The following is a 54394-nucleotide window of genomic DNA, read 5'->3' as shown; positions in this document are numbered from 1 at the left end:
GCCCCTGCGGCAGGATTCGGCCGCGCCCCGACGCCGGCCGGAGCCAAGGCGCCCTCAGCCCCTTGATGGTGATCCGCCCGAACCGGAGGATCCCTGGATCTGAACTCCCGCGGCGGCGGGCCTGGGCCCCGGGCTCGGCCACACTGGAGCCCTGCTGAGTCCCCGCTGTGGTTGCCATACCCTCCTTCCCGGTCGCTGAGGCCCTGCGCCAGGAGGGCCTCAGCCAGGCCGACTACGACGAGATCTGCCGCCGGCTGGGCCGGGATCCCAACCGCGCCGAACTGGGCATGTTCGGGGTGATGTGGTCGGAGCACTGCTGCTACCGCAACTCCAGGCCACTGCTCCAGGGTTTCCCCACCAGTGGGCCGCGCATCTTGGTGGGCCCCGGCGAGAACGCCGGTGTGGTGGACCTGGGCGAGGGCCAGCGGCTCGCTTTCAAAATCGAGAGCCACAACCACCCCTCGGCGGTGGAGCCGTTTCAGGGGGCGGCCACCGGCGTGGGCGGCATCCTGCGCGACATCTTCACCATGGGGGCCCGGCCGATCGCCCTGCTCAATGCCCTGCGCTTCGGCCCCCTCGATGACGAGCGCAATGTGGGTCTGATGGAGGGGGTGGTGGCCGGAATCGCCCACTACGGCAACTGCGTGGGCGTGCCCACCGTGGGCGGCGAGGTGGCCTTTGATCCCAGCTACTCCGGCAATCCGCTGGTGAACGCCATGGCCCTGGGGCTGATGGAAACCGAGGAGATCGTCTGCTCCGGGGCCGTGGGGGTCGGCAATCCGGTGGTGTACGTCGGCAGCACCACCGGCCGCGACGGCATGGGCGGCGCCAGCTTTGCCTCGGCCGAGCTTAGTGAGGCATCACTCGATGACCGCCCGGCGGTGCAGGTGGGCGACCCCTTCCTGGAGAAGGGGTTGATCGAGGCCTGCCTCGAAGCGTTCCAGAGTGGCGATGTGCTCGCTGCCCAGGATATGGGGGCCGCTGGCCTCACCTGCAGCTGCTCGGAGATGGCTGCCAAGGGGGGTCTGGGCATTGAGCTGGATCTTGACCGGGTTCCCGCCCGGGAGAGCGGCATGAGCGCCTACGAGTTCCTGCTCAGCGAATCGCAGGAACGGATGCTGTTCGTGGTCAGGCCAGGTTGCGAGGAGGTCCTGATGGCCCGCTTCCGCCGTTGGGGTCTGCAGGCCGCCGTGGTGGGTCGCGTGCTGGCCGACAACGTGGTGCGGGTGATGCAGGGCGGTGCGGTGGCAGCGGAAGTGCCCGCCAGCGCCCTCGCCGATGACACCCCGATCAACCACCACGAACTGATCAGCGAGCCGCCGGCCGCCATCCAGGCCCACTGGCGCTGGAGCGAGGCCGAACTGCCCGCTGCCGGCGCGCGCGGCATCACGCCCGCGGCCGGTCCCCTGGACGGCCAGCCGCTGACTTGGGGCGCCGTGCTGCTGCACCTGCTCGATGACCCCACCATCGCCAGCAAGCGCTGGGTCTATCGCCAGTACGACCACCAGGTGCAGGCCAACACGGTGATGCCCCCCGGTGGCGCCGATGCGGCCGTGGTGCGTCTGCGGCCCCAGCGGGGTCAGGGCGCTATGGAGGCCACCAGCCGCGGGGTGGCCGCCACCGTCGACTGCCCCAACCGCTGGGTGGCCCTGGATCCCGAGCGGGGCGCGCTGGCGGCGGTGGCCGAAGCCGCCCGCAACCTCAGCTGTGTCGGGGCTGAACCCCTGGCGGTCACCGACAACCTCAACTTCCCCTCCCCGGAAACCCCCACCGGCTATTGGCAGCTGGCCATGGCTTGCCGCGGCATCTCGCAGGCCTGCCTGGCCCTGGAGACCCCCGTCACCGGCGGCAACGTCTCCCTGTACAACGAAACCCGGCGGCCCGATGGCAGCCTGCAGCCGATTCACCCCACCCCGGTGGTGGGGATGGTGGGCCTCGTGCACGACCTCGATCACGTCACCGGCCTGGGCTGGCGGGCCCCAGGCGATCAGATCTGGCTGTTGGGGGTGCCCGTGGCCGCCAGCGACGGCGATGACCGCCTGGCCCTGGCGGCCTCCAGCTACCTGGAGAGCGTCCATGGCCTGGCCACGGGCCGGCCTCCGCTCACCGACCTGAAGCTGGAGCGGGTGGTGCAAAGCCTGCTGCGCCAGGCGATCACGGCGGGCCTGGTGGCCTCCGCCCACGATCTCAGCGATGGGGGCCTGGCGGTGTCGGCCGCCGAGTGTTGCATCGCCTCCGGCCTCGGCGCTGTCCTTGAGCTTGGCGCTGCTGCGGGTCGTCTCGACCGCCTGCTCTTCGCCGAAGGGGGCGCCAGGGTGCTTGTGTCGCTCAGTCCTGATCAGGAGCAGACCTGGCGGCAGCTGCTGGCGGCTCAGCCGACTCTGGAATCCGAGCCGCTGGCCACGCCGATCGGCCGGGTGGCTGAGGCCGGCTCAGCCCTGAGCGTTGAGCACTCTGGTGCCGTTCTGCTGGCCGTGGGGGTGGAGGAGCTGCGGGCGAGCTACGAGAATGCACTGCCGCGACGACTGGCCGCAGCCGGCTGAGGCACAATGCAAAGGTAAAAGAAAGGTGAACGGGCCTGTGGCAAGCGCGCACCCCACGCCGGAACGGCCCGACCGGATGGAAGAGGCCTGTGGGGTCTTCGCCGTGTATGCCCCTGGCCAGGAGGTGGCCAACCTCACCTACTTCGGCCTCTACGCCCTGCAGCACCGGGGTCAGGAGTCGGCTGGCATCGCCGTGTTCAACGGCGACAAGGTGCGCCTGCACAAGGACATGGGCCTAGTGAGCCAGGTCTTCGATCAGGACGTGCTGGATCGCATGCCCGGTGATCTGGCCGTGGGCCACAACCGCTATTCCACCACCGGCAGCAGCCGCGTCTGCAACGCCCAGCCGGTGGTGCTGATGACCAGGCTCGGCCCGTTCGCGCTCGCCCACAACGGCAATATCGTCAACGTTGAAGATCTGCGCCAGTCCGTTCAGGCCAGTGAGATCCAGTTCACCTCCACCACCGATTCCGAGCTGATCGCCTTCGCCCTGCAGCACGCCGTCGATGGGGGGCTGGGTTGGGAGGAGGCGATCCGCGATGCGGCCGGCCGCTGCCGCGGGGCCTTCAGCCTGGCGATCGGCACCCCCGATGGGCTGTTCGCCCTGCGCGATGGCCATGGCGTGCGGCCTCTGGTCTTTGGCCACATCGGCGACAAGCACCAGGGCCAGTGGGTGGTGAGCAGCGAGACTTGCGGACTCGACATCATCGGCGCCGCCTACGACGGTGACGTGGGCCCCGGTGAACTGATCCGTTTCAGCGCCGGGGATCCGCTGCCGGCCCGCCAGCGCTGGTGCGAGGAGCCCATCAAGCTCTGCATCTTCGAGATGATCTACTTCGCCCGGCCCGATAGCCGCTTCTTCGGCGAATCTCTCTACAGCTATCGTCACCGCATCGGTGAGGTGCTGGCACGGGAAACGGCGGTGGAAGCCGACATCGTCATCGGTGTTCCCGACTCCGGCATTCCCGCAGCCATCGGTTTTTCCAAGGCCAGCGGCATCCCCTTTGCCGATGGACTGATCAAGAACCGCTATGTGGGCCGCACCTTCATTCAACCCACCCAGGCGATGCGGGAGGCAGGCATCCGCGTCAAGCTCAATCCCCTTCCCGATGTGCTCTCCGGCAAGCGAGTGCTGGTGATCGATGATTCGATCGTGCGCGGCACCACCAGCCGCAAGCTGGTGCAGGCCCTGCGTGACGCCGGTGCCACCGAAGTGCACATGCGCATCAGCTCGCCGCCGGTCACCCACCCCTGTTTCTACGGCATCGACACCGACAACCAGGACCAACTGATCGCTGCGCGCTTCAACCTCCAGGAGATCACCGATCACCTCCAGGTGGATTCCCTCGCCTATCTCAGCCAGGAGGGCATGCTCGAAGCCGCCCACGACCACGCCTCCCACTTCTGCACCGCCTGCTTCGATGGCAACTACCCGATCGAAATGGACGATTCAGTGCGCTCCAGCAAGTTGATGCTTGAGCCCACCGGTCTGGCCGCCAAGAAGCTGGCCGGCACGATCTGATCTGGATTGGTCCCAAGACCAGGCCTTGATCATCAGGAAACGACACAGCTGCGTTGCCTTCTGTGCTGAGTTGTCAGAGCGCTGTGGTCAGAGTCACCAGCTGGCGCAGGTTCTCACCGGCAGCCAGGCCAAGGGCCAAGGCTGCAGCGGGTGGGTCCCCGGCGGGCAGGCTTGCTGGGTCCAGCCGCTGGCTGCGGTTGTTGCTCACGACGACGGCGATGGTGGTGTCCAGGAACGGCTGGAGGTCGATCAGTTGATCCCTGCGCTCGAGAAACTGCAGACCGATCTGGCCCAGATCGCCCCGTTGGCACGGCCGCAGGCTGGCCACCGACAGCCGTTTGATCAATCCCAGCTGGCTGGCGAGCAGCACCTCTCCTCCATCCGCCACGCAGGCTGCTCCCACGATGGCTTCTCCTGGCAGCAGGCGCAGCAGGGTCGGGCCCTGGGCGGCTCGCCCCAGCACCGGCAGGGTCGTCTCGTTCACATCAAGGCGCAGCAGTCGGCCGGAACTGCTGCCCACCACAAGACTCGTGCCGTCGCAGCAGGGCACCACGCGGGTGAGGCTGACCCCCTCCTTGAGTTTCAGCACGGTGGCGGCACGGCCGGAGAGTTCGCTGAACGCCTCGACCGGCAGCCGTTTGAAGCGGCCGTCGCTGCTGAGCAGACCCAGGGTTCCCGTTGCGTTCTGCGGCAGGGGCAGCACCTCCACGATCGGATCGCCCAGCAGGCCTTCGGGCAGGAATTTGTCCAGGGAACCGGGCTGCTGGGCGGCGAATTCCCAGCGCAGCATGGCCACCCGGCCACTGGCGCTGAAGGCCAGCAGGGATGGTTTCATCGCCACCGGCAGGATCAGGCGCGCCGGGGAGGGATGCTCCCCCAGCGGAACCGCTTCATCGAGGTGCAGTCGCCCCAGCGTCTGGGGGGTCACGATCCGCACGACCCCATCGGCCTGGATCAGCAGCCGTCCATCCCCGGGTAGGGCCTCGAGCGCCTGCTGACGCTGCAGTTCGGTGTTGGGCCGCACCGCTGCCGCCCGCTGGGCCACCAGGTCGTCGCCGCCGGCCACCAGCCGGGTGCGGCGAGGGGTGGAGTAACGCTTTTTGAGGGCCTTCAGTTCGGCCACCATCGACTCGAGCAGGGCCGCACGATCGTCGAGCAGGTGGCGCAGGCGCTCCCGTTCCTCCATCAATTCCAGCGATTCCTTGCGCAGCCCGTCCTGCTCCAGGCTGGTGAGCCGCCGTAGGGGCATCGCCAGCACGGCATCGGCCTGGCGTTCGCTCAGATCGAAGTGCACCTGCAGGCTGGCCCTGGCACTGGCGGCGTCGCTGGCCGCCTGGATCCGTTCGATCACTTCCGGCAGAGCATCGAGGGCACGGATCAGGCCCTCGACCACCTCCAGTCGGTCTTCGGTACGCCGCAGGGCATGGCTGGTGCGGCGGATGAGGGTGTGCTCCCGATACTCCAGGAAGTGGTTGAGCATCTGGCGCAGGCTGAGCTGCTGGGGCTGGCCGTTCACCAGGGCCAGCAGGATCGCGCCGAAATTGCTCTGCAGGGAGGTGCGCCGCTGTAGGTCGGTGAGCACCTTGCTGGCCTCGGCATCGCGGCGCAGCTCGATCACCACCCGCATCCCTTCCCGGTCGCTCTCGTCGCGGATGTCGGCGATGCCGCCGATCTTGCCGTCGTTCACCTGGTCGGCCAGCTTCTCGATCCAGCCCGCCTTGCTCAGTTGATAGGGCAACTCGGTGACCACCACGGCGCTGCGCCGGTGCCGGCCCTTGCCAGGCTGCACCTCCTCGATGTGGGCGATGCCGCGCATGGGGATGCTGCCGCGCCCCTGCAAGTAGGTGTCGCGTACACCGCTGCCCACCAGCACCTCGCCGCCGGTGGGGAAATCAGGCCCTGGCACCAGTTCCAGCAGCTTGTCGTCGGCCAGCTCCGGCTTGCGGATCAGGGCGATCAGGGCCTCCACCACCTCCCCCAGATTGTGGGGGGGAATGCTGGTGGCCATGCCAACGGCGATGCCCGAGCAGCCGTTCAGCAGCAGGAAGGGCAGCTGGGCTGGCAGCACGGTGGGCTCCTGCTGGGAGCCATCGAAGTTGGAGGTGAAATCGACGGTGTCGTTGCCGATCTCATCCAGTAGTGCCTGGTGGGCGATCGGCGCCAGCCGGGTTTCGGTGTAGCGCATGGCGGCCGGTGGGTCGTCGTCGACCGAGCCGAAGTTGCCGTGGCCATCCAGCAGTGGATGGCGGCTGGCGAAGGTCTGCACCTGGCGCACCAGGGCGTCGTAGACCGCCTGGTCGCCATGGGGGTGGTATTTGCCGAGCACATCGCCCACCACCCGGGCGCATTTGCGGTAGGGCCGATCCGGGGTCAGCCCCAGTTCATGCATCGCGAACAGGATGCGCCGCTGCACGGGCTTGAGGCCATCGCGCACATCCGGCAGGGCGCGGCCCACGATCACGCTCATGGCGTACTCGAGGTACGAACGCTGCATCTCCAGATGCAGGGCAATCGGCTGGATGCGCTCCTCGGCCATCCGGTTCTGAGGTCCCAGGGCGGAAGGCGCTCAGCCTACAGATCCTCTCTGGGATGGCCCCATCCAGCGCCTGGCTTCACTCGTCCCCGGGGTCTTCCCCTTCGCTCGTGCCGGTGGCGTTGGCATTGGCGCGGTCGGTGGCGGCCTTGATTGCCGGGTTCTCCAGTAGCAGGCGGGTGCTGCTGCGCAGCTTCGGGCCCCAGAGCTGCTCCTTCTGGTAGGCCTCCAGCACGTAGTTGGGCTCGGTCGCCAGGGCCCGGCTGGCCATCTCCAGGGCTTCGTTCTGATCCCCGGCTCGGGCATTCAACGCCGCCGCCAGGGCGAGTAGCGGTTCAGCGGCCTTGGGGTTGATCTCCAGCGCCCGGCGCCAGCGGCGGATGGCGTCGTCGTTGCGGCCGAGCTCGAACAGCACCAGCCCCTGGTTGTTGATGGCCTCCCAGAAATTCTTGCGCAGACTCGAGGCCCGCTCAAACGACCCCAGGGCCGCCTGGGGATCGTTCAGTAGCAGGTGGGCATTGCCCAGATCGAAGTGGGCGCCGGGATTCTTGCCCTCGAACTTCAGTCCGGTCTCCAGCAGACCGACGGCCTGGCCAGGTTGGCCATCCCGCAGGGCCAGGGAGCCCTCCGCGAACCAGATGCCGGCATTGCGCGGATCGAGCTGCTTGGCGCGCGCCAGGGACTGAGCGGCGGGCTTGATCTGGTTGCTGCGCAGCTGCGCTTCCGCTAGCAGCACCCAGCCACGGGGGTCGTTGGGCAGGAGCTGCACCGTCAGGCCCGCCAGCCGGGCGGCGTCATCGGCTTGACCCAGACGCAGCAGGCGCGTGGCCGCCTGGGCGATGCCCAGGCCCGCCGCCTCCAGTTCCTCCCCCTTGGGCACAAAGACATAAGGCACTAGGGCCTGCGCCGAAGCAGCCGGGCCGATCGCCAGGGCCAGGGCCAGGGGAGCCGTCGCTAGACATTTCAACCAGCGCGCAGCCATGCCAGCGTCTCGATCCATGGCTCAGCCTAGGGGGCCGCTTCTGGGGTCCTGGACTGGGCCGACCGCAGATTGCGCCGCCACATCCAGGGCTTGATCCGGCGCAGGGCTGACCCGCGCAGCCGCTCGTCCCAATCGGCATCACTCCAGCTGAGGGCTTCGTCGGCCCGCAGGTTCAGCAGCCAGTCCCTGGGCTGCAGGTCTGGATCCTCCGAGCTGGGCAGGGGCTGACGGTTCCAGGGGCAGACGTCCTGGCAGATGTCGCAGCCGGCCACCCAGGGGCCCATGGCCGCCACCATGGCGGCGGGAAGGGTCTCGTCTCGATTCTCGATCGTGTGATACGCCAGGCAGCGGTTGGCATCCACCACAAAGGGCTCACTGATGGCGCCGGTGGGGCAGGCTTCGAGGCAGCGGCTGCAGGAGCCGCAGAGAGGTTCAGAGGGCGCATCGCCCGGGAGATCGACGGTGGTGAGCAAATGGCCGATCAGCATCCACGACCCCCGGCGGGGATGGATCAGGTTGCCGTTCTTGCCGATCCAGCCCAGACCCGCCTGTTCGGCCCAGGCCTTGTCCAGCAGGGGGGCGCTGTCCACGCAGGCCCGCCAGCCCACTCCGGGGCACTGCTCCTCCAGCCAACGCCCCAGCCGGCGCAGGCGCCCATCGATCACCCGGTGGTAATCCCTGCCCCAGCCATAGCGAGCGACGGCCAGGCTGCCCGGCGCTCGATTGGTGGCCACGTGATAGTTCAAGCCCACTGCCAGCAGGCTGCGCGCACCCGGCAGCAGGCTGCTGATCTGGCGGCGGCGGGGATCGGCCATCCAGGCCATGCCCGCCTGGTGACCGGCCTCCAGCCAACGCTCCAGCGCCGCATGGCGCAGGGGCATCCGCTCATCTCCCGGCAGGGCGGCCAGGCCCACCGGCTCAAATCCCTGGGCCCTGGCCTGGTCCTTGAGCGCAGCCGCCAGCTCCTGCAGGCGGCGCTCCGAGCCGGCCGACGAGAACGGTTGCTGGGGATGGCCTGAACTCACCCGTACAGTGATTCCTGCTTGATTGCCATCCTGCTGTGACCTTTGCCCCCACCGGCCGTCTTGGCTATCTCCTGCGCTGGCTCGGCCTCACCCTCGTCGTGCTGCTGGGGCTGCAACTGGCGGCGGTGGTGTCCGCCTGGAGCTGGCAGGAGGAGGCCTTCCGCCAGATGGTGATTGAGCGTTTGATCACCCAGTCGCCGATGGCCTTGGTGGGCCTGTTGCTGGCCCTGTTCGGCTCTCGCCTGGATCAGACCGATCCCCGCACCCCCCTGCGCTGGCTGGTGGCGGCCCTGGCGGCCCTGCTGGCCATTGGCCTGGCAGTGTCGGTGCCGATGGCCATCAGCGGCGATGGCGTGCTGACCGCCAAGACCGAGCAGACCCTCACCGCCCAGCGCAGCCAGCTGGAGATGGCCAAGCAGCAGAGCCAGAATCCCCAGGTGCTGGAGCAGCTGGTGCGCCAGGCCGAACAGTCGGGGCAGGTGCCTCCCCAGGCCACCCAAGAGCAGAAACAGCAGGCCGCCCGCGGCTTCATTGACCGCCAGCTCCAGCAGATGGAGCAGCAGTTCCAGGAAGCGGAGCGGGCCCAGGGTCTGGCGGTGAACCAGCGCCGCTTTGCCGGCACCGGTTCGGCCGCGGTGCAGGCCGTGGCCTTCACCCTGCTGGCCCTGGCCGCTCTGCTTTGAATTTCCCCAGCTACGCCTGGAACTGCTGCCGGCCCGGGCGGCTGGCTAGGTTGCTCTGAGCAATCCGAAAACCGGACAACCGAGACCATCGTTGGTGCAGTCGAGCCCCAGACCTGATCAACCGTTGGGGGCCCGGCTGCAGCAGGACCTCAAGAACGATCTGATCGCCGGTCTGCTGGTGGTCATTCCCCTGGCCACCACCATCTGGCTGGCCACCACGGTGAGCCGCTTCGTGCTGGCTTTTCTCACTTCGATTCCCAAGCAGTTCAATCCGTTCAATACCCTCAATCCACTCCTGCAGGAGTTGATCAACCTGGGGGTGGGGTTGCTGGTTCCCCTGCTGGGAATCCTGCTGATCGGCCTGATGGCCCGCAACATCGTCGGGCGCTGGCTGCTGGATTTCGGCGAGGAAACTCTCCAGCGCATTCCCCTGGCGGGCTCGGTCTACAAGACCCTCAAGCAGCTGCTGGAAACCGTGTTCCGCGACAATTCCACCCGCTTCCGCCGGGTGGTGCTCGTGGAATATCCACGCAAGGGACTGTTTGCCCTTGGTTTCGTCACCGGAGTGCTGGGCAATGTGATGCAGGGGGGCTTTGATCAGCCGATGCTGAGTGTGTTCATCCCCACGGCACCCAACCCCACCACCGGCTGGTACGCCGTGGTGCCGGAAACCGCGGTCCGCGATCTGGACCTCTCGGTGGAGGATGCCTTCCGCACGATCATCTCCGCCGGGATCGTCAGCCCTGATGATGAGCGTGAAACCCCCGCCAGTCGCAGTTTTTCCAGCCTGCTGGCCCAGCTGCGCGCTCCCGTCTTCTCCTCCGTTACGCCCAACAAGCCCTGATCCGCGGCCTGCCACCCTCGCCCCACCTGATGTCGAGTCGATCCGTCTCCCGAGAACTGGCCCTGCTGATGCTGGGCCAGGTCAATGACCGCGTGCCCCCGGCTGATCTGCCGCTTGAAACGCTGTTGCAGCAGGCCCTCGCCAGCCTGGGCCAGCACGTGCGCGAGGCCCTCGACAACTCCGAGCTCGATCTGCAGCAGGCGCAGCAACACCTGCTGGAGAGCGAGCTGATCGATGGGGCCGAGCAGATTCCCCGGGTGCGGGATCTGCTGCAGCGGGGCCTGACCCATGCCGAGCAGGCCCTCAACCGGCTTTCGGCCAGCCTGGAGTTGCCGCGGCTGCTGATGCTCGCCGACCAGGGCGAGATCCGCGAGGGGGCGATCGCCCGCACCCGCGCCGTGCTGCAGGAGCGCGAGGCGTTGGATTCCCGGCTTGATGGGGTGATGGAGGGCTGGCGCCTTGGCCGTTTGCCCCGCATCGACCGCGACATCCTGCGTTTGGCGGCCGTGGACCTGCACACGTTTGGAACCCCCGCTCCGGTGGCCTGCAACGAGGCGGTGGAGCTGGCCAATCGCTACAGCGATGAACAGGGCCGCCGGATGATCAACGGCATCCTGCGCCGCCTCACCACCTCCGTCTCCTGAGCCACCATGGTCTTCGACTGGTTCCGGCGGCGCACAACCAGCAGCGAGCCGGCGGCTGACTCTGCCCCTGCCCCTGCGCCAGAGGCGCTTGCACAACCTCCAGCTGATCCCCCCGCTCCGGCCGTGCCAGCCGCTGAGCCCGCACCCCAGCCGGCCGCCCAGTCTTCTGCCTCCGCTCCCTCTGTGGATCAGGACGCGCTGGACTGGGCCCGCCAGGCCTATGCCCGCCTCAAGGCGGAGCAGGAGCGCAGCCAGCAGGGCGCTGAACCGACGTCGGAACCCGTTGTGGCCGAGGTGCCTCCACCGGAACTCTCTTCTGCTCCAGAGCCGGAGACTTCCCCACAGCAGCCTCCAGAGCCGGAGGCGCCCTGCCCCGCTGGCCCCTCCCTGCTGGAGCTGGCCGCGGCCAGCCGGGCCGAGCGGCAGCAGGCCGTGGTCGCCCCCATCACGGTCCCCGAGCCCCAGGCCCGGCCCACGGCTCCCCCCGGTGAAGAGGTCAGTCCCCAGCTGGGCTCCTTCGATGCCGATTTCACCTGGTCAGCTGAGGTGCTCGCGGCCCAGGGTCGGAGCGTCGATCAGGTGTCGCTTGAGGAGATCGACTGGCTCAGCCGCCTGCGCCGCGGCATGGAGAAGACTCGCCGCGGCCTGGTCACCCAGCTGCTCGACAACCTCGGCGACGATCCCCTCACCCCGGAGGTGCTCGACGATCTCGAAACGAGCCTGCTGCGCGCCGATGTGGGCGTGCAGGCCACCGACCATGTGCTCGAAGCCCTGCGCCGGCGTCTGAATGAAGAGGTGGTGGAGCCGGCGGAAGGCCTTCGCTTTCTCAAGGAGCAGCTGCGCGGCCTGCTGGACACACCGATCACGGCCAGCGGCGAGCCGCTGCTGGCCCCCCGGCGCGATCGACTCAACATCTGGCTGCTGGTGGGGGTGAATGGGGTGGGCAAGACCACGACCCTGGGCAAGCTGGCCAACCTGGCGGTGCGCAGCGGCTACAGCTGCCTGATCGCCGCCGCCGACACCTTTCGCGCCGCCGCCGTGCAGCAGGTCAGCGTCTGGGGCGAGCGCAGCGGTGTGCCGGTGATCGCCAACCCCAGCGCCAATGCCGATCCGGCCGCCGTTGTGTACGACGCCATCGGCGCGGCCCGCTCCAAGGGCACCGAGCTGGTGCTGGTGGACACCGCCGGCCGGCTGCAGACCAAGCACAACCTGATGGAGGAGCTGAGCAAGGTGCGGCGCATCATCGACAAGCTGGCTCCAGAGGCGGCGGTGGAATCGCTGCTGGTGCTCGACGCCAGCCAGGGGCAGAACGGCCTGCGCCAGGCGATGGCCTTCGCCAGTGCCGCCGGCCTGACTGGGGTGGTGCTCACCAAGCTCGATGGCAGTGCCCGGGGGGGCGTCGCCCTGGCGGTGGCCTCCGAAGCCGGCCTGCCCATTCGCTTCATCGGCGCCGGCGAGGGCATCCGTGACCTGCGGCCCTTCAACAGCTTTGAGTTCGTCGAGGCGCTGCTCTCCAGCTGAGCGGCTGGTTGCGGGGAATCCTGCTACCGTTCGGCCCCTGCTGCCGCATGTTTCGAGCCGCAGGCCGCCAGCTCGCGTGCCCCTGCCACCGCCCCGGCCCCATCAGGCTCTCACGGCATCGGCTTCCCTGCGGCAGCTGCTCGACAGCCTCAGCCGGGAGCAACGGCGCAACCAGGAGCTGCTGGCTTCCCTGGGCTTCGCCCTGCGCAGCTTCACCAACCTGAACCGCTTCCTGGAGCTGGTTCCCCTGGTGTCCTCCCGCCTGGTGGGTGCCGAGGCCGGTCTGCTGGTGGTGTTTCACCCCGACGGTCGCCTCTGGCGGGAGCACACCCAGGCCAGTCCCGTGGCCCGCAGCGCTGAACTGGTGCGGCTGCTGGGGGAGCTGGATCTGCCCGCCGGCCTGGCTGACGAGGAGGAGGTCTCCCAGCTGGACCTGCAGGTGCGTCGTCTGCTGGGGGAGGTGCAGCTGTTCGGCACCTCCGTGGTGGCCCGCAACCGGGCCCGCGGACGCCTCTACGTCTTCGGCAGCGCTGAAGGCCTGGCCTGGAGCGATGTCCACCGCCGCCACGTGCAGCTGGTGGCCGACCTCACGGGCGTGGCGATCGAAACCGAGCAGCTGCAGGACGATCGCCGCCGCCATGAGCGCCTCGATCGCCAGCTCAACACCGGCGCAGAGATCCAGGCCCAGCTGCTGCCTGACCAGTGCCCGGTGATCGAGGGGGTGGAGCTGGCCGCCCGCTGCCGCCCGGCCTTCGAGGTGGGGGGCGACTACTACGACTTCATCCCGACCCGGCCCCGGCTCACGGGTCGTCGCCGCGAAACGTCCCGCTGGGCCCTGGTGATGGGCGATGTGATGGGCAAGGGGGTGCCCGCCGGTCTGCTGATGACCCTGCTGCGGGGCATGCTGCGGGCCGAGGTGCTCAGCGGCCATGCTCCCGACCGGATCCTGCACGACCTCAACGAACTGGCGCAGGAGGACCTGGCCCATTCTCACCGCTTCGTGACCCTCTTCTATTCCGACTTCGACCCCCGCAGCCGCCTGCTGCGCTATGCCAACGCCGCCCACAATCCGCCCCTGCTCTGGCGGTACCAGGGCCACGGGGTGGAGCGGCTCGATGCCCCGGGGCTGCTGATCGGCCTGCAACCGGAGGCCCACTACGGCTGTGAGCGGGTGGTGCTGGAGCCCGGCGATGTGGTGCTCTACTACACCGATGGGGTCAGTGAGGCGCTCGGCCTCAGCGGTGATCGATTTGAGGAGGAGCGCCTGCAGCGGCACCTGGGGGAGGCCTGCCGTGCCGGTAAGGGCGCCCAGGCTGTGCTCGATAGCCTCTTCCAGCGGCTCGATCGTTTCGTGGGTGCTGATCGCCAGCTGAGCGACGATGCCTCGATGGTGGTGCTGAAGGTGCGCGAGGAGGTGATGCTCCCCTCCCTGCCCAGCTGAGGGCGGCCCCGCGCAAGTCGCCCCGGCAGGAAAATCCCCCAGGCTCGGATGCGAAGCTGACCCTTCGCGGCAAGGTTCGGCTTCGATGGCGGCACAGGCTTCCCAACCGGCGCGATGGAGTGACCGTTTCGAGGAAGGGCTCCACCCGGCGATCGAGCGCTTCAATGCTTCGATCGGCTTCGACATCACCCTGCTGCAGCAGGACCTCGATGCCTCCATCGCCCACGCCCGCATGCTCGGCCGCTGCGGGGTGATCAGCGTCGCCGAGGCCGACCAGCTGATCGCGGCCCTCGAAACGGTGCGCACCGAGGCGGCCGACGGCCACTTTCGCCCTGGGCTTGAAGACGAAGACGTGCACTTCGCGGTGGAGCACCGCCTGATCGCCCTGATCGGGCCCCTGGGCAAGAAGCTGCACACCGGCCGCAGCCGCAATGACCAGGTCGGCACTGATCTGCGCCTCTGGCTGCGCCAGGCGATCGATGGCCTCGATGCCGGTCTGCGCCGCTTCCAGCAGGCCCTGCTCGACCAGGCGGACAACCACCTGTACACCCTCATTCCCGGCTACACCCATCTGCAGCGGGCCCAGCCCCTCTCCCTGGCTCACCACCTGCTGGCCTATGTCGAGATGGCCGAACGCGACCGCCAGCGCCTGGCGGATGTGCGCGGCCGGGTGAACATCTCGCCCCTGGGGGCAGCGGCCCTGGCCGGTACGCCGGTGCCGATCGATCGGCGGCTGACGGCCAAAGACCTGGGCTTCGAGGCGATCTATGCCAACAGCCTCGATGCCGTCAGCGACCGCGACTTCGCCGTGGAGTTCAGCGCCGCCGCCAGCTTGATCCTGGTGCACCTCAGCCGCCTCTCGGAGGAGGTGATCCTCTGGGCCAGCGAGGAGTTCGGCTTTGTGCGCCTCACCGACCGCTGCGCCACCGGCAGCAGCTTGATGCCCCAGAAGAAGAACCCCGATGTGCCTGAGCTGGTGCGCGGCAAGGCCGGCCGGGTCTTCGGCCACCTGATGGGTCTGCTGACGATGATCAAGGGGCTTCCCCTGGCCTACAACAAGGACTTCCAGGAGGACAAGGAGGCCCTTTTCGATGTGGTGCGCACCACCGCGGATTGCCTCGAAGCGATGGCGATCCTGCTGGAGGAGGGCATTCGCTTCCGGCCCGAGCGGCTGGAGCAGGCCGTGGCGGCTGATTTCTCCAATGCCACCGATGTGGCCGACTACCTGGTGGCCCGGGAGGTGCCCTTCCGTGAGGCCTATCAGCTGGTGGGCGGCCTGGTGAAAACCTGCCTCAGCGAGGGGCTGCTGCTCAAGGATCTGCCCCTGGAGCGCTGGCGAGAGCTCCATCCCGCCTTCGAGGCCGACATCCATGCCGCTATCGAGCCGCGGCAGGTGGTGGCCGCCCGCCGCAGTGAGGGGGGCACGGGCTTTGAGCGGGTGGCCGAGCAGCTCCAGCGCTGCCGAGAGCGCCTCGGACCGCAGGAACCCCAGGCGCCAGCCCCCTAGCCCTAGAGGCCCCGCTGCTCCAGCTCCAGGGCCGCGGCCTCCAGCACCTCGGGGCCGGCGCTTCGCTCCCCCGCCCGCTCTCCCAGCCGGCGACGCCAGTACCGGGCCCCCGGCACGCCCTCCACCAGATGCACCAGGTGGCGGGCGATCGGCCAGAGCCGTCCGCCGGCTCCGCACCAGCGGCTGGCATGGGGGATCAGACCCCGCACCACCGCTGAGGCCGAGGCCAGAGGTCGCCCATGGCAGCCGAACAGCTCCTGGTCGACCGTGGCCCAGCGCAGGGGATGCTCGTAGGCGGCGCGACCCACCATCACCCCATCCACCTGCGTGAGGTGCTCCTGGCAGGTTTCCAGGCTGAGCAGCCCGCCATTGATCTCGACCGTCAGCTGGGGCCGGTCCCGTTTGAGCTGATGCACCAGGTCGTGGCGCAGGGGCGGAATCGTGCGGTTCTGCTTCGGATCCAGGCCGTGGAGCCAGGCCTTGCGGGCATGGACGCTGAAGCGGCTGGCGCCGGCGCCGGCCACGGTGTCCACGAAGGCCAGCAGCAACTCATAGCTGTCCTGATCATCGATGCCGATGCGGTGCTTGACCGTCACCGGCAGGGACGACGCGGCCGCCATCGCTTCCACGCAGCGGGCCACCCGGTCGGGGTCCGCCATCAGGCAGGCCCCGAAGCGTCCCTGCTGCACCTTGGGGCTGGGGCAGCCCACATTGAGGTTGATCTCGTCGTAGCCCCAGGCGGCCGCCAGCTGGGCGGATTCCGCCAGCAGCGCCGGATCGTCGCCCCCCAGCTGCAGCGCCAGGGGGTGCTCCTGGGGATCGAAGTCCAGCAGGGTGTCGCGGCGGCCGTGGTGCAGGGCCTGCGCCACCACCATCTCGGTGTAGAGCAGGGCGCGACGGCTGATCTGCCGCATCAGCACGCGGAAGTGCCGATCGGTGCAGTCCAGCATCGGCGCCACACTGAAGCGGTAGGCCCCGGCAACGGGCGTCGTCGCGTTCTCTCCCTGCCCCATCCGCCCATGCTGCCTGTCGACTGGTCCCTGGTAGTCGCCGGGGGCGGACCCGCCGGCTACATGGCGGCCATCACCGCCGCGGAGCAGGGGCTGGCGGGGGTGCTGCTGCTGGAGGCCACGCCCCAGCCGCTGGGCAAGGTGCTGATCAGCGGCGGCGGGCGCTGCAACGTCACCCATGCCTGCTGGGATCCCCTGGCCCTGGTGGGCCACTACCCCCGGGGCTCGCGGGCCCTGCGTGGACCATTCAGCCGCTTCGCCACCGGCGATTGCCTGGCCTGGTTCGCCGAGCGGGGGCTGGAGCTTGTAGAGGAGCCCGATGGCCGCCTCTTTCCCCGCAGCAATCGCTCCAGCAGCGTGGTGGCCGTGCTGGAGGCCGCCGCCGCCGCCGCCGGGGTGACCGTCTGGAGGGGGGCCTCCCTGCGCCAGGTGGATGTGCGCGCGGGGGGTGGCTTCCAGCTGACGTTGCGGCTGGCGGCGGGGCTGGCCCATGGGGCTTCCAGCGCCATCAGCGCCGATCGCCTGCTCCTCGCCACCGGGGGCCATCCCAGTGGTCGTCAGCTGGCCAGCCAGTTGGGCCATGCCGTGGTGCCACCGGTGCCCTCCCTGTTCACCCTGGCCCTGGAGGCCAATCCCCTGGCGGCCCTGCGTGGGGTGGTGATGGATCCGGTGGGACTGGAGCTGCGCCTGCCCTGCGGGCGCTTTCGCGAGCGCGGGGTGCTGCTGATCACCGGCTGGGGGGTGAGTGGTCCGGCCACCTTGAGGCTCACCGCCTTTGCGGCCCGGGCGCTGAAGGAGTGCGGGTACCGCGGTGAGCTGCGCATCGACTGGAGCGGCGGCAGCAGCGCCGAGGAGCTCAGCCAGCTCTTCTCGGCCGCCCGCAGCCAGCAGGCCCGCCGCCAATTGCTCAATGCCCGCCCCTGGCCCGAGCTCAGCCGCCGCCTCTGGATCCACGTGCTGGAGCGCCATGGGGTGGCCCCCGACCAGCGCTGGGCTGATCTGCGCCGGCGCGACGAGGACAGGCTGATGGGCGCCCTGCGCTCCACCTCCTACGCGGTGGGGGGCCGCGGCCCCTTTGGCGAGGAATTCGTCACGGCCGGCGGCGTGAGTCTGGGGGAGGTGAACCTGGCCACGATGGAGAGCCGCAAGCAGCCGGGCCTGTACTTCGCCGGTGAGCTGCTGGATGTGGACGGGGTCACCGGCGGCTTCAACTTCCAGCACTGCTGGACCAGCGGCTGGGTGGCCGGCGGCGCCATTGCCCAGGCCGCCCAGACGGGATTGGCGGTGGCTGGGCGTTCAGCGGATCTTGTCGAAGACGGAGAACATCGGTAGGTACATGGCCACGAGAATGGCCCCCACGATGATGCCAACGAGCACGATCATGATCGGCTCCAGCAACGAGGTCAGTGCCTTCACGGCCACTTCCACCTCATCTTCGTAGAAGTCGGCCACTTTGGAGAGCATGGCATCCATTTCCCCGGTTTCTTCGCCAATGGCCAGCATGCTGAGGGCCATTTCCGGAAAGACGTGCTTACGAGCGAGGGCCACACTCACAGGTATGCCATCTTGAATCTCCACTCGGCAGTCCTCGATTGCATCGGCAAAGATTGAATTGCTTGAGGTGTCTCGAACAATTTCCAGACTCATCAGAATCGGCACACCGGCTTTGCTCAGTGAGCTGAAGGTTCGACAGAACTGGGCTGTTTCAGTTTTCTGGATCAAATCACCGAATAGAGGAATCTTCAGGATGAAGCCGTCAACCCTGCGCTTGCCCACAGGCGTTTTGTAGAAGCCGACGAACAGCCATCCAGCCAGGATCAGAAAGGCGATCAGGAACAGGGAGAAAGCCGAGCGCAGCAGCGCGCTCAGATTCACCATCATCTGGGTGAAAACCGGCAGCTCCGCACCCAGTTGCTCGAAGATATCGGCGAAGGTGGGGATCAGGAAAATCGTCATGCCGAGGAACACGGCAATGGCGATGAGCAGTACGATCACCGGATAGGCTAGGGCCCCCTTGATCTGATTCTGGAGCTTGGCGTTCTGCTCCAGCAACAGGGCGAGCCGTTTGAGGGTTTCATCGAGAACCCCGCCGAGCTCACCGGCTTCGACCATGGCAATAGTGATTCGATCGAAGACCTTGGGCCAGCGGCGCATCGCCACCCCCAGGCTCACCCCCTGGCTCACATCGCTGGCGAGGGATTCGAGGGCTTGCCGAAAAATCGGCTTCTGCTGCTGCTTGGCCACCAGGGTGAGGCCACGCACAATCGGCACGCCAGAATCCACCAGTGCCGAGAGCTTGCTGGCGAACAGCGCCTTTTCCCGGACATTGGGCCTGGCCTGGAATACCGTCCCTAGATCCTGGCTGAACAGACTGGCTCCCCCCTTGCCGCTTGCCTGCACCGAGCGGGTCGAGGCAATCGGCACCACGGAGGTGGCGGCAATGCCTCGACGGCGCAGTTCGCGCTTGGCGGTGGCCAGATCAGGGGATTTGAGCTGGACCACCTTCTGTTGGCCCCGCTGGTTGGCGTAGGTGGCGGTGAAGATGGCGGTGGGCCCTTCCCTGGCCGGAACCAGGGACTGGGCGAGGATGCCCCGCCGGCGCAGGTTGCGGCGGGCAGTGGGCAGGTCCGAGGCCTCAACCCGTAGCTCCCGCAGCTCCCCCAGGGTGCTGGTGTACGTGGCCAGAAAGGCAGGCATGGTGGATCCTGATCAGAGGGAATTGCCCAGCAGCCGGTTCAACTCATCTGGCTTGGTGGAATGGGTGCGGGCTTCCTCCAGGGCGATGTCCCCCTGCTTGACCATGTCGGCCAGGGCTTTCTCCAGGGTCTGCATGCCCAGCTGGCCGCCGGTCTGAATCTGCGAATAGATCTGAGCTGTTTTCGCTTCGCGGATCAGATTGGCCAGGGCCGGTGTGTTGATCATGATCTCTTGGGCCATCACCCGGCCATAGCTGTGGCTGGAGGGGGAGCTTCTGAGGCAGAGCGTCTGGGCAAAGATCGCCGCCAGGCTGCTGCTGAGCTGGGTACGGATCTGGGCCTGTTGGCCCGCTGGGAACACATCCACCATGCGATCCACGGTCTGGGCGGCGGAACTGGTGTGCAGGGTGGCGAACACCAGGTGACCGGTTTCGGCAGCGGTGATGGCCAGCTGGATCGTTTCCAGATCACGCATTTCCCCCACCAGAATCACATCGGGATCCTCGCGCAAGGCCGCCCGCAGGGCATTGCTGAAACTTTTGGTGTCTTCGTTTAGCTGACGTTGATGGATCAGGCTCTTGTCATTGGTGTAGGCGAATTCAATCGGATCCTCGATTGTGATGATGTGCTCGGCTCGGCTGTGGTTGATGTGATCCAGCAGCGAGGCCAGGGTTGTGCTCTTGCCTGATCCGGTCGGTCCCGTCACCAGCACCAATCCTGAGGGTCGCTTGGTGATGTCCACCACCACCGGAGGCAGGCCCAGCTCCTGGGGGGTGGGTACTTTGCTGTTCAGGGCCCGCATCGAGGCGGCATAGGTGCCGCGCTGGCTGAAGACGTTGATGCGGAAGCGGGCCAGGCCGCGCAGGCCATAGGAGCAATCGAGTTCCCAGGTCTGCTCCAGCTGCTTGCGCTGGGAGTTGCTGAGGATCGAGAAGATCATGCGATTGCAGGACTCCTCGCTCAGGGCCTGCTCCCGCATCGGCCTGAGTTCTCCGTTGAAGCGCCCGTAGGGTTGCTGGCCGGCTGAGAGGTGAAGGTCGCTGCCCTTCTGCTCCACCAGCTCTTCCATCAACTCCTCGATCTGGAGCTCCATCAAAGCCGTGCTGGATTCTCCTGGATTCTGAAGGCCGCACCGGTGGCCCGCAACACTCAGCGCCGGGGGGTCAAGCAGTAGGGGCACTCCAGCCATTCATCCCTGAGTCCTGCCCCGCAGCCCTGGCAGGTCAGGGTGGTGAGTGCCTGGGCGCGCCGCTGGGATTCCAGTTCGGTGTCGGTGAGCAGCATCCGCTCCACCTCCTCAAGGGTGGTCTGGCCGTGGCGCACCAGTTCCAGGCCATAGACCAGCAGGGTTTTCATGCCGGTCTCGATCGACAGGTTGCGGATCACGTCGGTGCTGGCGCCCTTGGCGATGGCACTGGCGAGGTTGTCGTTGATCCTCAGCACTTCAAAGACGCCGATGCGGCCCTTGTAGCCTCGTCCCTGGCAAGTGGGGCAGCTGCTGCCGTCGGCCCTGGCTCCCCGTTGGGCTTTGTAGAACGTGATCGATTGCTCCTGGCTGGCGAAGAGGCCGAAATGGCCCAGCTCTTCCTCCCCTGGGTGGTAGGGCCTACGGCACGACTCGCAGACCTTGCGCAGCAGCCGCTGGGAGACGATCCCGATCAGGGAGGCACTCACCATGAAGGGCTCGACGCCCATCTCGTTGAGCCGGGCGATGGCACTGGGCGCGTCGTTGCAGTGCAGGGTCGTGAGCACCAGGTGGCCGGTCAGGGCCGCCTCGATGGCGGTCTTGGCCGTTTCTCCATCGCGGGTTTCCCCCACCAGCAGCACGTCTGGGTCCTGGCGCATGAAGGCCCGCAGGGCGGTGCTGAAGTCGTAGCCCTTGTCGCGGTTCACCTGGGTCTGGGTGATGCCCTTGAGCATGTACTCGATCGGATCCTCGACCGTCGAGATGTTGATGCCGGGTTCGTTGCGCTCCGCCAGCAGGGAATAGAGCGTGGTGGATTTCCCCGACCCGGTGGGCCCGGTCACCAGCACCATGCCGAAGGGCCGCGAGCCCATCGAGCGAACGGTATTGAGGGCGGCGGGTTCGGTGATCAGCCGGTCAAGGCCCAGGCGGGTGCTGCCGCTGTCGAGCAGGCGCAGCACTACCTTCTCCCCCCAGCGACCGGGCAGGGTGCTCACCCGCAGTTCGATCGTGCGGCCGCGGAACATCCGGCGGATGCGGCCGTCCTGGGGCATTCGCCGTTCGGCAATGTCCAGCTCGGCCATGATCTTGAAGCGCGAGGTGACCGCGGGTGCCAGGCTTTTGGGCAGGTGTTCGACCGGATGCAGTACACCGTCCTGGCGAAAGCGGATCCGCAGTCCGTCTTCCTCGGGCTCCACGTGGATGTCGCTCGATTCCGACTCCATCGCCTGGATCAGGATGCGGTTCACCAGGCTCACCACCGGTGAGGCGTTGGAGGCCTTGAGGCTGGCCTCCAGATCCAGGTCCTGCTCCTCGGCAGGGGGCGCCTCCTCCAGGCGGTCTTCCAGGCTGAGGCCCTCCAGCAGCGAGAGGCCGTTGGGTTGGGAGGTCTGGGCGCTGTCTTCGCTGGGGCGATGGCGACGGTCGGCCATCTTCTGCTGAAGCGCTTCGCTGATCTCCTCCTGCAGCCCCAGGCGCAACTGAGGGGTGATGCCGTTGGCTAGTACCGCCGCCTCCAGTTGCTGGCGCTGCTGCGCAGGCCAGTAGCTGGGGATGGCGATCAAGAGCTGCTCTCCCTGGCGCACCAGGGGTAGGGCCACCCACTCCCGCCAGTGCTGGGCATCAATCCTGGGGCAGGCCTCAGCGGCCCGCGGGTCGGCCTGATGCAGGTCCACGGGGAGCAGCAGCTTCTCACCGCTGAGCAGCTCGGCCTCCAGTCGCCGCTGCTGGAGCGTTTCGGCCGCAGGGACCGGGCGTGTCAGCGAAAGAGTCATGGCCGAGTGGGGGCCGAAGGGAGCAGGTGCGGGCTTCCGCCGCTTGTGGGAGGAGCCCGTCGACCAGCAACATGTTTAGGACCGAACGGCGTTGCAGTCAGCATGAGCGGCGAAGCCACTCCCTTCCCCCAGGATCCCTCCGCCGAGGCGGACTCCCTGATTCAGGACCTTGATCAGTCGGGGGGGGACACTCCGGCTGACACCGGCCCCCAGGAGCCGGCCTCCAGTGATCCACAGGCCGCGGCCGCGGCCGATGGGGACGGCGAGCCCCTGGCCCAGCGGCTGGCCGCGGAACTGGAGACCCTGCGGCGGGAGCACGAGACCATGCGCTCCCAGTACATGCGCATCGCCGCCGACTTCGACAACTTCCGCAAGCGCCAGAGTCGCGATCAGGAGGACCTGCGCCTGCAGATCGCCTGCTCCACCCTCAGCGAGATTCTGCCGGTGGTCGACAACTTCGACCGCGCCCGCCAGCAGCTCGATCCCCAGAGCGAGGAGGCGCAGGCCCTGCACCGCAGCTATCAGAACCTCTACAAGCAGCTGGTGGATGCTTTCAAGCAACTGGGGGTGGCCCCGATGCGGGTGGAGGGTGAACCCTTCGATCCCAACCTGCACGAAGCGGTGCTGCGCGAGCCCAGTGATCTGGTGAACGAGGATCTGGTGATCGAGGAACTCCAGCGCGGTTATCAGCTGAACGGGCGCGTGCTGCGCCATGCTCTGGTCAAAGTTTCGATGGGACCGGGCCCCGGGGCCTCGCAGGGGGCAGCGCCCCTGGCCCAGGACGGGACAGCGGGTGCTGAGGAATCCAGCTGATGGCCGAGTACTACGACCTGCTGGGGGTGTCCCGCGACGCGGATGCCGACACCCTCAAGCGGGCCTACCGACGCCTGGCCCGCCAGTACCACCCCGACATCAACAAGGAGCCCGGTGCGGAGGACCGCTTCAAGGAGATCGGTCGGGCCTATGAGGTGCTCAGTGATCCTCAGACCCGGGCTCGCTACGACCAGTTCGGTGAAGCGGGTGTCTCCGCTGCCGGTGCCCCCGACATGGGTGACATGGGCGGGTTCGCTGACCTCTTCGAGACCTTCTTCAGTGGCTTCGGTGGGGCCGCTGCTGGCGGTGGAGCTGGCGCTGGTCCCCGCCGCCGTGGCCCCCGTCAGGGGGACGATCTTCGCCTCGATCTGAGCATCAGCTTCAACGAAGCGGTCTTCGGCCAGGAGAAAGAGGTGCAGATCCGTCACCTGGAAACCTGCACCACCTGCCAGGGCAGCGGCGCCAAGAGCGGCAGCGGTCCCACCACCTGTGGCACCTGCGCTGGCCAGGGTCAGGTGCGCCGGGCCACCCGCACCCCCTTTGGCAGCTTCACCCAGGTGGCCCCCTGCCCCACCTGCGAGGGAAGCGGCCAGGTGATCGCCGATCCCTGTGGCGCCTGCGGCGGCCAAGGGGTGCAGCAGGTGCGCAAGAAGCTGCGCATCACCATCCCCGCCGGCGTCGACTCCGGCACCCGCCTGCGCGTGGCCGGTGAGGGCAATGCCGGCCAGAGAGGCGGCCCCGCCGGTGATCTCTACGTGTACCTGTTCGCTCAGGCCCACGACAAGCTGCGCCGCGATGGGATCCATATCCACTCCGAGGTGGCGGTGAACTACCTCCAGGCCATCCTCGGCGACACCATCGAGGTGGACACGGTGGATGGAGCGGCCACCCTGGAGATTCCGGCGGGCACCCAACCGGGCACCAGCCTCACCCTCAGCGGCAAGGGGATCCCCAAGTTGGGCAATCCGGTGGCCCGCGGCAACCACCTCTTCAGCGTCAAGGTGCAGGTGCCCACCAAGCTCAGCAGCCACGAACGGGAGCTGCTGGAGGAGCTGGCTGGCCACCATTCCAGCAAGGACCATCCCCATAAGAGCGGCCTGTTCGGCGGGTTGTTCGGTTAGCGCCATGCCCTGCCTGTGACCTTCAGCCCTGCTTCGGGGTCTCCACCCAGGGAGCCCGCCCGGCGGCTCGATCTGCGCGGCACCCCCTGCCCGCTCAACTTCATCCGCAGCCGGCTGGCGCTCGAGACGATCGCGGTCGGTGAGTGGCTGCAGCTCAACCTCGACGCCGGTGAACCCGAGTGGATGGTGGCGGAGGGCCTGCGCCAGGAGGGTCACCTGGTTATTCAGGGGCCTGCAGCCAGCGAGGACGCCAGGGTCGCTGGGGACGCCGAAGACACCCAGATCGCCCAGGTCCAGGAGGGGGTCAGCTTGTGGATTCGCCGTCATGGGGGCTGAGGGCGAGGCCAGGGCTGAGGGGAGACAGCCCATGGTCCAGGGTCTGGTCACCGCAATTCAGGCCAATTTCTGCCAGGTGAGCCTGGAGATTCCCGGCCCCGGTGGGCTGGAGCAGCTGCTCTGCACCCGGCGCAGCCGGCTGGGTCAGGCGGGTGCGCGCATCCACGTGGGCGATCGGGTGGGGCTGGAGGGCATCGACTGGCCGGCGGGCCGTGCCGCCGTAGGGGATCTGCTGCCGCGCACCAGCCTGCTGGGGCGCCCACCGGTGGCCAATTGCGACCGCATCGTGGTGGTCATCGCCATGGCCGAGCCCGAGCCGGATCCCGAGCAGCTCAGCCGTTTTCTGCTTACCGCCGAGCACAGCGGCCAACCGGTGGAGGTGGTGTTCTCCAAGGCGGATCTGGTTCCGCCCGATCAGCTCGAGAGCTGGCGGCAACGGGTCAGAAGCTGGGGCTATGACCCGATCGCGGTCAGCACAGCCAGCGGCGATGGGTTGGCCCACCTGAAGGAACGGTTGGCCCAGCGCGGCATCGCCGTGGTCTGCGGCCCCTCCGGGGTGGGCAAGAGCAGCCTGCTCAATGCCCTGGTGCCGGCCCTGGCCCTGCGGGTCGGGACTGTCTCAGGACGGCTCCGGCGCGGACGCCACACCACCCGCCATGTAGAGCTTTTCCCCCTGGCCCCCGGTGCCCTGATCGCCGACACCCCTGGCTTCAACCGGCCCGAGCTGCCCCGCGATCCCGCTGTGCTGCCGGCCCTGTTCCCGGAGATCGCTGCTGCCCTGCGGGACGGTCCCTGCCGCTTCAGCAACTGCCGGCACCGCGGTGATCCAGGCTGCCGGGTGGGCACCGCCTGGGACCGTTACCCCTACTACGCCGAGGGCCTGGCCGAGTTGCAGTTGGCCAGTGCCGCGGCCCTCGAGACCCGCCCCCAGCGACCCCCCAGCGGCCCATCCCGCCGCCGTCAGCGTCAGCAGGAGCCTGATCTGGGCTGATCAGCGATGAATCTCCCGCCGCCTCAGCCCCCCAGGCCGGGCAAGTTGAGGCCACCGGTGAGTTCCTCCATCCGCTCCTTCATCGTGCCGGTGGAGACGTCGTAGGCGGCCTTGAGGGCCTCAAGGGTGGCGGCCTCGGTGGCCTCGGCACCATCGGCCAGCAGTTCGGCGGAGAGCCGCACCTTCAAGGGCTGCTGGTTGCCGGTCAGCCAGACGCTGGCTCGGCCATCGGCACTGCTGCCCTCCAGTTCCATGGCGTCGAGCTCGTCCTGGAGCTTCTGGGCGTCCTGCTGGATCTGCTGGGCCTTGCGGAAGGCTTCGGTCAGCTGTCCAAAGTTGGGAAGTCCGAAGCCGGCCATGCAGGAATCAAGAGCGCTGGTTCAGGCTACGCCGCAAGGGAAGTCCCCCAGCCGCTTCACCTCGGTGTGCAGCTCGATGCCGTGGACGCTGAAGACCCGCTGCTGCACCAGCCGGATCAGTTGCTCGATGTCGGCGGCAGAGGCGCCGCCGGTGTTGACGATGAAATTGGCGTGGATCGGCGAGACCATGGCCCCTCCGAGCGCCAGACCCTTGAGTCCCAGCTGCTCGATCAACTGGCCGGCCTTGCGCGGTTCCGGGTTGCGGAACACGCTGCCGCAGCTGGGCTGCTGGTAGGGCTGGCTGCTGGTGCGGCTGGAGAGGTTGGCGCTGGTGCGCCGGCTGATCTCGGCTGGATCATGGCCCGAGCTGAGGCGGAACCGGGCCGAGAGCACCAGCAGGGGTTCCGCCTGCAGGCGGCTGTGGCGATAGTCGAACTCCAGCTCGCTGGCCTGCAGCACGAAGGGGCCATCCCCCCGGCCGGGATCCAGCACGGTCACCTCCTGGAGCCAGTCCGCCGTGCAGCCCCCCTGGGCACCGGCGTTCATCACGGCAGCACCGCCCACAGTGCCGGGGATGCCCACCGCCCACTCCAGGCCGCTCAGACCCGCGCGGGCTGCCTTGCGCGCCAGAGTCGGGATCGGTTCGCCAGCCTGGGCCTCCACCAGCCCGCTGGCCGCATCGATCACGCTGCCCTGCAGCCTGCGGTTGCAGAGGGTGAGGCCGGCCAGGCCGCCGTCGCTCACCAGCAGGTTGGAGCCGGCTCCGATCAGACGCAGGGGCAGTTTTTCGGTCAAGGCCCAGCGGGCCAGGGCCACCAGTTCCTCGCCACTAGCCGGCTCCGCGAACCATTCAGCCGGCCCACCCACTTTCCAGGTGGTGAAGTCGGCCAGGGAGATCTGGCTCAGGGTTCGTTCGTGGGCCGGAGTGACGGGCACCGTTCAGGCCGCCAGGCGAGCGGCGGGTGCATCCGGTGCATCGGGTGAGCTCAGATCCGCGAGGTCCTCCAGGCGAGACCAGAGGCCATTCACATCGCCCGCTCCCATCACCAGCACCAGATCACCGGGCCGGGTGCGGCGCACCACCTGTTCAGCCAGCTGGTCGAGGCTGGCGCTCACCGCCAGGGGCAGCTCAGGGCGCAGGTGCTGGAGGCGATCAGCCAAAGCCTGGCTGTTGACGCCGGCGATGGGCGCTTCGCCAGCGGCGTAGAGAGGGGCCAGCAGCACCGTGTCGGCGAGGGCGAGTGCAGCGGCGAATGCATCGAGAAATTCGGCGGTGCGGCTGTAGCGGTGCGGCTGGAACACAGCCACCACTCGTTGGGGCACCTCCGGCAGGGGGCTGCGGCCGCTGGTCACCATCAGGCGGGCCATGAGCAGGGTGGCCTCCACCTCACTGGGGTGGTGGGCGTAGTCGTCGACCACCTGGCGGCCGGCCCAGGGGCCGCGGAAGTCGAAACGACGGCCGGGGGAGCGCAGGGTTGCCATCGCCGTGGCCAGGGCGCCGAAGGGGACACCCTCCAGGCGACAGGCCGCCAGGGCGGCGGTGGCGTTGCTGAGGTTGTGGCGACCGGGCAGGGGCAGGCTGAAACGTCCCACCAGCTCACCATTTTCGTAGAAGTCGGCCACGGTGCCTTCGCCGTGCTCCTCCACCGCCAGGGCGGCGAACTCCACCCCGTCGCTGCGCTCGATCGACCACCAGGCTCCGGGCTGGAAATGCTGGCTCAGCACCGGACAGTCGGCATTGGCCAGCAGAGATCCACAGCCGGCGGCGAAGCGCTGGAGCGTCTGGATCAGAGCCTCGAGGTCGGGGTAGTGATCGGTGTGGTCCAGCTCCAGGTTGGTGATCAGCCCGAGGCTGGATCTGAATTTCACCAGGGAGCCGTCGGACTCATCGGCCTCGGCCACCAGCACCCGGCCGCGGCCACTGCGGGCATTGCTCTGAAAGGCCGGCACGATGCCGCCGATCACGGCGGTGGGGTCCTGGTCGGTGGCCGCCAGCAGGGTGGCGATCAGGGTGCTGGTGGTGGTCTTGCCGTGGCTGCCGGCCACGGAGATCGACGGCTGGGCGTTGATCAGGTCCGCCAGCACGTCGGAGCGGTGGCAGATGCTCAAGCCGGCCTGGCGGGCCGCCATCAGCTCGGGATTGGTCTCCGGAACCGCCGTGCTGATCACCACCAGCGCTGAGCTGTCGCCATCCCGGTTGAGGGCGGTGATGGTACCGGCGTCCTGGTGGGCGAACACCCGCACCCCACGGCGACGCAGCGACTCCAGCACCGGACTGTCACGGGTGTCCGATCCGCTCACCTGAAAACCGCGGTCGGCCAGGATCCCGGCCAGGGCCGACATTCCTATGCCGCCGACCCCGATGAAGTGAAGGGGAGCCCGGTGGTCGAGCAGCGGTGCCAAATGCGTCTCCATGCGCACCCGAAGGTAGGTGCTGACGCCGCTTTTGTCTCTCCCTTTTTCACGCTTGTTTGGTTCCGAGGGAGGATCTGCTGCCGTCGCGGCTCCTGGAGGGGGAGGCCATTTCTGTATGATCGGCAGCCAAACTCCCCCTTGTCAACGGGTTTCCCGTTCCTGCCATGACCCTGCGCGTTGCGATCAATGGATTCGGCCGGATTGGTCGCAACTTCATGCGTTGTTGGCTCAGCAGGGGCGAAAACACCGGCATCGAGGTGGTTGGTCTCAACGACACGTCCGATCCACACACGAATGCCCATCTGCTCGAGTACGACTCGATGCTGGGCAAGATTCGTGACACCGTCGTGGGTTATACCAGCGACACGATCACGGTGAATGGAAAGCCGATCAAGTGCTTTTCTGATCGCAATCCTCTCAACCTGCCCTGGAAGGACTGGGGCGTTGACCTGGTGATTGAAGCCACGGGCGTGTTCATTGACACCGAGGGCGCCGGCAAACATATCAAGGCCGGAGCCAGCAAGGTGCTGATCACGGCTCCGGGCAAGGGCGATGGTATCGGCACCTTCGTCGTCGGGGTTAACCACGAGGATTACCGCCACGACGACTTCAATGTGATCAGCAACGCCAGCTGCACCACCAACTGCATGGCACCTCTCGTCAAGGTGCTTGACCAGTCCTTTGGCATTGTCAAGGGCACGATGACCACCACCCACAGCTACACCGGTGACCAGCGCATTCTTGATGCCAGCCACCGCGATCTTCGCCGCGCCCGTGCCGCCGCCATCAACATTGTTCCCACCTCCACTGGCGCTGCCAAAGCGGTCGCTCTGGTGTACCCACCGATGAAGGGGAAGCTGAATGGCATCGCCATGCGCGTGCCCACCCCCAACGTGTCGGTGGTCGACCTGGTGGTGGAAGTCAGCCGTGGTACCAGTCGTGAAGAGGTTAATGCCGTGCTCAAGGAAGCCTCCGAGAACGGCATGAAGGGCATCATCAAATACTCCGATCTTCCCCTGGTTTCCTCCGACCATGCCGGCACTGATGAGTCGACGATCGTGGATGCGGATCTCACCCTGGTGATGGGCGACAACATGGTCAAGGTCATCGCCTGGTACGACAACGAGTGGGGTTACAGCCAGCGGGTGGTCGATCTGGCCGAGCTGGTGGCTAAGAACTGGAAGTGAGTTCAGCTCGCTGAGCTCATCACTCGGGCCGTTCCCCTGGGGGACGGCTTTTTTATGGCACCGGGCAGGGATGCAGAGGGGCTTTCTGCCGCTGTTCAGTGAAAATGTGTGAAGCCTTCAGCGGCGTCCTCCAGGGGTGAGCGGCTACCGGCCCAGCGCAGCAGCCCCGATCCAGGGCTCAGGGATCCGATCCGGTGGGTCCCGGGCAGGGACTGGATCAGCCGTTGGGCCCAGGCGGGATCCAGGGCCAGCACCAGTTCGAAATCTTCGCCGCCGCTTAGGCACCACGTTTCAGCCCCGGCCAGGGCAGCCATCTCCGGATCCAGTGGCAGCAGCCTGTGCTCCAGCAGGGCATCGCAGCCGCTCCCCCGGGCCAGGGCCTTCAGCGCTGCCGCCAGCCCGTCGCTGCTGTCGGTGCCGGCCACCCTCCAGGGGCAGCCCGCCGGTTGGCAGGAGGCCAGCGCCTCCACCACATCCAACCGAGGCCGTGGCCTGCGGTGGGCCTGAAGAGCTCGCTCCAGCAGGGTCGGAGCGGCCTGGCGCCAGTCTGGAGTTCCGGGCGCCGGGGCCTCCTGCAGCAGCGCCGCGAGGCCCAGGCGGCTGAGCCCATGGGCCCCCGTGCTCACCAGGGCATCGCCGGCGCGGCCATCCCGGCGCCGGATCGGCCCTTGATCCCCCAGTTGCCCCAGGGCTGTGATGGCCAGCAGCCGCTGGTCACCGCCGCTGCAGTCGCCCCCCAGCAGCGTGCCGCCGTAGCACTCCAGAGCGGCGCTCAGCCCCTGGTACACCCCCTCCACCCAGGCCCAGGGGGTGGTCGCTGGCGCCACCAGGGCCACCGTCAGTCCCAGCACCTTCCGGCTGCCCATGGCCGCCAGGTCCGAGAGGTTGGCCGCCGCCGCCCGCCAGCCCACATCGGCGGCGGCCGTGGTGGCCTCACTGAAATGGATGCCCTCCACCAGCACGTCGCTGTTCACCACCAGGGCCTGCTGGCCATGGCCAGCCAGCAGGGCGGCGTCATCGGCGAACTGACCGGGGGGAGCGAAGGCTCCCAGCCGCTCGATCAGCTCCCATTCCCCCAGGTCGGCCAGGGTTGGCGCTTGGCTGGCGCCCTCAGGCATGGGGCCGTAGGTTGTCGGCCCCCTCCACCACAGTCGCCTTGACGATGCCGTCGTCGGCGGTGAGCTCCTGGAGCACATCGAAGCCCTCCACCACGTAGCCGAAGGCGGCATAGCGACCGTCGATCAAATTGAGGCCAGCCGGGGTCAGTTCCGCCTCGAACAGGAAGAGGAAGAACTGGGAGGAGCCATCGTTCAGAGCGGTGTCGGAGTGGGCCCAGCCCAGGGTTCCCTTGGTGGCGAAAGGCAGCACCGGAGTGGCCTTGAACAGGCCGAGGTCCTCGAAGGTCTGGTTGTAGAAGGGCTTGCCCTGGCCCGGCACCATGATCTCCAGGGGCACTTGGCGCTCCTGGCCGGAGGCGTCCACGTAGCCACTGGCCGATCCTTTGGGATCGCCGGTCTGGAGCACGTAGAAATCCTCGGCGCGGATGAAGGGCAGCTTGTCGTAGAAGCCCCGCTGAACCAGGTCGACGAAGGCTCCGGCGGTCAGCGGGGCGTTGTAGCCATCCACCACAGCGGTCAGGTCGCCTTTGGTGGTGGTGAGCTTCACGGTGGCGCGACCCAGCAGCCGGGGCAGGTCGGCGAACTCCTCAGGAATGTCGAAGGGGAAGGGCCCCACCAGCAGGGCTTCGGCTGCACCGATGGTGCTCAGGGCCCGGCGGCGGGCGGTCAGGAAGGCTTCGCGGTCCTGACGCTCGGCGGCTTCGGCCACGGCCTGCAGTTCAGATTCGAGGCCGTCGAGCAGGGCTGTGGCCTCCTGCCGCTGCTCGATCGGGAACGCCGCCAGCAGGGCGGAGCGTCGGCTGCTCAGCTGCCCCTGGGCCTTGCGGGCGTTGCCGGTGAGGGCGCTCCAGCGTTTGGCCCGCAGGTCATCGCTGCTGTCTTCGAGGCGATGCTGCAGTTTCTGCAGATCCGGCTGCTCGATCGGCAGGGCATTGCGCAGAAGGGCGGCCGGATCGGTGACGGCGTTTCCCGGTGGCAGGGCCGCCGCCACCGGGCTGACCCGGGTGATGCTGGCGCCGCAGGCGAGCACCAGGGCCAGCAGCGTCAGCGCCAGGGACCGCCAGGGGCTCCTGGCCAGACCCGATTGCTGCTCGCCGGGTTGCAGCTCTTCTGGCCGGCGGGCCCGCGTGTGCTGAGAACTCCTGTTCATGGCTGTCCCTGCCGGTCTCCGGGCGTTCTGCCGATCACCGGACTTTGGCACAGCTGGCCGGGGCCCAGATCCAGTGCCGAAGGGGGGTTCAACGGCCAGCCGTACAATCCCGCTCACCCGTTCCCCCGGAATGATCTCGAGCAACGACTTCCGAACTGGCACCACCATCGAGCTCGATGGACAGGTCTGGAGGGTCGTCGAGTTCCTTCACGTCAAGCCCGGCAAGGGTTCCGCCTTCGTGCGCACCAAACTCAAGGCCGTGCAGAGCGGCAGCGTGGTGGAGAAGACCTTCCGCGCCGGCGAAACCGTCGCCCAGGCCCAGCTCGAGAAATCCACCCTGCAACACACCTACATGGAGGCGGATGAGTATGTCTTCATGGACATGTCCTCCTACGAGGAGACCCGCCTCACCGCCAAGCAGATCGGTGATGGGCGCAAGTACCTCAAGGAGGGCATGGAGGTGAATGTGGTGGCCTGGAACGGCTCCCCCCTCGAAGTGGAGCTCCCCAACTCGGTGGTGCTCGAGGTCACCCAGACCGATCCCGGCGTCAAGGGCGACACCGCCACGGGGGGGACCAAGCCCGCCATCGTTGAGACCGGCGCCCAGGTGATGGTGCCCCTGTTCATCACCATCGGCGAGAAGATCAAGATCGACACACGCAACGACAGTTATCTCGGCCGGGAGTCCTGATCGCCATGCAGCTCGACAACGACCAACTTCACAACTTGCTCATCTTCCTGGAGCAGAGCGACATCCAGGAGCTGAAGCTCGAGGGTGACGACTTCCGCCTGGAGGTGCGCCGCAACCTGCCGTCCCCGGTGGCGCTCGCCCCCGCTCCGGCCCCGCTGCTTGCGCCCGCAGTGGCCCCTGCCGCTCCGGCGCCGGGCCCCGCCAGCACCACGGCCCCCTCCAGCCCGCCGCCGGCACCCTCCGCGTTCCGGGCCGATCTGGTGGACATCACGGCCCCGATGGTGGGAACTTTTTACCGCTCTCCCTCGCCCACCGATGCCGCCTTCGTGGAGATCGGCAGCCGCATCAGTGCCGGCCAGCCCGTGTGCATCCTTGAGGCGATGAAGCTGATGAACGAGCTGGAGGCTGAAGTCAGCGGTGAAGTGGTGGAGATCCTGGTGGAGAACGGCACACCGGTGGAATTCGGTCAGGTGCTGCTGCGGCTCAAGCCCACCTGAGTCAGCCCAGCTCCCAGGCGGTTTCCAGGGCTGCCACCATGCTGTCGGGGCGGGCCAGGCCGGCGCCGGCCCTGTCGAAGCCGGTGCCATGATCCGGTGAGGTGCGCAGGAACGGGAGCCCGAGGGTGGTGTTCACCGCCGCATCGAAGGCCAGCAGCTTGATCGGGATCAGCCCCTGATCGTGATAGAGCGCCAGGTAGCCATCGGCGCCCTGCCCTTCGCCCCGCCAGGCGGCGGCGGCCCCCAGCCAGCAGGTGTCCGGAGGCAATGGCCCCGTCACGCTCACCGTGGGGTGCCGTTGCCGCCAGCTGTCCAGCAACGGAATCAGCCACTGCTGTTCCTCCATCCCCAGCTGGCCCCCTTCACCGGCGTGGGGATTGAGGCCGGCCACGGTCAGCCTGGGCTGGGGCTCAAAGCGCCGGCAGAACGCCAGCAGCATCTCCAGCTGGTGTTCCACCAGGGCCGGGGTGAGGGCCTGGGGCACCCGGGCCAGGGGGATGTGGGTGGTGGCCAGCAGTGTGTTCAGCCGCCAGTGACCCCCTGGAGAACGGGCGGTGAACAGCATCGAGGCGCGCTCCTGTCCGCAGAGTTCCGCGAGCCGCTCGGTCTGACCGGGGTAGTGGTGGCCGGCGGCGTGCCAGGCGTGTTTGGCAATCGGTGCGGTGGTCAGGGCGCCGGCCTGGCCGCTGAGCACCAGATCCACTGCCGCGCTCAGCCAGTCGAAGCTGGCGGCACCACTGGCGGCCGTCCCCTGGCCCGGGGCGATGGTCTCTGTCAGGGGCCTGTCGAGGATGGGGTAGGCCCCCGGATCCGCCAGCGGCGTGGCGCTGCGCTCGCGCAGGTCCATGTAGGTCTGCTCCAGCCAGCGGCGGCAGCCCACCAGCAGCACAGTCCCATCTGCACCGCGCGCCCGCAGGGCGGCCAACGCCTTGAGGGTCACCTCAGCGCCGATGCCGGCAGGATCCCCCAGAGCCAGGGCGATGACCCCTTGCTTAGCGTTGTGGTTGGTGGACTCGAGAGTCATGATCCGCTGGTTGCTTCTGGGGGGACTGGTGTTTGGCCTGGCTCAGGGGTTGCAGAAGCAATGGGTGGTGATCGATTGGTGCCGTCTGAAGACAGACCTGAGCATCCCCAGCCTCACCAATCTTCAGCCGCTGGCGGCTCCGGTCTGCCCTGAGGAGGTGCTGCCCGCCCCTCGCTGAAGGGTCTGCTCCTCCTGAAGGGAGGCCCTGAAGCCTTCCCGGTAGCTGGGATAGAGCAGCTGGTAGCCGAGCTCGAGGCGGAGCCGTCGGTTGCTGGTGCGCCGATTCTCGCTCCAGAAGCTGCGGGCCATGGGGCTGAGGCTGTCCTGGATCCGCCTGTAGGACTCCACATCGGGCAATGGGCAGTTCAGCAGATGGGCGGCGTAGCCCAGGGTTTCACTGGAGGGGCAGGGCCTGTCGTCCGCCACGTTGAGCACTGCTGGTCGTTGGCTGGCTGGCAGGGCCAGGTTGTGCAGCAGGGCACCAGTGATGTCATCGACGTGGATGCGGCTGAACACCTGGGCGGGTTTGTGGATCAGGCGACTGCTGCCGGCGCGCAGGCCGTTGAACGGGCAGCGTCCTGGCCCGTAGATCGCCGGCAGGCGGAACACCTGCAGGGGTAGACCACTGGCCTGCCAGGCCTGTTCGCAGGCCAGCCTTGCGCGGCTGCGGGGCAGCCCAGGGTTGGGCGTGTCGTTTTCCTCGACCCAGGCGCCGCCGCGATCGCCATAGACCCCGGAGGTGGAGAGGTAGCCCAGCCATTGCAGCGGCAGGCCGGCCAGGCTGGTCCCCAGGCTCTCCAGCACCGGATCCCTGCCGTCACGGCCAGGGGGAACGGTGACCAGCACATGGGTGATGCCCTCCAGGGCGCCGGGCTCGATCCCCGGCCTGAGCTCGCTGGCGAAGGGCACCGAACGGATCCCTTCACCGAGCAGGGGATCGCTGCCGGGGCGGTGGCTGATCAGCACCGGCATGCCGGTGGCGGCCACGGCCGCGGCGAAGCGCCGGCCGCTGTAGCCGCCCCCCAGCACCAGCATCCGGCCGGAGGCCCCCGTCCAGGGGCCGCGGTTGACAACAGCGCTCACCATGAGTACACCTGTATCACTGCCTGGTTCCACTGATGGCTGCCTCCAGCTTCTCTCCGCCCCGGCTCCTCTCCGCGGGCCAGGTCCGCCCAGACCGGGCCCGGCCCTGGTCCTGGAGTCTCCCCCGTTCCCTCGGGGCCCTCCCCTGGCTGGTGGTGGCCCTGGTGCTCACGGCTGCCCTGGTGGCACCAGAGCAGCCCGAGCAGCTCGCGGCCCTCTGTCAACGCCACAGCGGGCCCGCCGCCTGCCGCGTCTGGTGAGAGCGGTCGCTTTTAGGCCGCCTGCAGTCTCAGGGCTGGCCCCTGGGCCTGGGGCAGAGCTGAGGCCTGGTTGGCCGCCGCCGGCTCGGGAGTGGCCCACTGCAGCAGGCGCACGGCCAGGCGCAGATCGCCGTCCATCCAGGCCCGGATCGCCATGGCCCGGCGCGGGTCGTAGAAGCGCTGACGCCGATACCAGTCGAAGGCGTCGGCGTCACTCTTGTGGCCGTTGCAGCCCAGGCAGGCGGGAACGCAGTTCTCGGTGACGCTCAGGCCACCGCGGCAGCGCGGCAGCACGTGATCAATGGATTCGGAGCGATTGCCGCAATAAATACAGCGATGTTGGGTCTGTTTGTGCAGAGATTGTCTCCAGCGTCTAACGCGCAACTTGGGGCAGAGGTCCTCAAGGAAAACCGCATCCCTGACCTGCATTCCCATGCCTCGGTTGCGGACAGTTTGCCCTTGGCTTCTGATCTGTCAATGTGTCGAAGACTTCATTTCTTCAACCTGATCGCCAAGGCTTGTTCGCCGCGCCAGACTGACTAGAATCGAATTCCACGAAGCGCGGCGGTGTCCCTGCAAGCCACGCATGGGGCACCGCCGCGCTGCCTGATGCGGCTCGGGTCCTGCGGCCTGATCGAGGTGATCTCCCCGTTCGATCCGGTCACTCAGGCCCAGCTGCGCACGATCAGGCCCGCGGGCCGCTGGCGGGCCCAGCGCCAAAGCTGGGAGTTCCCGCTGGAGGCCGCCGGTCAGCTGGAGGCGCTGCTGGGGGGACGCTTCGCCATCGAGCCCGAACTCCTCCAGTGGATGGCCTGGCTGCGTCAGCCCCTGCCCCCCCTGCCCCCGCACCGTGCGCTGGTGGCGGCGGCCCAGCTCACGGTCCCCCTGCCCGACGGGCGGCGCCTGTTCAGCCACCAGCGCACGGCGGCCCGCTGGCTGCTTGCTCGCCGGGGGGCGGTGCTGGCCCATGCCATGGGGCTGGGCAAGACCCTCACAGCCCTGGTGGCGGCCCGGGCCCTCTCCCGCTGCGCCGACTGCCGCATTGCCGTGGTCGCTCCGGTGGGTTTGCATGGCTTCTGGCGGCAGGAGTCATTGGCCCTGGAGCTGGCCGTGGAGCTGATCAGCTGGGCGCGGCTGCCGTCGGAGCTGCCCCCTGCCGGCACGGTGCTGATCGTTGATGAGGCCCACTTCGCCCAGAACCTGGGCGCGGCCCGCACCCGCGCCCTGCTGCGCCTGGCCCGCCACCCCCGCCTGCGGGCGATCTGGCTCCTGAGCGGCACCCCGATGAAGAACGGCCGCCCGGTGCAGCTCTTCCCCCTGCTGGCCGCCATCGATCACCCCCTCGGCCGTGATCAGCTCAGCTTTGAGCAGACCTACTGCCAGGGCCACTGGCGCGACAGCGGCGGGCGCCGCCACTGGCAGGCCAACGGCGCTGAACGGCTGGAGGAGCTGCACCGCTTGATCCAGCCGCTGCTGCTGCACAGGCGCAAGCAGGATTGCCTCGACCTTCCCCCCAAGCGGCGGCTGCACTGTCCTGTGGAGCTCGATGGCAGCGAGGCTCTGGGGTTCGAGCGGGAGCTGCAGCAGCGGGTGGAGCAGTACCGCCTGCGGGCGGCCCGCGGCGAGGTGCGCCGTGATGCGGAATCTCTGGCGATGCTCACGGCCCTGAGGCAGATCGGAGCGGCCTACAAGCTGCCGGCGGCCCAGGCGCTGGTCAGTGAGCTGCTCGCCAGTGGAGCGTCGGTGGTGGTGTTCACGGCTTTCGTGGCCCCCGCCGAGCGCCTGGCGGAGAACCTGGGCGGTGCCCTGCTCACAGGCCGGCTAAGGCCGCCGGAGCGCCAGCGCCAGGTGGAACGCTTCCAGGCGGGCCGGGTGCCCCTGCTGGTGGCCACCTTCGCGGTGGGGGGCCTTGGCTTCACCCTGCATCGCGCCAGCCATGTGTTGCTGCTGGAGAGGCCCTGGACTCCGGGGGACACCGAGCAGGCGGAGGACCGCGCCCATCGCATCGGTATGGGTGGCGCCCTCACCAGCCACTGGCTGCAGCTGGGGGTGGCCGATCAGCTGGTGGATGGGCTGATCGCCAGCAAGGCCGAGCGAATCGCCCTGACCCTCGGCGGCCGTCAGGCGATCCTGCGCCGCCAGGCCCTGCCGGCGATGGTGCGCCAGCTGCTGGAGGCCTGGTGAATCAGGGTGAGCTGACGGCCTGGGTATCCCGGCAGCTTTCCTGGCGGACCCGGATGTCGGTGACCAGCTGGGGATCGCCGGCTTCCGCCGGGGGTGAGTCGTCGCCATTGGCCTTGATCAGCTCGGCGGCCCGGTCAATGTCCTGGCAGGCCCTGCCCTGCTCGCCCCTGAGGGTGTGGATCACGAAGCGATCGCTGAGGGGACGGGCCTGGCGTGGGTAGGTGCTCACCACCCGGTCGCAGCGTTCGAGCGCCTGATCAAGCCGATCCACCTTGACCTCATCGAGGCACTCGTCCTGGCGCAGCAGTGGCGCTTCCGTGGTCGGTGGCTCCGCCGGCGCACAACCGGCCAGGGCGAGGGTCAGCGCCAGGGCGCACCAGAGCCCCCGAAGGGGTTCAACGCGAGGGGAGTCAGTAGGAATAGCGGTCATGGCGTGTGGTGCCGCCACCGCTGGGGATGGGAACGGGGCCCGTGCTGCCGCTGGCGGGAATGTCGGACTGGAGTGGCGCCGGTTTCTCACTGCCGTAGAGAGCTCCAATGAAACGGCCGCAATCGGGGTAGGTCTCCGGAGACTTCACCACGGCCTCGGTGATCATCACGGCGGCGTGTTCCGGGGAGGTCTTGAACAAACTGGCGCTCTGGCGTTTGATCAGGGCATAGGCGGCGGTCCAGCTCACCTCGTGGTCATTGCCGGCCTTGCGCATGAAGCAGTAGACCTCGGCGCCCTTGGAGCCCGGATTGCTGGGGTCTGGCTGGTTGAGCTGGGCCACCAGCAAAGGTTGGCTCAACAGGGGCAGCGTGCTGGCCAGCAGCAGGGCGGGCACCAGAGTCCCCCGCAGGGCCCACCTCAGCCTGCGGCCGCGGCCGCAGGCGGACGCCGTTTCTGTGGGGCAGAGGCGGGGGAGACGGGTCAGCATCGAGTCGGTTCGTGGGGCCAGGCATCGGCCACCAACGTATCGGTCGACTCCGAACTGTCGAGGGGGGTTCAGGGGCTGCTCAGCTGGAGGAATGACCAGCTGTGAATGACAGCACCAGCCGGATCACCATGGGCACCACCAGCAGCACAGTGATCAACCGCACTGCGTGCAGGGCCGCCACGGCGGCACCGACGCCGAATTCAGCGCCCACCAGGCTCATGCCGCTGATGCCGCCGGGGGCCGCCCCCAGCAGGGTGATGATCGGACTGACCCCCAGCAGGCGGCTGCTCCAGAGACCCACCACCAGTCCGGTGGCCACCAGGCTGACGGTGATCAGGATCGCCGGCCGCCACAGCTGTCGCAGTTCGCTCAGCGCAGAGCTGGTGAGGCCGGTGCCGATCACGGTGCCGATGGCGATCTCCAGGCCGGTGCGGGTTCCAGGGGGCCACTGGGCCACATCCCAGCGTCCGCTCATGCTCACCAGGCCGGCGCCGAGCAGGGCGCCCGCCAGGGGGGCCGCCGGAATTCCGGTCCGCAGGGCGAGCAAGCCACCGCCGAGGCCGGCCAGCAGATAAATCGTCAGGGTGGCCAGGCTGGACATGCCTACAGGTGATGCCACGACGACTCAGTCTGGTAGATGGCTTGAGCGCTGGGAGGTTCTGTGCTGTGATCGGCCTTCTTGGCTCGATCGCCATGGCCCCTGAATCCGTGTCGTTCCGCATCACCCGCACGGCGGAAGATCTCGCCCAGACGGTGGCGGCCCTCTCGCACCGGCTGGTGCATCTGGAGCAACGGCTTGGCCTGCTGGAGATGGCGCTGGAGGAGGAGCAGCAACCGGAGCTCGAACAGCTCCAGTCCCTCGCCAATGTGGACGTGCTGCTGCGGGATTGCCGTCAGTTGTTGGAGACGTCCGCTCCCCTGCCCGCTCCGGTGGCGATCGAGCCGGCCCCGCCCCAGGAACTGGATCTGGCCGCCTAGCCCGTGGGCTCAGCTGTTGCCTGGAGTAGATGGTGGTGGTGCTTGACCAAGGGAGTGGACCTCTACCACCCGATCTGGCGGTGAGCTGGTGCGCAGTGGCAGAATGAAAAGAAAGACAACCATGGCCCACAGCTATCCGGCCTGCCCCCTGCCCCGTCACGGGGGGTCCATGGCACCCCAGAGCACTGTTCACCGCCCGGGCTACATCGAAGGCGGCCACCAGCTCGAGAAGCTGGAATTTGCCTTGGCCATCGCCATCAGCCGCGGAGACAGCAGCCGGGCCAGTGAGCTGAGAACTCAGATCGACGCCCTCGGTGATCATGGCGAAGAGCCAGGCACCTGATCAGCTGATTGCGGCTTTTGGTGTCTGAATTTTTTCTCTCTTTGCTGCTAACTTCGCGCCCAAGCGTTAACGTGGCTGCAGATTGACCTGAAGTTGTGCTTGCGGTTCAAACGCGATCTTCGATCGCCATGTCACAGGGATCCGAGCAACGAAGCCAGTTTCTGCGGGATGCGGCTCAGCATGAATCCCGTGCCGAAGCAGCCGCGCAGCGTGGTGATCTCGTTGAGGCCGCCCAGGCTGTGCTCAAGTCTTTGGATTGCGAAAGGCGCGCTGGCAGCGTCGGACCACAGATCCTTCAGCTGATCAAGCCCAGATCCTGAACGTCCTGGTTGATTCTGAGATCGCAAGCGGGTGACCGGACTCGAACCGGCGACGTTCAGCTTGGGAAGCTGACATTCTACCACTGAATTACACCCGCATTCCTTTACCCTAGCAAAGAGTGATCAGCCCGGAACTGAACGCGTCAACCCCGGGCCTTGCTGCCGTTCCTCAGGCCGCCAGCTCCCTGGCCGCGGCGGCCAGACCTGATCCCACCGGCTGGCGGGCAGCCCCCAGCTCCTGCAGGGTCGCTTCGATGGCGGCCACTGCCGTGAGCACGTCGCGATCACAGACGAAGCCCAGGTGACCGATGCGAAACACCTTGCCCTTCAGATGGTCCTGGCCGCCCGCCAGCAGGATGTCGTAGCGCTCCTTCACTTTTTTGCGGAGTACCTCGGCGTCGAGGCCTTCGGGGGCCACCGCCGTGATCGACGGGCTGCCGTGGCCGTCAGCGGCGTAAAGGGGCAGGCCGATGGCGCGCATGGCGGCCTGGGTGGCCCGCTGCAGCCGGGCATGGCGGGCGAAAATGGCCTCCAATCCTTCCTGCTGCATCATCTCGAGGGCGGCTTCCAGGGCGTAGTACAGCGTCACCGGCGGCGTGAAGGGGTTGCTGTCAGCGGCGGCTGATTTCCGGTACTTGCCCAGATCCAGGTAGAACTTGGGCAGGTCGGAGCGCTTGTGTGCGTGCCAGGCCCGCTCGCTCATGGCCACAAAGGCCAGGCCCGGCGGCATCATGTAGCCCTTCTGTGAGCCCGAGCCCACCACGTCGAGGCCCCAGGCATCCACCGGCACCGGGCAGGCCCCCAGGCTGGTGACGCAGTCAGCCACCACCAAGGCCTGGCCATGGGCATGCACATGACGGGAGATCGTTTCCAGGTCATTGATCACCCCGGTGGAGGTTTCCGAGTGGGTGAGGATCACCGCGCGGATCTGTTTGTCGCTGTCGGCCTCAAGGGCCTGGCGGAAGGCCTCCGGATCCAGGGGCTGGCCCCAGTCGGCGCGGATCACCTCCACCTCCAGGCCGTAGGCCCGGGCCACCTTCACCCAGCGCTCACCGAACTTGCCATTGTCCCCGCAGAGCACCTTGTCGCCCCGGCTCAGCACGTTGATGATGCCCGCCTCCATGGCGGCGGTGCCGCTGCCGGTGATGGCCAGCACATCACCTTCGGTTTGATGCAGCCACTTGAGTTGCGCGCTGGTGCGCTTCACGATCGCCTGGAATTCGGCGCTGCGATGGCCGATCGGGTGGCGGCTCATGGCCAGCAGGACGGTTTCAGGCACCGGCGTGGGGCCGGGGATCATCAGGGTGAGCTTGTCCTGCATGGGGGGCGCTGGGGGGACGGGCGCGGCGGCCCAATTCACCACCTTAAAAAACGAAGGTGACACCGCCCACTTCAGCGTCTAGCCCCAGCTCCCCATCCAGCCTCCCGATCCACTCCGCAGCCAGGTCCCAGCCGATGACCCAAGCGACGCCCTTCACCCTGCCGGTCTGGGTGGCTGCGGCAGCCCGTGCCGCCCTGGAGGCGTTGCTGCAGGCCGAGGCCCGGGCGCCTGACGCCGCGACTCCCAGGGGCAGCAGCGAGGCCCAGCCGCTGGAGCTGTTGGAGCCGCCCGGCGTTGAGCTGGTGCCGGTGGAGGCCGCCGCCGCCCTCGGCGATGGTCAGGCCCTGGGCATGGCCCGCTGCGATCCGGGCGATGGCCTCGACCTCACCCGGGGCCTGCTGGTGTGGGTGCGGGCCAGTTGGTGGGAGCCGCCCCAGGAGCCGCCCCAGGGGAAGGGGCCATCCCAGCGGCTGCTGCTGGAGGCGGGGGAGGGGCTGGGAGTGTTGGCCGGCAGCCGGGAGCTTTGCCTCTCCGCCTATGCCCGCCGCCTGCTGGAGGTCAATCTCCTGCCCCTGTTGCCAGCGGGGCGCGGATTGCGGCTGCAGCTGGTGTTCCCCCGGGGCAGGGAGCTGGCCGGCCGCACCAGCAATGAAGCCTTCGGGGTGGTGGACGGCCTGGCTCTGATCGGCACCCAGGCCGTGGTCCAGAGCAGCGCCGCTCCCGATCGGCTGGAGCAGTGCCTCGAAACCTTGCGCCAGTGGCCCCGCTCGCCCCATCCCCGCGATCTGGTGCTGGTGATCGGAGAGAACGGGCTGGATCTGGCGCCCCGGCTGGGTCTGCCCGCCGGCCTGCTGCTCAAGGCCGGCAACTGGCTCGGCCCCCTGATCGTGGCGGCGGCCGAAGCCGGCGTGGAGCGGCTGCTGCTGTTCGGTTACCACGGCAAGTTGATCAAGCTGGCGGGAGGGATCTTCCACACCCATCACCACCTGGCCGATGGACGCGCCGAGGTGCTCACGGCTCTGGCGGCGCTTGAGGGGATGGGCGGCCCCGAGCTGCAGCGCTTGTTCCAGGCGCCCACGGTGGAGGCTGCTTTGGCGGAGTTGCAGGAGCTCGATGGGCCGCTGGCGGCCCGGATCGAGGCACGCCTGGCCCTGGCAATCGAGACCCGCAGCCAGGCCTACCTGGCCCGCTACGGCCGTTTCCCCACCCGGATCGGGGCGGCGCTGTTCGATCGAGCACGGCAGCTGCGGGTGGCGGGGCCCTGCGGCCAGGAGCTGCTGAAGGCTTTCCGGCACGACCTAGGGTGAGCCCAAAAGGCCAGGCAGGCCGTGATTCGGTCGTTATGTCCCACCCGTCCCCCTCGACCGAACAGCCCGAGAGCTCACGCCTGCCGGCGATCGTCATCCTTGATTTCGGCTCCCAGTACTCCGAGCTGATTGCCAGGCGGGTCAGGGAAACCGAGGTCTATTCCCTGGTGCTGGGCTATGCCACCAGCGTGGAGGAGATCCAACGGCTGGCACCAAAGGGAATCATCCTCAGCGGCGGCCCCAGTTCGGTCTACGAGGAGGGGGCACCCCTGTGCGATCCCGCCATCTGGGGCCTGGGCATTCCGGTGCTGGGGGTCTGCTATGGCATGCAGCTGATGGTGCAGCAGCTCGGCGGTCAGGTGGTGGCCGCCGGCCGGGGCGAGTACGGCAAGGCGCCCCTCTACGTGGATGACCCGGTCGATCTGCTCATCAACGTGGAGCACGGCTCAACGATGTGGATGAGCCACGGGGATTCGGTTCAGGCCCTGCCGCCGGGCTTCAGCCGCCTCGCCCACACCGACAACACCCCGGAAGCGGCGGTGGCCGATCACCAGCGTCGTCTGTATGGCGTGCAGTTCCACCCCGAAGTGGTGCATTCCCTAGGCGGAATGGCGATGATCCGCAACTTCGTTTATCACATCTGCGGCTGCGAACCTGACTGGACCACGGCCACCTTCATTGACGAAGCCCTGGCCGATGTGCGTGAGCGGGTGGGGGATAAGCGTGTGCTGCTGGCGCTTTCCGGCGGGGTTGATTCCTCCACGCTGGCCTTCCTGCTGCACCGGGCCATCGGTGATCAGCTCACCTGCATGTTCATCGATCAGGGATTCATGCGCAAGGGTGAGCCGGAGTTCCTCACTGAGTTCTTTGATGCGCAATTCCATATTCGAGTTGAGTACATCAATGCCCGTGATCGCTTCCTCGCCAAGCTCGATGGCATCACCGATCCTGAGCAGAAGCGCAAGATCATCGGTGCTGAATTCATCCGTGTGTTCGAGGAGGAAAGCAAGCGGCTCGGACCCTTCGATTACCTTGCCCAGGGCACACTTTACCCCGATGTAATCGAGTCGGCCGGCACCAACCTCGATCCCAAAACCGGCGAGCGGGTGGCGGTGAAGATCAAGAGCCACCACAACGTGGGCGGGCTGCCCAAGGATCTGCAGTTCAAGCTGGTGGAGCCCCTGCGGCGCCTGTTCAAAGATGAGGTGCGCAAGGTGGGCCGCAGCCTCGGCCTGCCCGAGGAAATCGTGCGCCGCCACCCCTTCCCGGGCCCTGGCCTGGCGATTCGCATCCTCGGCGAGGTGAGCGCTGAGAAGCTCAACATCCTGCGCGACGCTGACCTGATCGTGCGCGAAGAGGTGAATACCGCCGGCCTCTATCACGAGATCTGGCAGGCCTTTGCCGTGCTGCTGCCGGTGCGCAGCGTCGGTGTGATGGGCGACAAGCGCACCTATGCCTATCCGATCGTGCTGCGCTGCGTCTCCAGCGAAGACGGCATGACCGCCGACTGGTCCCGCCTGCCCTACGACCTGCTGGAGCGCATCTCCAACCGGATCGTCAATGAGGTGCAGGGGGTGAACCGGGTGGTGCTCGACATCACCAGCAAGCCCCCCGGCACGATCGAGTGGGAATAGGCGCAGCGCTGGCCCCACCGGCCTGTGTTCGATACCATCGGCTCCCAGCCTGTTTTCCTTGACCGCCGTCACCCAGCAGGATCCCCAGGTGCAGCGCCGCCTGCAGCAGGACAGCATCGTGCTGGGGGGGAAGACCATCTATCTCAATCCCTTTCTCTACTGGCGCCGCTTCGATGCCAACACCGATCGCTGGTTGCGCGAACCCGGTCAGTTGCCGGAGGAGCAGATTCTGGCCAACCGTGGCCGTTTCTACCCGGAAGTGCACTGGGAGGAAATCAGTGACGGTGAGCGCCAGATCAAGGATGGCGCCGTGGAGATGTTCATCAAGAGTCTGGAGCTGATCAGCACCTTCCACCCCGATCTCAGCGCCGGCCACCTGCTGGAGGTGGAGCGCAAGATGGCGGTCACCAAGAAGCGGGCCTTTGAGCGCTGGGTGGAGAAATCGCTGCAGCGTCGCTTGAAGCTGGAGCAGCGCGAGCGCCGCCGCTTTGATCGTGAGCGGACCCTGCGGGGCTGGGGGGAGTGGTTCAGCCTCGACATGACCCGCCAGGCGCTGCTGCCCATCACCGCTGCCCTGGCCCTGGCCGTGGTGGGCGGCTGGTGGGTGGGGTCCCGTGAGTTCTGTCGGGGGGTGATCCTCGAGCCCGGGATCCAGCGCACCCCCTGAACCCTCCGGCGCTCTGCTGGGCGTCAGACTGGCGAAACGGTCCGATGGTGCTTGCCAGCGGCGTTCGCTTCAGGAGTTCTGCCATGGCTGCCGATCCCTTTGATGCCCTGCGGCTCACCCTGATGGAGGAGATCCTTCCCGTGGGCATTGCCATGGTGGACCGGGCCCGCCGGGGCGGACCCCGCCAGGTGGTCGAGGCCTTTACCGCCACCGACGACCCCCTGGCCCAGCTGCGCCAGGAGGGGGATGCGGCCGCCAAGGCCGTGCGTGAAAGCCTGGATCAGGTGCAACCCGGACTGGGCAACCCTGTGCTGAAAGTGGAGGTGCGTGATGTGCCCTCTGATTTCTCTACGGATCTGAGCGGCCCGCCGCCCGCCGCCGCCAGCGGAGCTGACGAACGGCTGGCGCTGCAGGAGGCTCTGGCGCGCATTTCCGGGCGCCTGGAGAACCTCGAGCGCCGCCTCGGGGCCTGAGGCGATGGCCATTGGATTCCAGCCCGGCCCATCGCGGCACTCGGGCATGAGTCATCAGCCGGCCTGGTTGCTGGCGGTGGTGCTGCTGGCGGCCTGGGCGATGGGGGCCCGTCTGGCCTGGCTGCAGCTGGCCCAGGGCCCCGAAAACCGCTTGCGGGCCGACCAGAACCGCATCCGCCTGGTGCCCCGTCACCCCGTCCGCGGCCGCCTGCTCGACCGCCATGGGGAAGTGCTGGCCACCAGCCGCCTCACCTACAACCTTTACCTCCAGCCCCGGCTGGTGCCGAAGGAGCGCTGGCCGGCCCTGCGCAACCAGCTCTCAAAGCTGCTGGCACTGCCGGCGAAGCAGCTGGAGCAGAACTACACCGAGGGGCTCCACGGCGACGGCTACCGCATCGAGCTGGCCAGTTCCCTCAGCAGTGTCCAGGCGCTGCGCTTCCGGGAGCAGGCGGCCAATCTCGATGGCGCCGAAGTCGATGTCGACTATCTGCGCTCCTACCCCGGCGGTCCCCTGGCCGCCCATGTGCTCGGCTACACCAGCGGCATCACCGAGGAGGAATTCGCCCGTCTGGCCGACAAGGGCTACCGGGTGCAGGACCGCATCGGGCGCACCGGGCTGGAGCAGGTCTATGAATCCCACCTGCGCGGCGAGTGGGGCGGCCAGCAGCTGGAGGTGAATGCCGAGGGCCAGGTGCAGCGGGTGCTGGGGGACAAACAGGCCCGCGCCGGCAAGGACCTGCGCCTCACCCTGGATCTGGAGCTGCAGCGCACCGCTGAGAAGGCCCTTGATGGGGTGAGCAAAGGGGCAATCGTGGCGATGGACCCCCGCACCGGCGCCATCCGCGCCATGGCGAGCCGTCCCAACTTCGACCCCAACATCTTCTCCACAGGACCCACCACGGCCCAGTGGAACAACATCAACCGCCCGGAAGCGCCCATGCTCAACAGGGCGATGCGGTCCTTCCCCCCCGCCAGCACCTTCAAGCTGATCAGCACGATCGCCGGCCTCGAATCGGGCCGCTACGGCCCCAAATCCACGATCTCCACCTCCGGCTCCTTCTGCTACGACGGTCAGTGCTACGCCGATCACGGCAGCTTCGGCAGCATCGGTTTCCCCTTCGCGCTGGCAGTGAGCAGCAACAGCTTCTTCTACCGACTGGGCCTGAAGGTGGGCTCCGAGGAGCTGTTCAAAGCGGCGCGGCGCCTGGGCTACGGCAGCCTCACCGGCATTGAACTGCGCGATGAGGAGAGTCCGGGGTTGCTGGGGGACAAGGCCTGGAAGAAAAAAGTGCTGGGCGAATCCTGGACATCCGTTGACACGATCACTTCAGCGATCGGTCAGGGGGCCGTTTCAGTGACGCCGCTGCAGATGGCGCGCCTCTATGCGGCTGTGGCCAACGGCGGCTGGCTGGTGACGCCCCACCTGGTGGAGCGCGATACCCCCCGCACCTGGATCGGCCTCAAGCCCACCACGCTCCAGGTGCTGCGCCAGGGTCTGCGCGAGGTGGTCACGAGCGGCACCGCCACCATGCTCAACGATCCCAGGCTGCCGGCGGTGGCCGGCAAGACCGGCACGGCCGAAGACCCGCCGCGCCCGGACCACGCCTGGTTCGGCGGCTATGCCCCAGCTGAGAAGCCCGATCTGGTGATCATTGCCCTCGGCGAGAACAGTGGTGGCTACGGCGGCACCATCGCCGTGCCGATGGTGAAGGCCCTGTTGGCCACCTGGTTCAAGCCGGCTCAGGCCGCCAGCTGAAGGGGGCTGCCGGCCACATCGCGGTAGAAACGGCGCAGCTGGGCGGTGGCTCCGGCCCAGCCCCAGCGCTCGGCTTCCTGGCGGGCTGCCAGCCGCAGCTGCTCGCGCCGCTCGGGGCTGGCCAGCAGCCGCAGGGTGGCGGCGGTGAGGGAGGCGTCGTCGTCGGGGTCGTAGAGGCAGCCGTTGACCCCATCGGTGACGATGTCGGGGATGCCGCCGCGGTTGGCGCCCACCACGGGGCAGCCCGCCGCCATCGCCTCCAGCAGCACCAGCCCCAGGGTTTCGGTGCTGGAGGGGAAGAGAAAGGCATCGGCACTGGCATAGGCGCTCGCCAGCTCCTCGCCGCCCAGATAGCCCACGAAGGTGGTGGCGGTTCCCTCGAACACCTTCTCCAGCTGCCCCCGGTGCGGGCCGTCGCCCACCAGGGCCAGCCGGGCCTGGGGCAGGGCGTCGAGCACCGGCCGGATCCGCTCGATCTGTTTCTCGGCTGACAGTCGACCCACATAGAGCAGCAGGCTGTCGCTGTCGGGATGGGGCCCCATCAACCGCCGCCGCATGGTCTCCGAGCGCAGCTCGGGCCGGAACATCTCGGTGTCGACCCCCCGCTGCCAGAGGGCGGTGTGCTGGATGCCCCGCTGAGCGAGCTCCTCCACCATCACCGAGGAGGTGCAGAGATTGAGCACGGCCTGGTTGTGGGCGGCCTTGAGCAGTTCCCAGAGCAGGGGCTCGAGCACGCCCATGCCGTAATGCTCCAGGTATTTGGGCAGGTGGGTGTGATAGCTGGCCACCAGCGGGATCTGGCGGGTGCGGGCCATCCAGATGCCCCCCAGCCCCAGCACCGCCGGGTTGACCACATGCACCACATCGGGCTGGAACGCCTCCAGGGCTTCGGCCACGGCCGGACGGGGCAGGGCGAGCTTCAGCTCCGGGTAGAGCGGCAGGGGCAGGGCCGGTACGCCGATCACCCGCGCGCCCCTGTAAATCGAGGGGGCTCCCTCTGGGCAGAACAGCAGCACCTCATCCCCGGCCCGCACCAGATGTTCCACGGTCTTGGTGAGACGCGTGACGATGCCGTCCACCTTGGGTAGGAAGGTTTCAGTGAACAGGGCGATCTTCACGGCAGCCGCAGTCGGTGCATGGTCCCGGGCTCAGACAACGGCCTTGAGGGCGGCCGCCTGGGTGGTGGTCCAGGAGGAGACGCAGGGAATGCGTGAGCGGTCGCAGCGGTCGGCCCAGCGCCGGGCTACATCCACCACTTCGCTGAGCAGGCCGTCTTCGAGGGTGGTGGGCTTGAGGCCCAGCTCGATCAGGCTGCGGTTATCCACAATCAAATCATTTTCGATCGCCTCCTTGCGCGGATTGGGCAGGTGACTCACCTGGGCGCCGGTGACCGCCGCCACTTTCTCCGCAAGATCCTTGACCTTGTGGCTCTCGGTCATCTGGTTGTGGATGCGCACCTTCTCGCCGGAGGCGGGCGGGTGATCGATTGCCAGCTCCACGCATTTGACCGAATCACGGATGTGGATGAAGGCGCGGGTCTGGCCGCCGGTGCCATGCACGCTGAGGGGATAGCCGATCGCGGCCTGCATCAGGAAGCGGTTGAGCACCGTGCCGTAATCGCCGTCGTAGTCGAAGCGGTTCACCAGGCGGGGATCGCGATCGGTGAGATCGGTGTTGGTGCCCCAGACAATGCCCTGGTGCAGGTCGGTGACGCGAATGCCGTCATTTTTGTTGTAGTAGTAAAAAAGAAGCTGATCCAGCGTCTTGGTCATGTGATAGATGCTGCCGGGATCCGTGGGGTGCAGGATCTTCTCGCGGAAGCGGCTGCCGTCGGCCTGGGGGACCTCGACGGTGAGATAGCCCTCGGGAATCGTGGCGCCCCGGTGGGAGCCGTAGCCGTAGACCCCCATGGTGCCCAGGTGCACGATGTGGATGTCGAGGCCGCTTTCAACGATCGCGCAGAGCAGGTTGTGGGTGCCGTTGACGTTGTTGTCGACGGTGTAGCGCTTGGTGGCGCTGGATTTCATCGAGTAGGGAGCCGCCCGCTGCTCGGCGAAATGGACCACGGCCTCCGGGCGCTCGCTGCGCAGCAGCTCCAGCAGCAGCTGGTAGTCCTGGGCGATGTCCAGGTGCACGAAGCGGATGGCGCGGCCGCCCGTCTCCTCCCAGGCCCGCAGGCGGTCATGCACGGTGGCGATCGGGGTGAGCGATTCCACCCCCAGATCCACGTCGATCTTGCGCCGGCTGAGGTTGTCGACCATGACCACCTCATGGCCGGCCTCGGCCAGATTTACGCAGCACGGCCAGCCGCAGAAGCCGTCGCCGCCGAGAACGAGAACCTTCACGTCTGAACTCCTGCTGAACGAGCCGATGCTCCTGGGGGCAAGCTACTACAGGCGTTCCGACCCCCCCAGCAGGCGGTCGGGATCCAGGAGCTCAGCTGATCCCCGCCGCCACCGCCACCATCACCAGCACCAGAGCGAGGCCCGCCAGCAGCAGGATGGTGGTTGAGCGGCTGCGGCTTGTCCCCGTCTCGATCACCTCCATGCGGGGCTCCCTGGCGAAGGCGTTGAGCTTGCCGCCGTCTTCCTTGGTCACCGACATGGCTGGGGCGCAGGGGAACCCGCAAGTTACCCAGTGCCAGCGCCCTTGACTCCGCCCTGAGAAGGACTGTTACGGGACCTGAGCCTGGGTGGCAGCGCCCACCAGGCCCTGCTGCGGTGAGCTGGCGCTGGCCTCGGAGCGCACCGGCAGCCGCCCGGCCAGGTAGGCGCCGCGACCGGCCTCGGTGGCCAGGGCCATGGCACGGGCCATGGCCACCGGATCGCCGGCCAGGGCGATGGCGCTGTTGATCAGCAGGGCATCGGCGCCCATCTCCATCGCCTGGGCCGCTTCGCTGGGAACGCCGATGCCGGCGTCCACCACCACGGGAATGCGGGCGCTCTCGATGATCAGTGCGATGTTGGCGGCGTTGCGGATCCCCTGGCCCGAGCCGATCGGAGAGCCCAGCGGCATCACCGTGGCGCAGCCGGCCTCCTCCAGCCGCCGCGCCAGCATCGGATCGGCGTTGATGTAGGGGAGCACCACGAAGCCTTCCCGCACCAGGACTTCAGCGGCCTCGAGGGTGCCGATCGGATCCGGCAGCAGGTGGCGGCTGTCCGGGATCACCTCCAGTTTCACGAAATTGTTGTCCTCCTGGCCGGCCAGCCGCGCCAGCTCCCGACCCAGCCGTGCCACCCGCACCGCCTCTTCGGCCGTGGCGCATCCGGCGGTGTTGGGCAGCATCCAGTGGTGGCTCCAGTCGATCGCCTCGATCAGGCCCCCATGGCCAGCGGCCAGCGACTGCACCCGGCGCACCGCCACGGTCACGATCTCGCAGGAGCTGGCCGCCAGGCTGGCTTTCATCGCCGCCAGGCTCGGATATTTGCCGGTGCCGGTCATCAGGCGGCTGCGGAAGGGCCGTCCCGCGATCACCAGGGTGTCGCTTTCCATTGGGATGTCGTCGAAGCCCCTGCCAGGCCGCGAAACTACCGCGAACGGTGGCCTTTGCGGCCGCTTGGGCCCGCTGGATGGCACGGCCGCCCTTAGCCTGAGCCCACGTGCCCTGAATTGTTTCGATGCCGCTGCTTCTGCCGCTGCTGCTGGCCGCCGCCCAGCCCCAGCTGGCCATGAACCCCCTGCCGGTGGGCAGTGTGGTGCCCTTCGGCGCACCGCCTAGCTCAGCGATGCAGGTGCTGGAGTCCGAGCTGGGTTCGGTGGAAACCTTCGACCCCATGGGCCGCGCTGTTGATCTGGCCCGCGACCTGCCCAGGGTGTGGTCGGGCGTCTACCGCTCCTTCAGTGGCGGGGCTCCCCTGCCGGTGAAGCTGCGCTTGGCGGAGGCCACCCCCATGGGCCAGATGGTCGACCTGCGCGGTGAGATGCAGGTGGGCGAGACCACCGTGGCGGTGCAGGGCAACCTCAACGCCAAATCCGATCAGCTCGATCTGTTGATGCTCTGCGACTGCGAAGTCGGCGGCATGGAGTCTGGAGGAGAGATCAGCGGCATGCAGGGTCTGGAACTGGCGGGCTGGATCGCGCCGCGGCTGACCAATCCCGGCGGTCGCTTCGATCTGCGCCCTGAGGCCGCAGCTCCAGCCAGTCCATCCGGAGGAGCCCCGGTGCGAGGGCTGTGGTGAGCCGATCGGTGCTTCTGAAGCCTTCAGCCTCAGGGAGCTGGTTTGCTTCAGGGTGCTTTCTTCGGCCCTGAAGCGTCGTTTTTGCTGGAGGCGGGGCGGCTGGCCGTTGGACCCATCCCTTGGGCAGGGCCAGCCGGCTCCACCACTTCGGCCGGAAAGCGACGGTCGAGCAGCTTCAGGCGTTTGCTGGTGGTCTTGTTGCCCGGATCGAGGGCCTGGGCCTGGTTATAGGCCTGGCGGGCCTCCTCGGGTAGCGATTGTCGCTCAAGGGCATAGCCCAGGTTGTTCAGGGCCACCGGGTAGTCGGCCTTGGCCTGGAGGGCCGATTTGTAGTGCCGGATGGCCGCGCCGTGGTTGCCCTGGGCCGCCACAGCGAAACCCAGGGCGTTCTGGATCAATGCCCGCGCTTCCCCCGGTTCGCCCTCCGAGCGCTTCAACGCCAGCTTGAGCGTGTCGACCGCCTGGTCGTAGAGGCGCTTGCGCAGTTGCACCGAGGCCAGCTCATAGAGCGTGGCGGAGTCCTTGGGGTCGTCCTTGACCTGAACCTCCAGCTTGGCCAGGCGAACTTCATCAGCCCGCACCCGCCAGACCTGCAGGCCGATCACCACGGCAGCACCCCCCAGCAGAACGATCAGGCCAATCAAATAGGCCTGTGGAAGGAGAAGGTCCATCGGGCCTGCGGGGGTTGGCTAGTGCGCGGAGTTTGGTTCGGGGGCCTGAAGGTTCAGGCGCTGGTGGCGCCCACCACGGCGCTGAAGCTGCCGGGATCGGCCAGGGCGAGCTGGGCGAGCATCTTGCGGTTCAGCTGCACATCGGAGCGCTTGAGCCCACCGATCAGACGGCTGTAGCTCAGGCCGTTGAGGCGAGCGGCGGCGTTGATGCGGGCAATCCAGAGGCGACGGAAATCGCGCTTGCGCCGGCGACGGTCGCGGTAGGCATTGCAGAGGGCCTTCATCACCCGCTGGTTTGCGGTGCGGAAGAGGCTGCCGTTGCCGCCCTGGAAGCCGCGGGCTAGGCGGAGGACCTTGTTGCGGCGTTTGCGGGCGACATTGCCCCTCTTAACGCGGGCCATGGAAATCTCTCAGTGGAACGGTGGGAATCAGGAGCTGCCGGCTTACGCCTGGCTTCTCAGCCTGCGTAGGGGAGCATGCGGCTCACGTTGTCGGCATCGCGCTCATCGACGACCGCCATGGTGCCGAGGTAACGCTTGCGCTTGGGGCTCTTGTGATCGAGCAGGTGGTTGTGGAAGGCGCGCCGACGCATGAACTTGCCACTGCCGGTCACCTTGAACCGCTTGGCAGCTGCTCGGCGGGTCTTGAGCTTCGGCATGTCGGGCGCTCTTTCACAAACAACCAAAGTACGACGCGGATGTCCCTTCCGCCAACTCCCCCAGGATTCTCCCCTCGGCCGTACGGTTTTTCGATGCGATTCTCCGCTCCTCTGTCCCTGCCCCGCCTGGCGCCCCTCGCCATGGGCTTCGGCAGCTCCCTGCTGATGGCTCCAGGCTGCCGGGCCATGCCTGCGGCGACCCTGCACTGGCCCACCTCCCCTCGGCCGGCCATCGAGCGCGGCCAGCCGGTGCTCTGGGTGGCCCTCGGTGCCCGGCTCGGGCCTACCCCCGGGGTGGCCGCCACCAAGGCGCCACCCCTGCTGCTGAAGGCGGCCGCCGGAAGCCTTGAGTTGGAGGACGCCCAAGGCCGCAAGCTCCAGGGTCCCAGCCTCAGCCTGCGCTGGCGCCAGCGACCCCTGCCGGAGCCCCTGCTGCTGGAGCGCTCTGTGATGGGGCCCTTCCCCAGTTTTGAAACCGCGGATCAGGCCGCCTCGGCCTGGCGCGCCCTTGGCGTGGAGCCGGTGATCGCCCATCCGGCGGAGTGGGAAGTGTGGGCTCCCCCCCGCACGGCTCCCCCCGAGGGCTTCCAGGCCAGGGACTGGAGGCGGGAGGAAACAAGCCGCCTGGAACTGGAGGCCACGGCGGCCGACGGCAGCGTGGTGGCGCTTGAGGCCCCCCTGCGCCTCAAGGCCCCCCAGGGCCTGAGCTGGGGCAAGGGGGTGTTCCAGGGGCCCTTCCGCCTGCAGGCCAATGCCTACGGCGGTTGGAGCCTGATCGAGCAGGTGCCCATCGAGCGTTACCTGCTGGGGGTGGTTCCCCATGAGATCGGTGCGGGCTCCCCAGCGGCGGCCCTCGCCGCCCAGGCCGTTCTCGCCCGCACCTGGGCCCTGCGCAACAGCCATCGCTACGACGTCGATGGGTATCACCTCTGCTCCGACACCCAGTGCCAGGTGTATGCCGACCCCCGTCAGGCGGGCGGAGCCGTGCGCCGTGCCGTGGAGGCCACCCGCGGCCAGGTGCTGAGCTGGCAGGGGCAGCCGATCCACGCCGTGTATCACGCCAGCAACGGCGGTATCTCGGCTGGATTCGAGGAGGTCTGGAGCGGCCCTCCCCTGCCCTATCTCCAGGCCCGCCCTGACGGGCCACCGGCCTTTGCCCAGCGCTTCGAGGTGCCCCTCCCTGCCGCCTCCCTGCCGGAACTGCTGCGTCAGGGGGGCAGTGCCTATGGAGCCGACCATCCCCTGTTTCGCTGGACCCGTCAGCTGGATGGCACCCGCATCCGCCAGTCCCTGGAGAAGGGACCCGGCGGCGTCGGTGAGCCCCGGGAGATCAAGGTGCTTGAGCGCGGCCCCAGCGGCCGGGTGCTGGCCCTCTCGGTGGTGGGCAGCGGCGGCCAGCGGGTGCTGCGCCGCGACGCCATTCGCCGGACCTTCCGGCAACTGCCGAGCACCCTCTTCGTGCTCAAGCCCGACGGGGCCGGCCGCTGGAGTTTCAGCGGTGGGGGCTTCGGCCACGGCGCCGGCCTCTCCCAGCAGGGGGCCATTGATCTGGGCGGTCGTGGCTGGAGCCTGAACCGGATCCTGGCGCACTATTACCCCGGCACTGAGCTGGTGGGCATCGAAACCCTCAGTGGGGGCCTTTAGAGTTCCCTCCGACGCGGACTAGCCACGCCGGCGCGCTTGCCATGACGGAGTTGCCATGACAGCCACCGGTTCCAGCCCCAGGGGCCGCCGCGGCAAAGCCGCCCTGTTCGTTCTGCTCTGTGGCTGGGCCGGGGTGGCGCCCCACTGGCTGGAGCCGCCCCGCAACCTGCTGCCCGCCGCCAGCCTCACCCTGCTGCTGGGCGCCTATGTGGTGCGCACCGTGCTGGGACAGCTCTGGCGCCGCAACAGGGCCCAGGGATCGATCGACGGGCCCGCCCCCTTTGGCAGCACCTGCGGCGACGCCTCCTGGACTGGCCCCTGGCCCGCGGTGGATGTGGTGGTGGCGGCCCGCGATGAGCAGGCCGTGGTCGGCCGGCTGGTGGAGCGGG

The 54394-nt window shown here is 67.9% G+C and carries 55 protein-coding genes and 1 tRNA gene (2 of these 56 only partly in view); 29 read left to right on the top strand and 27 right to left on the bottom strand.

Going from position 1 to position 54394, the window contains the following annotated elements; translation table 11 throughout:
- The 3 genes from KBY67_RS00515 to purF all read left to right on the top strand — a co-directional run.
- A protein-coding gene (locus KBY67_RS00515) for an RNA methyltransferase (protein ID WP_255107462.1) crosses the window boundary here: on the top strand, positions 1–103 show its end. The gene continues 668 nt to the left of window position 1, outside the view; only the last 103 of its 771 coding nucleotides appear in the window; the start codon falls outside the window, past its left edge; it ends in the stop codon at positions 101–103.
- Between the two features lie 64 nt (positions 104–167).
- A complete protein-coding gene (purL, locus tag KBY67_RS00510; RefSeq protein WP_255107460.1) occupies positions 168–2543 on the top strand; it encodes a phosphoribosylformylglycinamidine synthase subunit PurL in 2376 nt (791 codons plus the stop codon).
- Between the two features lie 76 nt (positions 2544–2619).
- Positions 2620–4065, top strand: coding sequence for an amidophosphoribosyltransferase (gene purF, locus KBY67_RS00505; protein ID WP_255107450.1), 1446 nt, complete (start codon positions 2620–2622; stop codon positions 4063–4065).
- Between the two features lie 73 nt (positions 4066–4138).
- Here purF and KBY67_RS00500 read toward each other — a convergent pair whose 3' ends face one another.
- From KBY67_RS00500 to queG, 3 genes are all read right to left on the bottom strand, one after another.
- The gene (locus tag KBY67_RS00500) at positions 4139–6601 is read right to left on the bottom strand and encodes a DNA topoisomerase (ATP-hydrolyzing) subunit A (RefSeq protein ID WP_255107448.1); all 2463 of its coding nucleotides are present in this window, start codon (positions 6599–6601) and stop codon (positions 4139–4141) included.
- A gap of 76 nt (positions 6602–6677) precedes the next feature.
- Complete coding sequence (locus KBY67_RS00495) at positions 6678–7598, bottom strand: tetratricopeptide repeat protein (protein ID WP_255107445.1); 921 nt, start codon at positions 7596–7598, stop codon at positions 6678–6680.
- Positions 7599–7606: 8 nt separating this feature from the next.
- Entirely contained in the window at positions 7607–8605 is a 999-nt protein-coding gene (gene queG / locus KBY67_RS00490; RefSeq protein WP_399213607.1) for a tRNA epoxyqueuosine(34) reductase QueG, read from the bottom strand.
- A 35-nt stretch (positions 8606–8640) separates the two neighbouring features.
- Between queG and KBY67_RS00485 the strand changes: the two genes are divergently transcribed.
- The 6 genes from KBY67_RS00485 (at position 8641) to argH (ending at position 15245) form a co-directional block, all read left to right on the top strand.
- Complete coding sequence (locus KBY67_RS00485; protein ID WP_255107443.1) at positions 8641–9288, top strand: HpsJ family protein; 648 nt, start codon at positions 8641–8643, stop codon at positions 9286–9288.
- Between the two features lie 91 nt (positions 9289–9379).
- A complete protein-coding gene (locus KBY67_RS00480; protein ID WP_255107441.1) occupies positions 9380–10132 on the top strand; it encodes a DUF502 domain-containing protein in 753 nt (250 codons plus the stop codon).
- Between the two features lie 29 nt (positions 10133–10161).
- Positions 10162–10776 carry a transcription antitermination factor NusB gene (gene nusB, locus KBY67_RS00475; protein WP_255107438.1) on the top strand — a complete coding sequence of 205 codons (615 nt, stop codon included), beginning with the start codon at positions 10162–10164 and terminating at the stop codon, positions 10774–10776.
- A gap of 6 nt (positions 10777–10782) precedes the next feature.
- On the top strand, positions 10783–12297 hold the full coding sequence (ftsY, locus tag KBY67_RS00470; RefSeq protein WP_255107436.1) for a signal recognition particle-docking protein FtsY: 1515 nt from the start codon (positions 10783–10785) through the stop codon (positions 12295–12297).
- A gap of 76 nt (positions 12298–12373) precedes the next feature.
- Positions 12374–13738 (top strand): PP2C family protein-serine/threonine phosphatase, encoded by a 1365-nt coding sequence (locus KBY67_RS00465; protein WP_255107434.1) that lies wholly within the window; start codon positions 12374–12376, stop codon positions 13736–13738.
- 85 nt (positions 13739–13823) lie between these two features.
- Entirely contained in the window at positions 13824–15245 is a 1422-nt protein-coding gene (gene argH, locus KBY67_RS00460) for an argininosuccinate lyase (RefSeq protein WP_255107432.1), read from the top strand.
- A gap of 2 nt (positions 15246–15247) precedes the next feature.
- Here argH and dusA read toward each other — a convergent pair whose 3' ends face one another.
- The gene (gene dusA / locus KBY67_RS00455) at positions 15248–16258 is read right to left on the bottom strand and encodes a tRNA dihydrouridine(20/20a) synthase DusA (protein WP_399213602.1); all 1011 of its coding nucleotides are present in this window, start codon (positions 16256–16258) and stop codon (positions 15248–15250) included.
- 6 nt (positions 16259–16264) lie between these two features.
- Between dusA and KBY67_RS00450 the strand changes: the two genes are divergently transcribed.
- A complete protein-coding gene (locus KBY67_RS00450; protein WP_255107429.1) occupies positions 16265–17587 on the top strand; it encodes an NAD(P)/FAD-dependent oxidoreductase in 1323 nt (440 codons plus the stop codon).
- On the opposite strand, the gene KBY67_RS00445 is transcribed toward KBY67_RS00450, so the two are convergent.
- Genes KBY67_RS00445 through KBY67_RS00435 form a run of 3 tightly spaced genes read right to left on the bottom strand, consistent with a single transcriptional unit; the run spans position 17552 to position 21909 of the window.
- Entirely contained in the window at positions 17552–18952 is a 1401-nt protein-coding gene (locus KBY67_RS00445; RefSeq protein WP_255107427.1) for a type II secretion system F family protein, read from the bottom strand. The two genes, KBY67_RS00450 and KBY67_RS00445, sit on opposite strands and share 36 nt — an antisense overlap.
- Positions 18953–18964: 12 nt before the next feature.
- Complete coding sequence (locus tag KBY67_RS00440) at positions 18965–20044, bottom strand: type IV pilus twitching motility protein PilT (protein ID WP_255107425.1); 1080 nt, start codon at positions 20042–20044, stop codon at positions 18965–18967.
- A gap of 56 nt (positions 20045–20100) precedes the next feature.
- Complete coding sequence (locus tag KBY67_RS00435; RefSeq protein WP_255107423.1) at positions 20101–21909, bottom strand: GspE/PulE family protein; 1809 nt, start codon at positions 21907–21909, stop codon at positions 20101–20103.
- 102 nt (positions 21910–22011) lie between these two features.
- On the opposite strand from KBY67_RS00435, the gene grpE reads away from it, so the two are divergent.
- The 4 genes from grpE to rsgA are packed head-to-tail and all read left to right on the top strand — an operon-like array spanning position 22012 to position 25170.
- Positions 22012–22722 carry a nucleotide exchange factor GrpE gene (gene grpE / locus KBY67_RS00430; protein WP_255107421.1) on the top strand — a complete coding sequence of 237 codons (711 nt, stop codon included), beginning with the start codon at positions 22012–22014 and terminating at the stop codon, positions 22720–22722.
- Complete coding sequence (dnaJ, locus tag KBY67_RS00425; protein WP_255107419.1) at positions 22722–23843, top strand: molecular chaperone DnaJ; 1122 nt, start codon at positions 22722–22724, stop codon at positions 23841–23843. Before grpE ends, dnaJ begins: the two co-directional genes overlap by 1 nt.
- Positions 23844–23858: 15 nt before the next feature.
- On the top strand, positions 23859–24179 hold the full coding sequence (locus tag KBY67_RS00420) for a sulfurtransferase TusA family protein (RefSeq protein ID WP_255107417.1): 321 nt from the start codon (positions 23859–23861) through the stop codon (positions 24177–24179).
- On the top strand, positions 24169–25170 hold the full coding sequence (rsgA, locus tag KBY67_RS00415; protein ID WP_255107414.1) for a ribosome small subunit-dependent GTPase A: 1002 nt from the start codon (positions 24169–24171) through the stop codon (positions 25168–25170). The genes KBY67_RS00420 and rsgA overlap by 11 nt, the downstream gene beginning before the upstream one ends.
- A gap of 23 nt (positions 25171–25193) precedes the next feature.
- Here the strand turns inward: rsgA and KBY67_RS00410 are convergent, their stop codons facing one another.
- The 3 genes from KBY67_RS00410 to murC are packed head-to-tail and all read right to left on the bottom strand — an operon-like array spanning position 25194 to position 27932.
- Complete coding sequence (locus tag KBY67_RS00410; RefSeq protein WP_255107412.1) at positions 25194–25529, bottom strand: YbaB/EbfC family nucleoid-associated protein; 336 nt, start codon at positions 25527–25529, stop codon at positions 25194–25196.
- 21 nt (positions 25530–25550) lie between these two features.
- Positions 25551–26465, bottom strand: coding sequence for a UDP-N-acetylmuramate dehydrogenase (gene murB, locus KBY67_RS00405; protein ID WP_255107410.1), 915 nt, complete (start codon positions 26463–26465; stop codon positions 25551–25553).
- 3 nt (positions 26466–26468) lie between these two features.
- Positions 26469–27932 (bottom strand): UDP-N-acetylmuramate--L-alanine ligase, encoded by a 1464-nt coding sequence (gene murC, locus KBY67_RS00400; protein WP_255107602.1) that lies wholly within the window; start codon positions 27930–27932, stop codon positions 26469–26471.
- 176 nt (positions 27933–28108) lie between these two features.
- Between murC and KBY67_RS00395 the strand changes: the two genes are divergently transcribed.
- Positions 28109–29131 (top strand): type I glyceraldehyde-3-phosphate dehydrogenase, encoded by a 1023-nt coding sequence (locus KBY67_RS00395; RefSeq protein WP_255107408.1) that lies wholly within the window; start codon positions 28109–28111, stop codon positions 29129–29131.
- Positions 29132–29226: 95 nt separating this feature from the next.
- On the opposite strand, the gene thiL is transcribed toward KBY67_RS00395, so the two are convergent.
- The gene (gene thiL, locus KBY67_RS00390; RefSeq protein WP_255107406.1) at positions 29227–30249 is read right to left on the bottom strand and encodes a thiamine-phosphate kinase; all 1023 of its coding nucleotides are present in this window, start codon (positions 30247–30249) and stop codon (positions 29227–29229) included.
- Complete coding sequence (locus KBY67_RS00385; RefSeq protein WP_315855533.1) at positions 30242–31303, bottom strand: peptidylprolyl isomerase; 1062 nt, start codon at positions 31301–31303, stop codon at positions 30242–30244. Before KBY67_RS00385 ends, thiL begins: the two co-directional genes overlap by 8 nt.
- 226 nt (positions 31304–31529) lie before the next feature.
- Between KBY67_RS00385 and efp the strand changes: the two genes are divergently transcribed.
- Together efp and accB are read left to right on the top strand one after the other, a co-directional pair.
- The gene (efp, locus tag KBY67_RS00380; RefSeq protein ID WP_255107401.1) at positions 31530–32090 is read left to right on the top strand and encodes an elongation factor P; all 561 of its coding nucleotides are present in this window, start codon (positions 31530–31532) and stop codon (positions 32088–32090) included.
- A 5-nt stretch (positions 32091–32095) separates the two neighbouring features.
- On the top strand, positions 32096–32587 hold the full coding sequence (gene accB, locus KBY67_RS00375; RefSeq protein ID WP_255107399.1) for an acetyl-CoA carboxylase biotin carboxyl carrier protein: 492 nt from the start codon (positions 32096–32098) through the stop codon (positions 32585–32587).
- Position 32588: 1 nt separating this feature from the next.
- Here the strand turns inward: accB and pdxA are convergent, their stop codons facing one another.
- Both pdxA and KBY67_RS00365 read right to left on the bottom strand, forming a co-directional pair.
- Positions 32589–33611, bottom strand: a complete 1023-nt coding sequence (pdxA, locus tag KBY67_RS00370; protein ID WP_255107397.1) for a 4-hydroxythreonine-4-phosphate dehydrogenase PdxA — start codon at positions 33609–33611, stop codon at positions 32589–32591.
- Between the two features lie 123 nt (positions 33612–33734).
- On the bottom strand, positions 33735–34697 hold the full coding sequence (locus KBY67_RS00365) for an SDR family NAD(P)-dependent oxidoreductase (protein ID WP_255107395.1): 963 nt from the start codon (positions 34695–34697) through the stop codon (positions 33735–33737).
- Positions 34698–34729: 32 nt separating this feature from the next.
- On the opposite strand from KBY67_RS00365, the gene KBY67_RS00360 reads away from it, so the two are divergent.
- Positions 34730–34954 carry a serine protease inhibitor gene (locus KBY67_RS00360; RefSeq protein ID WP_255107393.1) on the top strand — a complete coding sequence of 75 codons (225 nt, stop codon included), beginning with the start codon at positions 34730–34732 and terminating at the stop codon, positions 34952–34954.
- A gap of 12 nt (positions 34955–34966) precedes the next feature.
- Here KBY67_RS00360 and KBY67_RS00355 read toward each other — a convergent pair whose 3' ends face one another.
- The gene (locus KBY67_RS00355) at positions 34967–35383 is read right to left on the bottom strand and encodes an HNH endonuclease (RefSeq protein ID WP_255107390.1); all 417 of its coding nucleotides are present in this window, start codon (positions 35381–35383) and stop codon (positions 34967–34969) included.
- A 180-nt stretch (positions 35384–35563) separates the two neighbouring features.
- Between KBY67_RS00355 and KBY67_RS00350 the strand changes: the two genes are divergently transcribed.
- Positions 35564–37138: a DEAD/DEAH box helicase gene (locus KBY67_RS00350; protein WP_255107600.1), complete on the top strand. Its 1575-nt coding sequence runs from the start codon at positions 35564–35566 to the stop codon at positions 37136–37138.
- Between the two features lies 1 nt (position 37139).
- On the opposite strand, the gene KBY67_RS00345 is transcribed toward KBY67_RS00350, so the two are convergent.
- From KBY67_RS00345 to KBY67_RS00335, 3 genes are all read right to left on the bottom strand, one after another.
- Positions 37140–37568 carry a hypothetical protein gene (locus KBY67_RS00345; RefSeq protein WP_255107388.1) on the bottom strand — a complete coding sequence of 143 codons (429 nt, stop codon included), beginning with the start codon at positions 37566–37568 and terminating at the stop codon, positions 37140–37142.
- Positions 37549–37962: a DUF6554 family protein gene (locus KBY67_RS00340; RefSeq protein WP_315855532.1), complete on the bottom strand. Its 414-nt coding sequence runs from the start codon at positions 37960–37962 to the stop codon at positions 37549–37551. Before KBY67_RS00340 ends, KBY67_RS00345 begins: the two co-directional genes overlap by 20 nt.
- A gap of 172 nt (positions 37963–38134) precedes the next feature.
- A complete protein-coding gene (locus KBY67_RS00335) occupies positions 38135–38656 on the bottom strand; it encodes an AbrB family transcriptional regulator (RefSeq protein ID WP_255107386.1) in 522 nt (173 codons plus the stop codon).
- A 92-nt stretch (positions 38657–38748) separates the two neighbouring features.
- Between KBY67_RS00335 and KBY67_RS00330 the strand changes: the two genes are divergently transcribed.
- On the top strand, positions 38749–39033 hold the full coding sequence (locus KBY67_RS00330) for a hypothetical protein (protein WP_255107384.1): 285 nt from the start codon (positions 38749–38751) through the stop codon (positions 39031–39033).
- Positions 39034–39202: 169 nt separating this feature from the next.
- Positions 39203–39376: a hypothetical protein gene (locus KBY67_RS00325; protein ID WP_255107382.1), complete on the top strand. Its 174-nt coding sequence runs from the start codon at positions 39203–39205 to the stop codon at positions 39374–39376.
- Between the two features lie 346 nt (positions 39377–39722).
- On the opposite strand, the gene KBY67_RS00320 is transcribed toward KBY67_RS00325, so the two are convergent.
- Positions 39723–39794 (bottom strand) — tRNA-Gly (locus KBY67_RS00320).
- A gap of 71 nt (positions 39795–39865) precedes the next feature.
- A complete protein-coding gene (locus KBY67_RS00315; protein ID WP_255107380.1) occupies positions 39866–41017 on the bottom strand; it encodes an alanine--glyoxylate aminotransferase family protein in 1152 nt (383 codons plus the stop codon).
- 134 nt (positions 41018–41151) lie between these two features.
- On the opposite strand from KBY67_RS00315, the gene cbiD reads away from it, so the two are divergent.
- The 5 genes from cbiD (at position 41152) to mrdA (ending at position 46854) form a co-directional block, all read left to right on the top strand.
- Positions 41152–42324, top strand: a complete 1173-nt coding sequence (cbiD, locus tag KBY67_RS00310; protein ID WP_255107378.1) for a cobalt-precorrin-5B (C(1))-methyltransferase CbiD — start codon at positions 41152–41154, stop codon at positions 42322–42324.
- 35 nt (positions 42325–42359) lie between these two features.
- Positions 42360–43958: a glutamine-hydrolyzing GMP synthase gene (gene guaA, locus KBY67_RS00305; RefSeq protein WP_255107376.1), complete on the top strand. Its 1599-nt coding sequence runs from the start codon at positions 42360–42362 to the stop codon at positions 43956–43958.
- A 58-nt stretch (positions 43959–44016) separates the two neighbouring features.
- Positions 44017–44625 carry a hypothetical protein gene (locus tag KBY67_RS00300; RefSeq protein ID WP_255107374.1) on the top strand — a complete coding sequence of 203 codons (609 nt, stop codon included), beginning with the start codon at positions 44017–44019 and terminating at the stop codon, positions 44623–44625.
- Positions 44626–44708: 83 nt separating this feature from the next.
- Positions 44709–45098: a hypothetical protein gene (locus KBY67_RS00295; protein WP_255107372.1), complete on the top strand. Its 390-nt coding sequence runs from the start codon at positions 44709–44711 to the stop codon at positions 45096–45098.
- A 4-nt stretch (positions 45099–45102) separates the two neighbouring features.
- Positions 45103–46854: a penicillin-binding protein 2 gene (gene mrdA / locus KBY67_RS00290; RefSeq protein ID WP_255107370.1), complete on the top strand. Its 1752-nt coding sequence runs from the start codon at positions 45103–45105 to the stop codon at positions 46852–46854.
- Here mrdA and KBY67_RS00285 read toward each other — a convergent pair.
- The 4 genes from KBY67_RS00285 to KBY67_RS00270 all read right to left on the bottom strand — a co-directional run bounded on the left by KBY67_RS00285 (position 46839) and on the right by KBY67_RS00270 (position 50346).
- Positions 46839–47972, bottom strand: coding sequence for a glycosyltransferase family 1 protein (locus tag KBY67_RS00285; RefSeq protein WP_255107368.1), 1134 nt, complete (start codon positions 47970–47972; stop codon positions 46839–46841). The genes mrdA and KBY67_RS00285 overlap by 16 nt on opposite strands.
- A gap of 30 nt (positions 47973–48002) precedes the next feature.
- Positions 48003–49199: an NAD-dependent epimerase/dehydratase family protein gene (locus tag KBY67_RS00280; RefSeq protein ID WP_255107366.1), complete on the bottom strand. Its 1197-nt coding sequence runs from the start codon at positions 49197–49199 to the stop codon at positions 48003–48005.
- A gap of 91 nt (positions 49200–49290) precedes the next feature.
- Positions 49291–49458 (bottom strand): photosystem II assembly protein Psb34, encoded by a 168-nt coding sequence (psb34, locus tag KBY67_RS00275; protein ID WP_255107365.1) that lies wholly within the window; start codon positions 49456–49458, stop codon positions 49291–49293.
- A 69-nt stretch (positions 49459–49527) separates the two neighbouring features.
- Positions 49528–50346, bottom strand: a complete 819-nt coding sequence (locus KBY67_RS00270) for a thiazole synthase (RefSeq protein ID WP_255107363.1) — start codon at positions 50344–50346, stop codon at positions 49528–49530.
- Positions 50347–50471: 125 nt separating this feature from the next.
- On the opposite strand from KBY67_RS00270, the gene KBY67_RS00265 reads away from it, so the two are divergent.
- The gene (locus tag KBY67_RS00265; RefSeq protein ID WP_255107361.1) at positions 50472–51032 is read left to right on the top strand and encodes a hypothetical protein; all 561 of its coding nucleotides are present in this window, start codon (positions 50472–50474) and stop codon (positions 51030–51032) included.
- 47 nt (positions 51033–51079) lie between these two features.
- On the opposite strand, the gene KBY67_RS00260 is transcribed toward KBY67_RS00265, so the two are convergent.
- The 3 genes from KBY67_RS00260 to rpmI are packed head-to-tail and all read right to left on the bottom strand — an operon-like array spanning position 51080 to position 52361.
- On the bottom strand, positions 51080–51703 hold the full coding sequence (locus KBY67_RS00260) for a tetratricopeptide repeat protein (RefSeq protein ID WP_255107359.1): 624 nt from the start codon (positions 51701–51703) through the stop codon (positions 51080–51082).
- Positions 51704–51756: 53 nt separating this feature from the next.
- Positions 51757–52104 (bottom strand): 50S ribosomal protein L20, encoded by a 348-nt coding sequence (gene rplT, locus KBY67_RS00255; RefSeq protein ID WP_255107357.1) that lies wholly within the window; start codon positions 52102–52104, stop codon positions 51757–51759.
- A gap of 56 nt (positions 52105–52160) precedes the next feature.
- Positions 52161–52361: a 50S ribosomal protein L35 gene (gene rpmI / locus KBY67_RS00250; RefSeq protein ID WP_094554864.1), complete on the bottom strand. Its 201-nt coding sequence runs from the start codon at positions 52359–52361 to the stop codon at positions 52161–52163.
- Positions 52362–52454: 93 nt separating this feature from the next.
- Here rpmI and KBY67_RS00245 point away from each other — a divergent pair, with 93 nt between their 5' ends.
- On the top strand, positions 52455–54005 hold the full coding sequence (locus KBY67_RS00245) for a SpoIID/LytB domain-containing protein (RefSeq protein WP_255107355.1): 1551 nt from the start codon (positions 52455–52457) through the stop codon (positions 54003–54005).
- 55 nt (positions 54006–54060) lie between these two features.
- Positions 54061–54394: the 5' portion of a glycosyltransferase family 2 protein gene (locus tag KBY67_RS00240; protein WP_255107353.1), read on the top strand. The gene runs 1097 nt beyond the window's last position; 334 of the gene's 1431 nt are visible here — the first part of the coding sequence; it begins with the start codon at positions 54061–54063; its stop codon lies beyond the right edge, outside the window.

This window comes from Synechococcus sp. RedBA-s (genome assembly GCF_024345495.1).
In the GTDB taxonomy this organism is placed as follows: Bacteria; Cyanobacteriota; Cyanobacteriia; order PCC-6307; family Cyanobiaceae; genus Regnicoccus_A.
The sequence above is the reverse complement of the archived record's forward strand: the minus strand, read 5'-3'. Positions and strand labels throughout refer to the sequence as shown.

What these genes read in the sequence shown, in the direction of transcription:
- purF (WP_255107450.1), top strand. Translation starts at nt 2,620, where the DNA reads ATGGAAGAGGCCTGTGGGGTCTTCGCCGTGTATGCCCCTGGCCAGGAG.
- KBY67_RS00500 (WP_255107448.1), bottom strand. Translation starts at nt 6,601, where the DNA reads ATGGCCGAGGAGCGCATCCAGCCGATTGCCCTGCATCTGGAGATGCAG.
- KBY67_RS00495 (WP_255107445.1), bottom strand. Translation starts at nt 7,598, where the DNA reads ATGGATCGAGACGCTGGCATGGCTGCGCGCTGGTTGAAATGTCTAGCG.
- nusB (WP_255107438.1), top strand. Translation starts at nt 10,162, where the DNA reads ATGTCGAGTCGATCCGTCTCCCGAGAACTGGCCCTGCTGATGCTGGGC.
- ftsY (WP_255107436.1), top strand. Translation starts at nt 10,783, where the DNA reads ATGGTCTTCGACTGGTTCCGGCGGCGCACAACCAGCAGCGAGCCGGCG.
- argH (WP_255107432.1), top strand. Translation starts at nt 13,824, where the DNA reads ATGGCGGCACAGGCTTCCCAACCGGCGCGATGGAGTGACCGTTTCGAG.
- dusA (WP_399213602.1), bottom strand. Translation starts at nt 16,258, where the DNA reads ATGGGGCAGGGAGAGAACGCGACGACGCCCGTTGCCGGGGCCTACCGC.
- KBY67_RS00450 (WP_255107429.1), top strand. Translation starts at nt 16,265, where the DNA reads ATGCTGCCTGTCGACTGGTCCCTGGTAGTCGCCGGGGGCGGACCCGCC.
- KBY67_RS00445 (WP_255107427.1), bottom strand. Translation starts at nt 18,952, where the DNA reads ATGCCTGCCTTTCTGGCCACGTACACCAGCACCCTGGGGGAGCTGCGG.
- KBY67_RS00440 (WP_255107425.1), bottom strand. Translation starts at nt 20,044, where the DNA reads ATGGAGCTCCAGATCGAGGAGTTGATGGAAGAGCTGGTGGAGCAGAAG.
- KBY67_RS00435 (WP_255107423.1), bottom strand. Translation starts at nt 21,909, where the DNA reads ATGACTCTTTCGCTGACACGCCCGGTCCCTGCGGCCGAAACGCTCCAG.
- grpE (WP_255107421.1), top strand. Translation starts at nt 22,012, where the DNA reads ATGAGCGGCGAAGCCACTCCCTTCCCCCAGGATCCCTCCGCCGAGGCG.
- dnaJ (WP_255107419.1), top strand. Translation starts at nt 22,722, where the DNA reads ATGGCCGAGTACTACGACCTGCTGGGGGTGTCCCGCGACGCGGATGCC.
- rsgA (WP_255107414.1), top strand. Translation starts at nt 24,169, where the DNA reads ATGGGGGCTGAGGGCGAGGCCAGGGCTGAGGGGAGACAGCCCATGGTC.
- KBY67_RS00410 (WP_255107412.1), bottom strand. Translation starts at nt 25,529, where the DNA reads ATGGCCGGCTTCGGACTTCCCAACTTTGGACAGCTGACCGAAGCCTTC.
- KBY67_RS00395 (WP_255107408.1), top strand. Translation starts at nt 28,109, where the DNA reads ATGACCCTGCGCGTTGCGATCAATGGATTCGGCCGGATTGGTCGCAAC.
- thiL (WP_255107406.1), bottom strand. Translation starts at nt 30,249, where the DNA reads ATGCCTGAGGGCGCCAGCCAAGCGCCAACCCTGGCCGACCTGGGGGAA.
- efp (WP_255107401.1), top strand. Translation starts at nt 31,530, where the DNA reads ATGATCTCGAGCAACGACTTCCGAACTGGCACCACCATCGAGCTCGAT.
- accB (WP_255107399.1), top strand. Translation starts at nt 32,096, where the DNA reads ATGCAGCTCGACAACGACCAACTTCACAACTTGCTCATCTTCCTGGAG.
- pdxA (WP_255107397.1), bottom strand. Translation starts at nt 33,611, where the DNA reads ATGACTCTCGAGTCCACCAACCACAACGCTAAGCAAGGGGTCATCGCC.
- KBY67_RS00365 (WP_255107395.1), bottom strand. Translation starts at nt 34,697, where the DNA reads ATGGTGAGCGCTGTTGTCAACCGCGGCCCCTGGACGGGGGCCTCCGGC.
- KBY67_RS00360 (WP_255107393.1), top strand. Translation starts at nt 34,730, where the DNA reads ATGGCTGCCTCCAGCTTCTCTCCGCCCCGGCTCCTCTCCGCGGGCCAG.
- KBY67_RS00355 (WP_255107390.1), bottom strand. Translation starts at nt 35,383, where the DNA reads ATGCAGGTCAGGGATGCGGTTTTCCTTGAGGACCTCTGCCCCAAGTTG.
- KBY67_RS00350 (WP_255107600.1), top strand. Translation starts at nt 35,564, where the DNA reads ATGCGGCTCGGGTCCTGCGGCCTGATCGAGGTGATCTCCCCGTTCGAT.
- KBY67_RS00345 (WP_255107388.1), bottom strand. Translation starts at nt 37,568, where the DNA reads ATGACCGCTATTCCTACTGACTCCCCTCGCGTTGAACCCCTTCGGGGG.
- KBY67_RS00335 (WP_255107386.1), bottom strand. Translation starts at nt 38,656, where the DNA reads ATGTCCAGCCTGGCCACCCTGACGATTTATCTGCTGGCCGGCCTCGGC.
- KBY67_RS00330 (WP_255107384.1), top strand. Translation starts at nt 38,749, where the DNA reads ATGGCCCCTGAATCCGTGTCGTTCCGCATCACCCGCACGGCGGAAGAT.
- KBY67_RS00325 (WP_255107382.1), top strand. Translation starts at nt 39,203, where the DNA reads ATGGCACCCCAGAGCACTGTTCACCGCCCGGGCTACATCGAAGGCGGC.
- KBY67_RS00315 (WP_255107380.1), bottom strand. Translation starts at nt 41,017, where the DNA reads ATGCAGGACAAGCTCACCCTGATGATCCCCGGCCCCACGCCGGTGCCT.
- cbiD (WP_255107378.1), top strand. Translation starts at nt 41,152, where the DNA reads ATGACCCAAGCGACGCCCTTCACCCTGCCGGTCTGGGTGGCTGCGGCA.
- guaA (WP_255107376.1), top strand. Translation starts at nt 42,360, where the DNA reads ATGTCCCACCCGTCCCCCTCGACCGAACAGCCCGAGAGCTCACGCCTG.
- KBY67_RS00295 (WP_255107372.1), top strand. Translation starts at nt 44,709, where the DNA reads ATGGCTGCCGATCCCTTTGATGCCCTGCGGCTCACCCTGATGGAGGAG.
- mrdA (WP_255107370.1), top strand. Translation starts at nt 45,103, where the DNA reads ATGGCCATTGGATTCCAGCCCGGCCCATCGCGGCACTCGGGCATGAGT.
- psb34 (WP_255107365.1), bottom strand. Translation starts at nt 49,458, where the DNA reads ATGTCGGTGACCAAGGAAGACGGCGGCAAGCTCAACGCCTTCGCCAGG.
- KBY67_RS00270 (WP_255107363.1), bottom strand. Translation starts at nt 50,346, where the DNA reads ATGGAAAGCGACACCCTGGTGATCGCGGGACGGCCCTTCCGCAGCCGC.
- KBY67_RS00265 (WP_255107361.1), top strand. Translation starts at nt 50,472, where the DNA reads ATGCCGCTGCTTCTGCCGCTGCTGCTGGCCGCCGCCCAGCCCCAGCTG.
- KBY67_RS00260 (WP_255107359.1), bottom strand. Translation starts at nt 51,703, where the DNA reads ATGGACCTTCTCCTTCCACAGGCCTATTTGATTGGCCTGATCGTTCTG.
- rplT (WP_255107357.1), bottom strand. Translation starts at nt 52,104, where the DNA reads ATGGCCCGCGTTAAGAGGGGCAATGTCGCCCGCAAACGCCGCAACAAG.
- rpmI (WP_094554864.1), bottom strand. Translation starts at nt 52,361, where the DNA reads ATGCCGAAGCTCAAGACCCGCCGAGCAGCTGCCAAGCGGTTCAAGGTG.
- KBY67_RS00245 (WP_255107355.1), top strand. Translation starts at nt 52,455, where the DNA reads ATGCGATTCTCCGCTCCTCTGTCCCTGCCCCGCCTGGCGCCCCTCGCC.